This window comes from Pseudonocardia sp. OZ21, from assembly GCF_059359135.1.
Genome location: NZ_JCADBN010000010.1, coordinates 168442 through 224986, shown reverse-complemented (window position 1 = coordinate 224986; position 56545 = coordinate 168442). Strand labels below are relative to the sequence as shown.

Here is a 56545-nt window from a genome sequence, read left to right as displayed (position 1 = left end):
GCAGGCGGAACGGCTCGTGCGGCGTGGCCTGTTCGACGTCCGGCTCGAGTGCCAGCACCCCGGTGAGCGTGAGGACACCGAACCCGACGTCGACGAGGTGCGAGCCTTCCGGCAGGTCGACCTGCAGCAGCATGTGGCTGCGCGGTGGCATGGGCGCGTCGGCGTCCCGGTTCCAGAGCACCCGCGCGGCAAGGCCGGTCGTCGTGTAGCCGAGCGCGTCGAGCACGCCGCGGAGCAGCATGTTCTGTTCGAAGCACCCGCCACCGCGCGCACGGTGGACCAACTTGGCGGTCAGGGCGTCCGGGTCGAGCCGCACCTCCCGTCCGGTGAACTTGTCGAGGTTCTCGTAGGAGATCGACCGCGCGTGCGCGGCGACGATCCGCCTCAGCGTTGTGAGGTCGGGGGCCGGGGCGCCGGCTTCCGCAGCGGGCATGCCGATCCGGCGGAAGTACGCGAGGAGGTCGGTGTCGAGCGCAGGTGAGTCCACGACACTCACGGATTTGTCCGCGGAGCTGAACCCGGCATGAAGAAGGGCCATCGATTCGTCGTCCAATCCGTTCCGACGTGATGCACACGGAGGTACTGGACGTTTTGCCCTGCAGCTGGAACCCCCCGGCGCCTGCACTACAGGTATACCTGCAGGGTGCACCCGGCGTTCGGTGGCGTCCACCACGTATTCGGAAATGCCCGATATTCCGGACGTGGTATATGACGCCCCGGACACTTGCCGAGCCCGGCGCCGGATATGCGATGAATATCGTCCCAGAACTGTAAGAGACAATATCTGCGTAAGTGCCGGCCCCAGAATGAGAGCCCTCCAGGCGAGGGTGGCCTGCGAGGGCGACGCGGAGAGCGGCACGCCGCGCCGCCCGATGCGCGGAGTGATGCCGCAAGAATGTGGTCATGCCGCCACCGCCCCGGTTCCAGCGCGCACGCAAACCTGAGCAGGTGGAGCAGCGCCGCCGAGCGGCCGCTGCCGTGTGAGTTCGGCGAGGTCGTCCGCGGTCAGCTCGACCTCGGCCGCGCCGACGTTCTCCGCCAGCCGCGACACGTTGCGGGTACCGGGAATCGGGACGATCCACGGCCGCTGCGCGAGCAGCCAGGCCAGCGCGACCTGGGCGAACGATGCGTTCGGATCGATCTTCCCGGTGAGGAAGCCCTTGCCGAGCGGGCTGAACGGCACGAAGCCGATGCCGAGCTCGTCCAGGGCCGGCAGGATCTCGGCCTCGGGCTCGCGCCACCACAGCGAGTACTCGCTCTGCAGGGCGGTGACGGGCTGCATCGCGTGGGCGCGCCGGATGGTCTGCACCCCGCCTCGGACAGCCCGAAGTGCCGGACCTTCCCGGCCCGGATCAGGTCCCCGACCGCCCCGGCGACCTCCTCGATCGGCACGGTGCTGACGCCCATGCAGCCGAACCCGATGGAGCGCACGTTTCGGAGCCGTAGTGCTGCTGTGGCCCCCCTCCGACAGCAGGACGGCTCCGAAACGCCGTGGTGCGGTTCAGAACTGGCCGGTGGTGGTCCGTAGCTCCTGGTGCCGGCGAGCATCGCGACCTCTTCCCGACGCAGCCCCGTGACGCGACGGTTGCCGCCGCGAGCTGAGGAAATCGCGAACCTCGGCGTGGTGGTCGATCTGGCCCGACACGCCACGATATGCGGGTGGTTGCGGTCGAGGAGGGCCCTGCCGTTACCCGGATCGGCGGGGCCCCGCCCCGCTCAGATCACCACGGGCGGAAGGTCAGCCGGAGGCTCGCCTGGTGCGCGTGCAGCCGGTACTGCGGCAGCACGCCCGGCCCGCACGACTCGGTGCCGAGCCCGTTCTGCGCGACGTCGAGGTTCAGGTGCACCAGCGGGCCGGGGACGAGCTCGACCGCGTGCCGGGCAGCCGCCAGGTCCTCGCTGGTCCAGTGCCGGGCCGTGAGCTCGAACGTCGGGCTGCCCTCGATCCGCAGGCCGCGCCCGTCGGCGCCGGTGAGCGTCGCCCACCGGACACCCGCGCGGTTGCCGTTCTCCTGCGGGACGACGTACGGGGTCTGCAACCCGTCGACGGTCGCGCTGAACCGCCCCACCCGGGCGGCCTGTCTGCTGTCGGCGTACGCCTCGCCGGGCCCGAGCCCGAACCATGTGACGCGGTCCAGTCCGGCGGGCAGGGCCATCCGCAGGCCGAGCCGGGGCAGGGTGCAGGGCCAGTCCCCCTCCGGCTCCACGTCGAGGTGCAGGTGCACCGCGTCCGGCGCGAGCGTCCAGCGGTAGGTCGCGAGCATGCCGAACGCCTGTGCGGGCGGCGCGACCCGGCTGCGGACCACGACCTCGTCAGCGGCCTGCTCGACGCTGATCACGCGATGCTGGAGCCGGTGCAGGCCCGCGGCCCGCCACGCCTTCTCCTCCACCGGCTTGTCGTTCTCGGTCGGGGCCCGCCAGAGGTCCAGCCGCGGCCCCGCGACGGGGTATCCGCCGAGCTCGCGCAGCGTGCCGTCGACGGGGTCGAACACGGGAGCGCCGAGCGTCCGGGACGGCGCGACCCCGGCGGACGGGGTTCCGGAGGCAGGCGGGCTCACCGGCACCTGCCCCCACCCGACGACGTGCCCCGCCGCGGCCCACGGCGCGTCATCGGCCAGTGCCGCGGTGACGGTCAGCCACGCCTCGCGCGACGTGGCCGGCAGGTGCGGCGTCGGCAGGACCACCGACGCGCCCGGTGCGACCTCGGGCACGTCGAGCACGCCGAACGCCAGCGGCTCACCCTCCTCCTCCAGGATCCACGTGAACGTCAGATGGTCGAGCCCGACGACGTCGTAGTGGTTCTCGACCGTGAGGCCGCCGGAGGTCCGGTCTCCCGAGATCCGCACCGGCTCGATGACCTTCGCGAACTCGAGCAGCCCCGGCGAGGGGGTGCGGTCGGGGAAGAGCAGGCCGTCGATGACGAAGCTGCCGTCGTGGATCGGCTCGCCGAAGTCACCGCCGTAGGCGAAGAACTCGCGGCCCTGCGCGTCACGCCGGGCGATGCCGTGGTCGATCCACTCCCACACGAAACCGCCGTTGCAGTTCGGGTACCGCTCGAACAGCTCGCGGTACTCCAGCAGCCCGCCCGGGCCGTTGCCCATCGCGTGGGCGTACTCGCACTGGACGAACGGCATCCCGCCGGCCCGCCCGATCTGCTCGACCTCGGCGTGGCTCGCGTACATCCGGCTGTGGACGTCGACGTACTCGCACGCGCTGTCGCCCTCGTAGTGCACCGGGCGGGTGGGGTCGCGCCGGCGGACCCAGTCCGCCATGTCGGCGAGGTTCTTGCCGGTGTGCGCCTCGTTCCCGAGCGACCACATGATCACGCTCGGCCGGTTCTTGTCCCGCTCGACCGTCCGGGTCATCCGGTCGAGGCAGGCGTCGCGCCACTGCGGGTCACCGGTGGGGTTGTGGTCCCAGCCGACCGCGCTGAACCCGTGGGTCTCCAGGTCGCATTCGTCGACCACCCAGAGACCCAGCTCGTCGCACAGCGCCAGGAACGCCGGGTGCGGCGGGTAGTGGCTGGTCCGTCGGCCCGCGCGGTCTCGTACGGGACGGCCCGCCCGTGCTCGGGGTGGAACTCGTGCCGGTTCACGCCCCGGAACATGATCGGCAGGCCGTTGACCGTGATCCGGCCGTCGGTGATCGCGACGGTGCGGAACCCGATCCGCAGCGGCACCCGTTCGGTGTCCGTGGCCAGGGTGCCGTCGTAGAGGCGGGGGCTCTCGGCGCTCCACGGCGCCACCTCGCCCGCCTCGATCGGCGCATCGACGGACCTGTCGATGATGCCCAGCTCCGGAACCGACAACCGGGCGGGCGCCGCGGTCTCCACGCGCAGCAGGCCGTGGCCGGTGGTGTGGTCGTAGTCGGCGCGCAGCCAGTAGTCGTCGATGCCGCCTGCCGGCCGCGCGACGAGCGTGACGTCGCGGAAGATCCCCGAGAGCCACCACATGTCCTGGTCCTCGAGGTAGCTGCCCGACGACCACTGGTGGACGCGCACGACGAGCAGGTTGGCGCCCGTGCGCAGCACCGCGCTCACGTCGAACTCGCTCGCGAGCCTGCTTCCCCGGGTGACGCCCAGTTCGGTGCCGTTGAGCCAGACGCGCCCGCACGAGTCGATCCCGTCGAACCGCAGCAGCGCCGGGAGCCCGGCCCACTCGTCCGGGACGTCGAACGCGAGGCGATGGTCGCCGGTCGGGTTCTCCGACGGGACGAAGGGCGGGTCGATCGGGAACGGGTAGGCGACGTTCGTGTACGCGGGGCTGCCGTGCCCGTGCAGCTGCCAGTGGGACGGCACCGGCAGCAGCGACCAGCCGGAGTCGTCGAAGTCCTCGCGCTCGACGCCGTCCGGCGCTGCCGCCGCACTCGGCGAGAGGTGGAAGCGCCACTGCCCGCCCAGATCGAGCGACGGCGCGTCGGAGGCGAACCAGGCACGGGCCGGACGGGCGCCGTGGCCCGGTGCCGGGTCGTCGATGTAGGACATGCGGGCAGATCAGCCTTTCACGGCGCCGGCGGCGATGTTCTTGATGAAATGGCGGGAACCGATGAGGAACACCACGAGCAGGGGCAGGATCGCCAGCAGCGTGCCCGCCATCACCAAGCTGTAGTCGGTGCCGTACACCCCGTTCAGCTGGGAGAGCGCAACCTGCAGGGTGAGGTTGCGCGAGTCGACCATGATGATCAACGGCCACAGGTAGTCGTTCCACGCAGTGATGAACGTGAAGATCCCCAGGAACGCCAGCGCCGGGCGTAGCACGGGCAGCGCCACGTGCCAGTACGTCCGGAAGAACCCGCAGCCGTCCATCCGCGCTGCTTCCAGCAGTTCGTCGGGCAGCGCGCTCGCGCAGTACTGGCGCATCCAGAAGATGCCGAACGCATTGGCGGCAGCCGGAATGATCAACGCCTTGAGGTCGCCGACCCATCCGATCGTCGCCATGATCGAGAACTGTGGGATCGCCGCGAGCTGGGTGGGCACCACGAAGGTGGCGAGCAGGATCCCGAACAGCACGTTCCGGCCGGGGAAACGGTACTTCGCGAAGGTGAACGCGGCGAGCGAGTCGAAGAACAGCACCAGCACGGTGGTCGCCACCGCGACGATCACGGTGTTCAGCAGCGAGCCGAAGAAGTCGATGCTCGCGAACACCTCGGCGACGTTGTCGAACAGGTGCGGGCCGAACGTGAGCTTGGGCGGTGTCGTGAAGATGTCCGACGTCGTGTTGGTCGCCATCACGGCGAGCCAGTAGTAGGGGAACAGCGTGATCACCGCGCCGACGGCCAGCAGCCCGCCGCCCAGCAGCTTGACCCGCAGCGACGGGGTCATCGGGACACCTCCGCGCGCTCGGGGCGCTGGATCAGCCGCCAGTTGATGATCGCGAAGATCACGACGACGACGAAGATCCCCCAGGCGATGGCGGCCCCGTAGCCGAAGTCGTTCTCGAGGAAGGCCATGTTGTAGAAGTAGAGGACCATCGTGGTTCCGGCGTCCTGCACGCCGCCGCGGTCGCCCACCAGGACCTGAGCCTCCGTGAAGACCTGCATCCCGTTGATCGCCGACATCACCACGGAGAACAGCACCACCGGCCGCAGCAGCGGGAGCGTGACGCGGAAGAACGTCTGCACCGGCCCGGCGCCGTCGATGCGGGCGGCCTCGTAGACGTCGGCCGGGATCGCCTGCAGCCCGGCCAGGAAGATGATCGCGTTGTAGCCGACCCACCGCCAGATGATCATCACCGAGATGGCGACCTTGATGCCCCACGGATCGGTCAGCCAGCCGACCGGGTCGAGGCCGATCGCGCTGAGGAACGCGTTGAGGATGCCGAACTCGGTGGAGAACACCGAGCTGAACACGATGGCCATCGCGACGACCGACGTGACGTTGGGCATGAAGTACGCGATCCGGTACAGCCCCTTGAAACGGATCGAGGCGTTCAGCCCGAGCGCGATGAGCAGCGCCAGCACCGTCATCGGCACCGTCGACATGATCCAGATGATGAACGTGTTGCCGATCGCGTTCCAGAACTCGGCGTCGGTGACGAGCAAGGCGAAGTTGTCGAGCCCGATCCATTCCATCGGCCCGATACCGTCCCAGCGGTGCAGCGCGAGGTACAGCGAGTAGAACACGGGGTACGCGCCGAAGACGACGAACAGGATGTAGAACGGCGAGATCGCGAGGTACTGCGGAAGATGGCGGAACCGCCGCCGCTGCGGAACCTGTGCGATGGGCGGCGCGCTCGGCGCTTTGCGCGGGAGCAGGTCCGTCATCACAACACCCCCGATCGCTGCAGGAGCCGGTCGATCGCGGAGCGAGCGTCCTGCCACGCCTGCTGCGGGTCCTTGCCCGCCGACTCCACGTTGACCAACTCGTCGGTGAAGCAGTTGCTGATGTCGATGTCCCACGGGCTGAAGTAGGCGGGCTGCACGCCCTTCGCCGACTCGCCGAACACGTCGGCCGTGATCTGGCCGCCGAAGAACGGGTCGGGCTGCCGGGCGGTGACGTCGGTGAACGCGGCCGGAGCCGACGGGAAGAGCCCGACGTCGGCGTAGTGGCGCGCCTGGTTGGTGGGCGAGAGCAGCCAGCTGACGATCTCGAACGCCGCCTGCGGCTGCGGGCAGTACCGGGTGATGGCGACGAACGACCCGCCCTGGTTGCCCGGCCCACCGGGGCTGCGGCACAGGCGCCACGCCCCCTCGGTGGTCGGCGCCGACTCCTTGATCTCGCCGGTGATCCACGAGGCGTTGACCAGGCTGAGCTCCGTGCCGTTGTTCCAGGCGGCGTGCCGGTCGACGGAGCCCGTGGTGCTGCCGTTGTCGAAGTAGCCGGCGGTCAGGCCCTTGTGTACGGCGGTCAGTGCCCGCTCCCACGCGCGCCGGACGGGCTCCTCGTCGCCGATGAACCGCCCCTGGCGGTCCATGTACTTGCGCGGCTCCTGCGCCATCGAGTACGTGAAGACGGTCTTGGCGTCGGTGATCAGGTACCGGCCGGGCAGCGCCCGCTGCACCTCCTCGCCGAACGCGAAGTAGTCCTCCCACGTCGCCACGGCACGGGCCACGTCGTCGGGCTCGCTCGGCATCCCGGCCTGCGCGAACAGGTCGTGGCGGTAGAACAGCGCGGCGGGCCCGGTGTCGACGGGGAAACCGAGCAGCCGGCCGTCCGGCGTGGTGCCTGCCTCCCACTTCCACGGCAGGTAGTCGCCGCGGAGCCGCTCCGCGCCCATCGCGTTGAGGTCGACGAACTGGTCGGCGTCGCCGAAGTACCCCGCGATGTCGTCGTTGAGCATCGTCATGTCCGGCAGGTAGGCACCGCCGGACATCGTCGCGAGCAGCTTGTGGCGCAGGTCGTGGCTGACGTTCGCGGGATCGAACCCGGCGCCGGCGAAGCGCACGGCGGCCTCGTCGAGCACGGCGGGCGAGAGACCGCGGGTCCAGTACCAGAGGGTGAGCTTCCCGGGGCTTGCGGTCCTCGGGCTCGCGCACCCCGCGAGCGCGAATGCGAGAGCGCCTGCCGCCAGGAAACGGCGGCGGGTCAGTGCAGTCATCACACCTCCGGCGACGGTGCCGTGACCGGTCACGTGAACGGTCACGGAGAGTGTGGGACCGCGTCGATCCACTGTCAAGAAGTGCGCCTACGCCGTTCCGCGCAGCACGAGCGCGCCCGTGATCGTCGTGACCTCCGGGGTGGCGCCGGCGAGCAGCGTGGCCACCTGCTCGACGGCCAGCGCACCGAGTTGCCGCGTGTCGATCCGGACGGTGGACAGCGGCGGCTCGACGAGGCTGCCGATCTGCACGCCGTCGAACCCGATCACCGCGCAGTCCTGCGGCACCCGACGCCCGAGCATCCTGGCCCTGCGGACGGCGCCGATCGCGATGACGTCGTTGTAGGTCAGCAGGCCGTCGAGATCGGGGTGCGCGTCGAGCAGCGCAGCGACGCCGATCTCCCCGCCCTCGACCGATTGCGCCGCGCCGATCACCCAGCCGTCCAGTCCGTGCGCGCGCATCGCGTCGAGGTACCAGCGGCTGCGCACGCTGGGCGCCGCGTGCTCGTGGTCGAGCATGCCGATCCGGCGCCTGCCGCCTGCGACGAAGTGCGCGACGGCGGCGTGGATCCCGGCCTCACCGTCCACCCGGATCGAACCGAAGCTCGCACCGGCGCTCTCCCGTCCGATGTAGACCACGGGGATGCCGCCCGTGTACCGGGCGACGACGTCGGTGGGGGCGTTCAGGTATCCGACGATCGCGTCGACCTGCGAGCCGATCACCTCGAGCGTGCCGAGCTCCTGCTCGCCGTCGCCCGCGGTGTCGTAGACCACCACGTGCCAGCCGCGCTTCCTGGCCGCCTCCAGCGCGGCCGAGGCGACCTCGGTGAAGAACGGGTTCAGCAGGTCGGGGATGACCAGCCCGACCGACGTCGTGTCCTGCCGGACCAGCGCGCGGGCGAACCTGCTGGGCCGGAAGCCGAGCTCACGCGCGGCGTCGAGCACCCGTTCCTTGGTGGTCGCGTCGATCTCGGGCTTGTCGTTGAGCGCCCGCGACACGGTCTGGTACGACACCCCCGCCGAAATGGCGACGTCGCGGATCGTCACCCGCTTGCCGGCCATCGGTCCTCCTTCACGCGGGAGGTGACGCTAGCAGCCGCGGCCGGGCGCAATCCGCCACGCGACGCGCGGCCGAGTTCAGACGAGCGCACCACGTGCGTCCGTCATCGCGGGCGGCCGGACCGGCGCTCCGCGCAGACGATGCACGTCTCGGCGGCGGGCACGGCCTCCAGGCGTGCCTCGCCGATGTCGCGCCCACACGGCACGCACCGGCCGTAGACACCGGCGGCCAAGCGGTCCGCCGCCCGGCCCAGCGCCGTGAGGTCCCGGCGGGCGCCGGCGAGCAGACCCAGCAACTGCGCGCGCTGGACCGCGATCGTCACGCCCTCCGGGTCGTGCTCGTCGTCGTGGGTGTCGAAGGCCTGCTGCTCGGCCAACCCCTCGACCTGCCGCTCCAGCCCGGCGATCCGATCCGCCGTCTCCTCCCGCTCCGCGGCGAGCCGCGCAGAGACGTCTCGTCCGTCCATGACGGTGGAACGGGTGGGGTCGCGCCGCCGTTCCACGCGGCGATCACGAAGTGCCCGAAGCGCACGAGCCGGACGTTCAGACGCGCTGGGCGTGCTCCTGGCGAGCACGCGCGACCGCTTCCCCGTGCTCGGCGTTCCACGCGCAGCTGTCAGGAGCCGGGCACGAGGGTGTTCTGCCGCGCCACCACCCACCACCGCTCACCCTCCCTGGTCGGCACGTACAGGGCACTCATCGCGTGGCCGACGTCCACCGGCTCCGCCGCCGCGTCCGTCGCCAACGCGTGCTTGGTCAGCCGGAGCACGTGCTTTCGAAGAGTCGGACTCCGAGCGATGCTGCCGGGATGTCGAGACCGGCGTGACGGCTCCGTCTCAGGGGCAGATGCGGCCGGCGTGGCCGCACCATCGCACGTACCGAAAGGACAGCCGCCATGGCCATCGCCGAGGACCTCGACCGCGCCACCGACTCGCAGTGGGACTGGGTCGCCGAGCACACCCGCACGTACCTGGCGTCGGGGGGCACCGACGGGCATGAGAACAACGGCGTGCACACCCTCGTGCTCGCCACGACCGGACGCCGGACCGGTACGCCTCGCCGCACCTGCCTGATCTACGGCACCTCGGGCGGCGAGTACGTCCTTGTCGCCTCCAAGGGCGGTGCCGACGAGGACCCGGCGTGGTTCAAGAACCTCGAGGCGGATCCCAACGTCGGGGTGCAGGTCGGCACCCGCCGGTTCACCGGAAGCGCCCGCGTCGCGTCCTCGGCCGAGCGCGCGGCCCTCTGGGCCCAGATGGTGACCATCTTCCCGCTCTACGAGGACTACGCGGAGAAGACCGACCGCGAGATCCCGATCGTCCTGCTCACCCCGCTGGATGGACCCCGCTAGCGGAAGGCACCGTGGGCGGGGACGAGACCGTCATGACGACGACGTCGACGTGCGGATCGTCCGGTGTGGAACGGGCGACTATGGCGTCGACCGCCGCCGGTCAGCTCGGCTGGCGACGCGCGTACGCCAGCAGGGTCGGCTCGGCGCTCCCCTGCCAGGTTCCGGTGAGGGTCTCGACGTCGTCGTCGGCGCCGGCATGCCCGTCGAGGATGCGCCGCACCACGAGATCGAGCCCGGACGCACCGACCGTCGTGGTGGTGGCACCGTCCACGACCGACACCGAGACGACCGACAGCGCGTCGACGCCGCCGGCACCGGAGCCGACCACCCGGGCGGAGGTCTCGCGGCGTTCACTGCGGCCGTCCGCCTGCTCCACCCACTCCTCGGCCTCCCGGCCGCCTGCGAGGATCGCCGTCGCGAGGGCGGCGGCGTACACGGGGTCGCCGCACCCGTCGTAGACCCACCGGCGCCCGAGCACGGAGTGCTCCGTGGTGCCGACGAGGAAGTCCTCGGCGCCCGCCAGCGGCGCATCGCGGTAGGTCAGCGGCACCTGGAGCAGCTGCGCGTCGCCCGTCCGCACCAGGACCGTCTCGATCCCCACCGCACCGGACGGGTCGTCGAACCGGAAGGCACCGACCGGCTCGACCGGTCCGGCCGCGGGATTGCCCGACCACGGCCGTGCCGGCAGCCATTCGGAGATCAGCTCACGCTTGTTCGGGACCAACTGCGCACGGTGGATCACGGCCATGAGGCGCAAACTACGCCGGCCCCTGCCCGGCACACACCTGAGATCATCGCGGCCGACGCCTGGCCCCTGCCGTCGGTGAACAGCGCCCCCTACTCGCAGGCGGTCCCGTCTTTGTCGCCGTCCAAGGCGGTGCGGTAACCCGGATCGCCGGCATGGAGCGGAGCAGCTCCGTCGGCCTTCGCCGCCGCGCAGTTCTTGTAGTACGCGCTGTTCTTCGGGGGGTCGTGGGGCGCCGGTGGCGGCGCGGGCTTCGGTGCCGGCTTCGGCGCCGGCTTGGGCTGCGGGGCGGGCTGATTCCTGGGGGCCACGGGTGGGGCGGGGGCAGGCGCAGCGATCGGAGACGGCTGTGGAGCCGGTGCGAGAGCAGGAGCCACAACCGGGGCAGGGGGCGCAGCAGGTGTCGGCGGGAGGTCGGGCTGGGGCGCCGGCGCCGGAACGGCCCCGGGCGACTGCGGGGACGCCAGTGGTCCGGCCACGCCCTGGATCGGCGCGGTGGTCCCGGCGTTGGTGCCCGCGGGTGGCGGCGCCGTGGCTCCGACGACGATGACGGCCACGATGAAGAACACGGGGGCCAGGCCGAGCGCAGCCAACGACAGGCCGCGGTTGGTCGCCCTGCCTTTGCGGACCCGCCGGAACGCGAAGATGGCCGGGATGATCGCGAACAGACACAGCAGGAGTCCCAGCACTGCCGTGGCCGGGAAGACGGCCAACAAGGCCCCCAGGACCACGATGCCGAACGTGACTGCGCCGAAGCGGTTCCGCGGCGGCGGCACGAGTGGGATGGGCTGCGTCGCGTCGACATCTCGCGGCGGCTGCGGCAGGTAGGCAGTTGGCGACTGCTGCCAGGTGGGATCGTGCGGTGGGTACGACGGATGCCGCGACGTGCTCACGGTGTGTCCTCCTGTGCTCCGACACAGGGCTTTCGGGTCTGACCGCGATCCGTTACAAGCCGGGGCTCACCGCTGAGAGTGCGTCGCCTCCAGCCCGGCTCCGTAGGTACTGGGGCGAGCCGAGCTCTCCGCAGACGGGATCAGTGCACGGGTGGAGCCATGGACACGTCGCTCGGCCACAGGTCCCGCCGGACGCGGATGAACCTGGGCGGGTGGCGCCACCGATCGTCCTCGAAGGCTGTGTCGACATCGAGCTCCACGACGGTCGTCGGCTCGACCTGGACGTAGGTCACCGGTTCAGCGGGTCGCTGTCCGAACCGGCTGGAGGCGATGGTCGGGGGCCACGGATGCCCGGCACCGGGCGCGGTCACCACCGCGGCGATGTCCCCGCGGGCAGCCCGGGACAACGGGGTGGTCCGGCCGGCGACCCGTAGCCGTCCACGGTGATCAGTCCGACCGACGATGAGCGCCTCGGGCTGGGCCAACGTGCCCAACACGCCGCCGACGACGGCTTCCGCGGTGAAGCGGGTGCGGACCTTGCGCCACGTCCTGCCGCCCGCGCGGTAGGGGTGGTCCAGCCGCTTCGCCACGACGCCCTCGATGCCGGCGTCGGAGTGGTTGAGCAACCACGCCCGCGCCACAGCGAGCTCGGTCGACATCGGCATGAGGACCAGGCCATGCGGGAGCCGGCGGGTGAGGAACTCCTCGAGCAGTGCCCGACGCACGCTGTAGGAACTGGAACGGACGTCCTTGCCGTCGAGCGCGAGAACGTCGAACACCACGTAAGACGCCGGCACGGTCAGGGACAGCTCCCGGGCTCGGGACTCAGCGGGATGCAGCCGCCCTTGCAGCGCGGTGAAGTCCATCCGGCCCTCGTGCCAGAGGACCAGTTCCCCATCCAGCACCACGTCGACGCCCAACTCGCCGACGGCAGAGACGATCTCGGGAAAGTACCGACCCAGCGGGCGCTGCTGGCGCGACTGCAGAGCAACCCGATTCATACCGCGGTGGGCGATGCACCGGAAACCGTCCATCTTCGGCTCCACGGCCCAGCCGCCGGGGCAACTCGTCGGGATCCGCAGTGCCGGCACCGCGATCATCGGGCGCACCGGATACTCGACGCCCGCTATGCCGACAACCTCGCTCACCCGGGGACAGTAAGCAGGTCACGGTGGGTTCGAGCTGCCGGACGGGCTGTGGTCACGGCGGGCAGCACCGGTGACCGAGCCGCCGCCCGCGAGTCGCCCCCTCCGGACGCGCGAGTCGCCCAATTCGCGCGCGCGAGTCGCCCGATTCGCGCGCGCGAGTCGCCCGATCTCAGCGGGCCCGCGTCAGTTCACGAGCACGATCTTTCCGCGGGCGTGGCGGCTCTCACTCAGTTCGTGCGCGGCCGCGACCTCGGACAGCGGGAACGCCGCCGCGACCGGCACCCGCAGCCGGCCCTCGCCGGCGAGCGTGACCGCGATCGCGAGGCCGTGCACCGCCAGCGGGTCCGCGGCGGCTCCCACCGCCGCGGCCGTGTCGTCCGCAGGCGCCCCGTGCGACATGTGCACGCCGTGGGCCGCGGCAGTGACGTCGGCGATCGTCACCACACGCGCCGGGTCGCCCGCGATGGCGATGAGGTCCGGCAGCGCCCCTCCGGCGCAGTCGAACACCGCATCCACTCCGGCCGGTGCGAGCGTGCGGATCCGTTCGGCGAGGCCGGCCCCGTACGTCGTCGGCTCCGCGCCGAGGGAACGCAGGAAGTCGTGGTTGTGCTCGCTCGCCGTACCGATCACGGTGGCGCCGCGAGCGACCGCGAGTTGGACGGCGACGGTGCCCACCCCACCGGCCGCGCCCTGCACGAGCACGGTGTGTCCGGCGCCGACCCCGAGCCGGTCGAGGACCCGGGTAGCGGTCTCGACGGCGCCCGCGGCTCCACCCGCTTCCTCCCAGCTCCACGCCGCCGGCTTGGGCGCCCACGCGGCCAGAACCGCGAAGTCGGCATTGGCGCCGCGCACGGCCGACGTGGTCATGCCGAAGACCTCGTCCCCGATGCCCACGCCCGTGACGCCGTCACCGACCTCGTCCACCGCGCCCGCGGCGTCGAATCCGGTCCGGAAGGGGAAGGTCACGGGCACCACGTCACGCATCTCCCCGGAACGGACGCGGATCTCCCCCGGTGAGACTCCGGAGGCACGCACCGCGATGCGGATCTCGCCCCGCCCGGCATGTGGTTCCTCCACCTCGGCGACGTGCATGACGTCGGGCGGTCCGTACCGGTCGAACTGGATTGCTCTCATGCGCCGGACCGTAAACGAAGCACCCCGTCCGTTTATCTAAAGTGAGAGCGGTGACGACCCAAGTGGTAGCGACGCTCCGCTCGGACGCCCGCGACAACCGCCTCCGCATCCTCGTGGTCGCTCACGCGGCCTTCGCCGCCGAGGGCCTCGACGTGCCGATCCGGGAGATCGCACGGCGCGCCGAGGTCGGCGTCGCCACCGTCTACCGGCATTTCCCGACCAAGGAAGCACTGCTGACCGAGGCCTTCGCCGAGCAGATGACCCTGTGCTCGGCGATCGTGGAAGAGGGCCTCGCGGCGGCCGACCCGTGGACGGGGTTCTGCCTGGTGCTCGAGAAGCTCATGGAGGTTCACGCCCTCGACCGCGGCTTCGCCCGCGCGTTCACCTCGCGACTCCCCGAAGCGGCAGGTTTCGCCGCCGACCGCGATCGCACGCTGCGCCTGCTGCTCGACCTGGTGCGGCGCGCGAAGGAAGCGGGCGCCCTGCGCAGCGATTTCGTACTGGAGGACATGAGCCTGGCGCTGATGGCGAACGAAGGCATCCGCGCCGAGTCACCCGAGACGAGGGCGGCGGCGTCGCGACGCTTCGCGGCGCTGATGATCCAGTCGTTCCAGGCCTCCCCCGTGCCGTCGCCGCTTCCGCGCGCCGTCCGGCTACCTCTCCCCCGACGCTAGCGGGGTCGACCTGCACGGAGGGGAACAGCGCGGCGAGCTCGGCAGCGTGTGGGCGTGTCGGACGGGCTGCGGGCCCCATCCACCCCGAGGGCTGGTTCAGGGCGGCCCGAGAACGTCCGGGATGACAAGGGCCCGAGCGGTGGTGGCGAAGTACTGCTCAGGAGCCTGGTCGGTCAGGCCGAGAACGACCGCCTGACTGAGGCCGACGAGGAGTCCTCTGAGCGCCGTGGCCAGCCGTTGCGCCTGCCGTGGGGTGAGGGTGGCGCCGCTGTGTGGCCTGCCGGCGAAGAGCGCGGTCAGTCGTTGTTCGTGCGCTCGGACGGACGCGGCGAGCTTGCGCCGTAGGTCGGGGTCGCGCAGCGCCGTGTCCTGCAGGCTGATCTCGAACGAGAGGTGCCTCAGCGCGTCGGGATCATCGCACCGGCGCCGGTAGTAGCGAGCGAAGGCGTCGACCGTCTCGATGAGATCGAGGTCGGCGGGGATGGACTCGTCGCCGCCTTCGTAGTGCGGACCGAGGTAGTCGGTGACCAGCGCGACCAGCAGGCCGTTCTTGCTGCCGAACAGCGAGTAGACGGCGCCGGTGGTCAGCTCGGCCTGCTCGGCGATCTCTTCGAGCCTGGCCCGGTGGCCGTCGCGGGCGACGAGCCGGCGCGCGGCATCCAGCAACGCCCGCCTGTTGCGCTCCTTGGTCTCCGCCCTTGTCATCCTCATAATCTCATTATTACAATAATCTCATTATGGGAGTCGGGGTGGACATGAGTTGAGGCCGACCTCCGCGAGCAGCGGCGCCCGCTCGGCGACCCTGACGTGCTGGCCCTCCGCCCTGCCGCTGACCGCGACACCCCAGCCCGTGGAGCCGACCATCGAACCCGGCCGGCCCGTCGGACACATCTGCGAGGAGAGAAAACAGACGATGGACGTCAAGACGGCGATCGCAGCAGAACGCCGAGAGCTGGCAGCGCTACTGGACGAGCTGCAGACCGCCACGTGGGACGCACCGACCCTGTGCACCGGATGGTGCGTCCGCGAGGTCGCGGCCCATATGTCGATGGGATTCCGATACCCGCTGTCCAGGATGGCCCTCGAGCTCGTCAAAGCCCGGGGCAACATCAACAGGATGGCCGACCGGTGCGCCCGCGACGATGCGGCCCGCCTGTCGACAACCGAGATCGTCAGCGCGATCAGGGACAACGCACACCATCCCTGGAAACCGCCGGTCGGCGGGATCGCGGCGGCACTGGGACATGACGTGATCCACGGCCTGGACATCACGGTCGCCCTCGGCATCGACCGCCGGATTCCCGAGGACCGACTGCGCATCCTCCTGGGGAACGTCACCCCCCGGACCCTGATGTTCTTCGGGGCCGACCTCACTGGCATCGAACTGCGGGCCGACGACCTCGACTGGTCCTTCGGCACCGGCACACCACTGACCGGCGCAGCACAGGATCTCCTGCTGGTCACATATGGCCGAAAACTCCCACCGGGACACCTGCACGGAGTGGCCCGCGGCCGCTACGTCGACGCTTGACCACATCGTGCCCAGCACACACGGCTACGTCGTCCAGACCTCGAGTCCCAGCATCGACCGGAGTTGTGCGAGCAGGACGCCGCGGAAGTTGGCGGGCGACGGCGTGGGGTGGTGCAGGACGCGGGAGACGACGGCTCCGGCGAGGGCGGACAGCACGAAATCCGCCACGTCGTCAGGGCTGAGGGCGGGGGTGAACGCACCCTGCTCGCGGCCTTCGCTCACCGCGGCCAGAAAGGGTGCCCGGTAGCGCCCCCACATCTCGGCACTGTATTTGCGGAGTTCATCGTCCCGCATGGCGGACCGCCAGAATTCGACGAGCATCTGCTGAGTGCGATGGGGATTGTTGAGACTCCGGTCGATCATCGCGACCAGCCGCGCCCACGGATCACGTTCGGTCGCGGCTACCGACTCCAGCGCATCCACCTCCCGACTGGTGGACAGTTCCAGGGCCTCGATGACCATGTCCTCGCGCGAACCGAAGTAGTTCTGCAGCGTACTGATGGCCACGCCACCAGCCGTCGATACGTCGACGAAGCGCGTGTTCTCGTATCCGCGTTCGGCGAGCACCTCTACCACCGTGTCCAGAACGAGGGCCCTTTTCCCACCACCGGCACGTCTCTTTCGATTAGTGGTGGGCAGGTTCGCAGCGGACATGATCGCACCATATAGTCAGGCCGGATGATGGTCAAACCGGCAGATCTGCTGGTCCTGTTCGCCCTCGGGCCCGGCGACTACACGCGGGGCGGGATGTTGTGGTTGAAACGGAACATGTTGTCCGGGTCATAAAGGGTCTTCGCCGCTTGGAGGCGCTCGTATGTCGGCTCGTCGTACGCCAGACGCATACTCTCGATGGAGGCGTCCGCCGGCGAGAGGTAGCCGGGGTGCTTCCGGCCGCCGCCGGGCGGCGCGAGCCGGCGCGTCAGTTCCAGGCCCTCGTCCGTGTCGACGTTCAGCACCTCGCCGGGAGGCACGACCGTGAACGCGAAGATGGCGAATGCGGCATCACGTCGCCCCACCGCATTCGCCTTTTCCGACGGCCGACCGAGCGCACCCCCGAGATGGGTCAGGTTGACCATGGTGACGGCGGAGTCGGAATCGGACCCGGCGATGTCGAGAATCACCTCCATGGCAGCCGGGGACAACTCGTCGAGCATAGCGAAGTGCTCTACCGCGGCAGCCGACTCGCTCGGATCATTGGTGATCGACGCGACGTGCGCGAACGGCATCTTGGTCACGGTGTCGGCGAGCACCGGCGCAACCGCCCGTAACGGTTCGATCAGCGCCTCACCGTCCGGTCCTCCGCCCAGATAGGAGATCCGGATGGAGACGGTGAGCCTTCCTCGCATGAACTCGGGGACGAAGGGCAGGTCGGGTGCGCGCAGGAAGACGATCGAAGAGGTCAGTTCGTCCGGCGCCGTCGAGGTGAACTGCTCGTAGGCCTCCAACACTTCCCGCGCGTTGTCCCCCGAGAAGTGCAGGGCTCCTGCGTAGATCTCCCGCACGGGAAACAGGGTGAACTCCATCGCGGTGACGACGCCGAAGTTCCCCTTCCCGCCGAGCAGGGCGAAGAACAACTCTCCGTCGGAGTCCGGCGTGACCCGGCGGAGTTCGCCGTCCGCAGTCACGACTTCGATCTCCTGCACGTGGTCGGCCGCGTAGCCGAAGGCCCGCGCCAGCGCCACACTGACCCCGCCGCCGAGCGTGTACCCGACGACGCCGACCTGCGGTGAGGAACCGGCGAGCGGCGCGAGTCCGACTTTCGCGGCCTCTTCGACCACCTGGCCCCAGCGGGCGCCGGCTTCGACCCGGGCCGTCTTCTTCGCACTGTCGATTCGCACGCCGGCCATGCGGCGCGTGGTGATCATGAGCGAGGCTCCGGAAATCGGCACGGAAGGGCCGTGACCGGTGTTGAGAACCGCGACGGGCAGGTCGTGGGTCCTGGCGAAGCGCACCGCCGCCTGGACGTCCGCCGCTCCGGTGGCGCCGACTATCACGTAGGGCCGATGTGCGACGGACATGTTGAACACGGACGCCTCGTCGGCGAAACCCTCGTCTCCCGCGAAGAAGACGGGCCCGCCGACGGACGCGAGAGAAGAGGAGGAAGTAGATGGGGGGAGCATGTCAACGCCTTTCTGATTCGTCTCACCGCGCACGGCACGAACCGCTGACCACAGGGAACGTCGGAGGTTGCCGTCCGTCGCCCGGCGGACGTGCGGGTGTTGTCACGGGCATGCAAGGTCACGGGCATGCAAGCCGAGGCGCCCGTCGGCGTGCCGACGTCGGCCGCTCGAGCCGACCACGAGATGATCGGTATGCAGATACGGTATCACGGTACCGATAGACTGAGCCGATGACTCCATCCCCCGTCAGTCGTCCCCGCGCCGGCGTCCTGGCTTGCGGCTAGCCACCCTCTTTGATAGTCATATATTATTACCAGTGTCCAGGGGCACGGACACCGTTCCCGTCGTGTCGGGGACATCCCGGTCGCCCGCTGATCGCCCGGTGCGCAGCCCGCGCACCCTTCCGACCTGTGAGGAGGAGAGCCTCGTGACGGACCTGCAGTTCGGCGTCTCGTTGATCCCGACCCGCGATCTCGGGGAGAACCGCCGGTTGGCAGTGGTGGCCGAGCAGGCGGGACTGGAGTACATCGGCGTCCAGGACCATCCGTACGTGGCGCACTACCTCGACGCGTTCGTCGTCATCGGCGATCTCCTCGCCCACACGGAACGCATCCAGGTGTTTCCCGACGTGGCCAATCTGCCGCTCCGCCCGCCTGCTGTCCTGGCCCGGACGGCGAGCGCGCTGAGCCAGGTGTCCGGGGGCCGCTTCCAGCTCGGCCTCGGCGCGGGCGGCTACTGGGACGCGATCGAGTCCATGGGCGCGCCTCGACGGACCCCGCGTGAGGCGCTGCGGGCGCTCGAGGAGGCGATCGTGATCATGCGCGGGCTGTGGAGCGCCGGCGCGAGCGTCGACTACGACGGCGAGTTCTACCGGGTCGACGGGGTCGGCGGGCAGGAGCCGGGTCCCGGCGGCGTGGAGATCTGGGTCGGGTCACAGGGCCCGCTCAGCCTCGCGCTGACCGGACAGCTCGCTGACGGCTGGGCGGCTCCGATCCCGTCCTACCTGCCCTACGAGCGGTGGGCCGAGAGCAACGAGGTCCTCGACACGGCGGCGCGTGGAGCCGGCCGTGATCCCGCGGACATCCGGCGCATCGCGCAGCTCGTCGGCACCGTCGACGTCCGGGCGGCGACACGGGGGCCCCTCGCGCAATCCGGCGACGACCCGATCCGCGCCGATGTCGAGGGCTGGGTCGAGCTGTTGGCCCGGCTGGCCACCAAGCAGCCGTTCACGACGTTCGTGCTGTGGCCGCAACGGGCCGACGAGCGGCAGATCCGGCTCTTCGCCGAGGAGGTCGCGCCCAGGGTCCGGGAGCGCGTGGGCGGCCGGGCCGTCGTATGACGCCGCATCGAGGAGGCGAGGCGCTGATGCGGGCCGCCTACTACGAGAAGCAGGGCCCCGCTCACGAGGTCGTCCGGGTCGGCGAGGTGCCGACGCCCGAGCCCGGCCCCGGTGAGGTCCGGGTGCGGGTCGCGGTGTCCGGCGTGCACGTCGGCGACGTCGGCAAGCGACGCGGTTTCTGGGGCTCGACCATGAGCTACCCGCGGGTGATCCCGCACGGCGACGGGGCGGGCACCATCGACGCGGTCGGACCCACCGTCGACTCCGCGCGGGTCGGCGAGCGTGTCTGGGTGTACCTGGCGCAGTCCTACCGCCCGTTCGGCACCGCCGCCGACTACACAGTCGTGCCGTCCGAGCACGCGGTGCGGCTCACGGACGCGGTCGAGTGGGAGCAGGCCGCCGTGGTCGGCATCCCCGGGATCACCGGTCACCGCGCCGTGTTGGCGAGCGGACCGATCGACGGGCAGACGATCATCGTCACCGGGCCGCTGGGCGGCGTCGGCCGGGCGGCCCTCGCCATCGCGCGCCGGAGCGGCGCCACCGTCATCGCGACGGTTCGGCACGCCGAGCAGATCGACGAGGTCCTCGCCGCGGGCGCCCACCACGTCGTCGTGCTCGGCGGTGAGGACACCGCGCAGCAGATCCGCGCGATCGCGCCGGACGGCGTCGACCGCATCGCCGAGATCGACATCGCCGGCAACGCCGGACTCGACGTCGAGGTGCTCAAGGTCGGCGGGACCATCGCCACCTACGCGACGAGCGATCCTGACGCGTCCCTGCCGTACTGGACCCTCGCGTTCCGGAACATCACGATCCAGTTCCTCAGCAACGACGACTTCCCCGAACCGGCCAACGAGGATGCGGCCCGCGACCTCACCGCGGCCCTCGCCGCGGGCGACCTGCGTTATCCGATCGCGGCGCGCTTCCCGCTGGAACAGACGGCCGATGCGCAGGACGCCGCCGAACGGACCGGCTCAGCCGGCCGGGTCGTCGTCGAGATCAGCCCGTGACAGGCGGAAGACGGCGCCGGACGGTCACCCCGGGCCGCAGGAGATTCGAGTCCTTGGGCGAGGGCGCCACCGTCACGACGCTCGAGCTGTTCTTCGATCTGGTGTTCGTGTTCGCGCTCACCCGGGTCACGGACTGGATGGCCGAGGACAGCTCGGCCGAGGCGGTACTGCGCGGCGTGCTGATCCTCGTCGTCATGTGGTGGTCGTGGGTCGCCTACTCCTGGCTCGGCAACGTCGCGAAGGCGGACGAGGGGCTGATCCGGCTCGGCATGTTCGTCGCGATGGCGGCGGTCTTCGTCGGGGCGATCACCATCCCCGAGGCGTTCAACGACCTGCCCGGCGGCCTGTCGGGACCCGTGGTGTTCGCCGTCGCGTACTTCTGCGTGCGCGCCGTACATCTGGCGATGTACTGGGTGTGCAGCCGCGGGGACGCGCAGCTGCGCGCACAGATCGTGCGCGTCATACCGTCCGCGGTGCTGGGGACGGTGCTGCTGCTCGTCGCCTCGCAGACCGAGGGTTGGGTGCAGACCGCCTTGTGGGCCGGGGCGATCGTCGGCGACTACGTCGGCACAGCCCTGGCGGGCGCCGCCTGGCGGCTCAACTCGTCGAGCCACTTCGCCGAGCGGCACGGGCTGATCATCATCGTGGCGCTGGGCGAGTCGATTGTGTCCATCGGCATCGGGGTGGCAGAGCTGCCGGTCTCCTGGCCGATCATCATCGCCGGCGTGCTCGGCCTGGCTGTTGCGGGCGCGCTGTGGTGGCTCTACTTCGACGTCGTCACGTTGCGCGCCGAACACGCCCTGGCCGAGACCAGTGGGGAGCGGCAGGTCCGGATCGCCCGCAGCGGGTACACCTACCTGCACCTGCCGATGGTCATCGGGATCATCCTGATGTCGCTCGGGCTGAAGAAGGTCCTGCTCTACATCGGTGGCGGCGAGGGACACACGATCTCCGACCCGCTCTACGGCATCCCGCTAGCGGCGCTCTACGGCGGCGCGGTGCTGTACCTGTTCGCGCACGTCGGTTTCACCTGGTACGTGCTGCGCACGGCCAACCCCGTCCGGCTGGTCGTCGGGGCGGTGCTGCTGGCCGTGATGCCGCTGGTCGCCGCGCTCCCGGCGCTCGTGACCCTGGGCTTCCTCGCCGCCGTTCTCAGCGCGCTGGTGGCCTACGAGGTGCACCGCTATCGCGAGGTGCGGCAACACGTCCGGCACGTGGGTCCGGCGACGGCCGGAAACCCGCAGACATGAGGGGCGGCCCGTCCGGCGAGTTCCCAGGGCAGCACTTTTAGTCACAAAGCCTGACCACAGGCCGTCTGGGAGAGCTCACACATACAGGGTGCTCGTCCCGCGACGAGGCCGTCGGCATGTGTCACGCCGCCGGCGAGTAGCCCAGGTCGGTTGCTGCATCCCTGCGCTCCGCCGTCCCCGCCGCAGCCTCCCCGTCATGGGGCGGGAGCACCGCGCAGGTCGGACGGGGACGCGATCTCTCCCAGGAGGTTCTTGATCTGGGTGTGCCCGCGCGGCGCGGAGGCCTATCGTAAGGAGTCGCGTCAGTCGTTAAATTACTGACGGCAGTGTGGAGCAAGCGATAGGAGCACGACCGGTGGTGACCCGCGCAGAGCGGAACTCAACTGATCCAGATCTGGGCGTGCTAGCTGGTCGACTCTTGTTCGCGGTGCAGGGCGAGCTGTTCACGGCGCTGGCCGAGCTGGGCTTCGATGACCTCAAGTACAGGCACGGCGCGGTTCTGGCCTACCTCGATGCCGACGGGGTGCGCCCCTCCGAGCTGTCTCGTCTGTCACACCAGCACAAACAGAACATCGGGACGCTTATCGACGAGCTCGAGGGCCTGGGCTACGTGGAGCGGCGGCCGGACCCGAGCGACGGTCGGGCCAAGCTTGTTTTCCCGACGGAGCGCGGCCTGGCGCAAATGCGCGCTGCCGACCTCATCTTGGCCGCCATGCAGCGGCGCCACGCACAAATCGTGGGGCGTGAGGACTACCAGCTGTTCAAGCGCATTTTCTTCCAGGTCACCGAAAACCAGCGCAGTTACGTCGGCCATCTCCCCGACGAGTGATCGATCATGGTCGACGTGAGAAGCGTCGCACCAGCTGCGGCGGCGGGTCCCGGTCAGCTTCCGGCCCCGGCGGAGGAGACGACTACCCGAGGGATCGGCGTCGGCATCAGCTGGTGGCGGCTGAGCGCGATCACGGTGCGCAGGGCGACGCCTCCGATGAACACGGTGATCGCCGCGAGGATCACGTAGTGGTACAGGGCGTAGCCGCTCGGCCGGGTGGCGTTGACCCAGTGCATTGCCACGTTGGCCACCGCGGCCCAACTGAAGGTGTATGCCCAGGTGCTGGGCATGAACGGCAACTTCAGGTAGGCGGGAAGCAACCGTAGCTGCGCCAGCGTCATCAACAGGCCGTAGCCGGCCAGCATCGACGCGACGATGTCCACGCGGTCGCCGGTCATCGTGAAGTAGGCCAGGCTCGCGACCGCAGGCGGGGCGACCTCGATGGCCACTGTCGGCAGCAGCGGACCCGGCAGCAGCGGCCGGAAGAACATCCGCGTCAGGATGATCGAGCCGACGACGAGCCAGCAGATCGTGCCGAGCCCGAACATGACCTCCGCCAGCCGAGGCTGGCCGACGGCGGCGGCCGCGAACGCGGCGACCAGGCCGCCGGCGACGGTCGGCAGGAAGTAGCCCGGGTGGAACTTGTCCATGTCGACGGCGCCGTAGATCCACTGACCGGTGAACCACGCCCCGAGCAGGACGGTCAGGCCGATGAACACGTCGGTCACGATGGTGCCGGCCAGCGGCGCGTACGGATGGAGCCCTTCGGCCGCCAACAGCATCGGTGTGATCACCGCCAGGGACGCGAAGGGGCCCGCGACGTCGTCGAGCAGGTCACGGGCAAAGGCGGGCCGGTCGAACAGAGCGTCGCGCGCGTAGCGGCCGACGACGATCAGCCACACCACGGCGGAAACGACCAGGATCGCCTCGCCCACCGCTCGCGGGGCCCGACCGTACTCGGCCGCCGTCAGCCAACATCCGCCCAACCCGGCGAGTCCGAACGGCATTCCGAAGAAGTTGAGTGGTACCCGTGCGACGGGCATGATCGCGGTTCCTCTCAGCAGCGTCAATGGTGTGTCGACTTGCCTCTCACCGTCCCGTGGGCACCGGTGCGCCGATCGCTTTCACGGTTTTCGTCAGATGCTCGGCGAGTCGGGCGGCCTGGCCTCGTATCTCGGGTACGGAAATGGCTTCCCAGACAGTTCCCCGGGTGGGCGGGCCGATGGCGTACATGCCCGGAACGGCGCTACCGTGGCTGTCGAGAAGCTCGCCGGGCTGGGTGCAGGAGATCCCCAGGCCGAGCGGGTCGGGCGCGATGCTGTCGCGGTCGAGCAGCCTACGCAGTAGCGGGTCCGTGGTTCTCGTGATGTCGCTCAGCGGGCCGGTGCAGTTGACGACGGCGTCCGACTCGATCGTGGTGTCGCCGAGGTGCACGCGGCAGCGGATGCCGAGGTCTTCCACGGACCGGAGGCCGCCGCCGTGGAGGGTGAGCCGCCCGCTTTCGGTAAAAGCCCTGAGCCGGGCGGAGATCTGCGGAGCCATCCGATTCCGGTGCACGTGCCAGTCATGCTCGTACTCGGCGAGGAAACGGCGGCGCTGGCACCGGTCGAGGCGACGCCAGATCGACTGCGACTGCGGGCGCATGCCGTCGAGGACCGCGCGCCAGTCGACGCCGTGGCGCCGGGCTCGTGCGATCTGGTCGTAGACCAGTTCGGCAAGACCGTCCGTGGTCAACGGCCCCGGTGGAATCGGGGTCACCCAGCAGGCCGGCACCTCCTCGAGATGGGCGCGCGGCAGGTCACCGCGGCGGCTGACCATCGCCACCCGACGCCGCGGGGCGTCTTCCAGGAGCGTGATCGCAGCATCGACGGCAGTGAGGCCGCTTCCGGCGATGACGATCGTGGCGTCGTCGGGCACGCGGGCGATCGCCCCGAGATCCCACGGATTCTGCAGATGCCACGCGGCGTCCGGAAGCGGCCCCGCGGTGGTCTCCAACCGGCGGGGCACGCCGACGCCGTACGCGAGCACGACGGACCCGGCACGCGTGCTCGTGCCGTCCGTCGTGACCTCGAAGCCTCCGTCATGGGCCACCACGTCCTCGACCCGGGCAGCGACGATGCTCAACCGATGGTCACCGAACTCGCTGACCAGGTCTCGCAAGTAGTTGCCGTAGGCCATCCGCGGCAGGAAGTCGGTGGGTTTCCACCCGCGGCCGGCCTGCCGGGCCCATTCGACGAAGTGGTCGGGCTCGTCCGGAAATGCGCTCATCATCTGCGCGCGGAGGTTGAGCAGATGTCGATCGTCGGTCGTACCGTAGGCGACCCCGAGGTGGCGGCCCCGGGCGTCGGCCTCGAACAGCACGACCCGAAAGTTCGGGTCGCTGTTTGCGCGCAGCAGATGAATCGCGCTGAGCGTGCCGCTCGCACCCCCACCGACGATCGCCACGGTTGCCGGCGGGCCGTCCAGTTTCCTGGAACCGTTACTGAACCTTCCACTCACGCTGCACTCCCATGAATATCGGCCCGCTGCTCGCGCGACCGGTGGACGAGCGGAAATGTTGTCACCAGCCGGTCATCTGCCGGCGTCGTTTCGGTTCAGTGCTTGGTGTACGCGTCGGCGATCTGGCCGACGAGCACAGCGAAGGGCATGTCGAGAGCGGCGTAGACGTCGAGCGCGAGCGGGTCGGCGTTGTCGGCGAGGATCTCGACCATCACGTTCGAGTAGTCGACCGGAATAACGCCTGCCTGCGCCATCCGCAGCAACCCGGCTTCCCGCTTGGCCTGCCAGAACGTTCCGGAGGCGTCGATCGCGGCGTAGGCCGAGAACCCCTCGGCCACCGCGGCCATGGCCGGAAGCGCCAGACATACTTCGGTCGACACTCCGGCAATGATCAGGTGCCGTCGACCGGTTGCCCGGATGGCCGCGACGACGCGTTCGTCGTCCCAGGCGTTAACGGTGGACCGGTCGATCACCGTCAGGTCCGCAGGCAGTACTGCGGCCAGTTCCGGAATGAGCGGGCCCCACATGCTGTCGGCTGCGGTCGTGGTGACCACCAGCGGCAACCCCAGCACCTTGGCAGCCTTGGCCATGGCCACGACGTTGTGTTTCAGGTCGCCGACCGAGATGTCCCGGACGCCGCTGTAGAGGCCGACCTGGTGGTCGACGAGCACTACCGCGGTGTTGTCGCGGCTCAGCCGCTCGGTGAACGTGTCTGCAGACATGACTTCTCCTTCAACCAGGGACGGGATGGGTCGGATGTGGGTGCGACATCGATGCACGGCACGTGCGAAACACCGAACAGGAGGTCGGCCGACATCGAGAGCACCATGACCGGAAACCTCTTGTCATAAACCAGGACTAACACAGGCGCGGCCCGGGCGCAAGGTTGTGCCCATGGACCACCGTGGGCCCGTCAAACGTTCATCACTGCACCCGCCGGACACGACCAGCCACATTCGATCAATTGGCGAACATATCCCCAGGCCAGACCCATTGCAGCTGCCACATTACCTGTTGACCTCCACACCGATGGACGTCCGATATCGCCCAAAGTGGACCTTTCGACGTCCAGGTGGAGGCCTCGGGCTTCCGTGAGCAAATGGCGCACTATAGTCATGTATTCGGACTATCAGGGGCGAGCAGTCGTGAGCAGTCCTGCACCGGCGGGACGGGGCCGGGGCGGTTACCGCTGCAGGAGCCCGGCGTCCACCGGCAGCGCCACGCCGGTGACGTAGCGGGCCTCCTCCGAAGCGAGCCACACGATCGCGTTGGAGACGTCCACCGGCTCGACCAACTCCACCGGCAACGCGTTCTGCAGGTTGAACGACCCGTCCGCGCTCGACAGCGCCTGCGCCATGAACTCGTTGACCACCATCGGCGTGTTGACACCCGTCGGGTGCACCGTGTTCACACGGATGGAGAACGGGGCCAACTCGTTGGCCAGCGTGCGCATCAAACCGACCAGGCCATGCTTGGCCGACACATAATGGGCAGCGCCCGGCATACCCTTCAGACCCGCCGCCGAACTGGTGATCACGATCGAGCCGCCGTCGCCGCCCCGGATCATCGCCGGCACCGCGGCCTTCACGGTCTTCCACACCCCGGTGAGGTCGACCGCGATCATCTCCTCCCACTCGTCGTCGGTGATCGACCAGGTGTTCTCCGCGACCCCGCCGATTCCCGCGTTGGCACACACCGCGTCCAGGCGGCCGAACTCGCGCACTCCCTCGTCGACCAGGGCCTGCACGGCCGCGGAGTCGCGCACGTCCGCCTCCCGCGCGATGATCCGGCGGCCGGACTTCTCCACGAGCGCGACCGTCTCCGCAAAGTCCTCCGGCGTGGCCATCGGGTAGGGCACCGTCGCGAGCCGGCGGCACACGTCGAACGCGATGATGTCCGCGCCCTCCTGGGCGAGCCGTACCGCGTGCGACCGTCCCTGCCCCCGCGCCGCGCCGGAGATCAGCGCGACCTTGCCCTCGAGACGTCCTGCCATCGTAACCTCCTCCTCGTCCTGCGCCGCACGACCATTTCCCAGGCCCAACCGAGTCACCCCAGTCGACCGCATCGAACCACCTCCGGACGGACATTTTTTCCTCAACTGGGAGACATTTCCTCTTCGAAGGCCACCGGAACACAACCGGAGTAAAGATGGTCCCGACACCAGCCGCCGGATGCCATCCGCACTACCGTCGGGGACCTACTCAAAATCCCACAGTCGACATCAAATCTACGAAAACGGACTATCCCGAGGAACTGCGAGCGCGCGCCACAACGATCAGCAGAACATGGTCATAAAACATGACTAACAGATCGACGACTCGGACGCAAGGTAGCGGCGCATGGTCCTCCGGGCAGTCAGGCGACCGTCAGCCCTCGGCCAGCCGACGTTGTACGATTAGTCATATGTGCTGACTACCAAAGGCGGATCAGTCATCGCCGGCAGCACACCATGGCCATCCCGGGCATCGCCGCCGGGGGGTCGTATATCCGGCGGCGCAGACAGCGCGGTCGGGCACGCGGACCATTCATCGTTGCCGTGCTCGGCGGCGCAACGATCAGCCTCCCGGCAAAAGGGAATACACATCTACATGGGAGCTCGACAGATGCATTCGTACGACGTCGTGATCGTCGGTGCCGGGACGGCCGGTTGTGTGCTCGCGTCCCGGCTGACCGAGGACGCCGGCACCGGGGTGCTGCTGCTGGAGGCAGGGAGTCGGGATCCGCTGCCGGCCGCTGCCGACCCCCAGGCCTGGCCGTCGTTGGCGGGTTCCTCGATGGACTGGGACGACGTGTCGGTGGGTGTGCCCGGCAGCCCGCGCGTGCGGTTGACGCGCGGTCGCGGCGTGGGTGGGTCCTCGGCCATCAACGCGATGTCGTTCATCCGGGGCCACCGGGCAAGCTACGACGCGTGGGTCGCGGCGGGGGCGAAGGGCTGGGGGTTCGACGACCTGCTGCCGTTCTTCACACGTACCGAGCACGTCGAGGGCCGGGACCCGGCTGTGCGGGGCCGGGGCGGTCCGTTGCGGTTGTGGCGGGTGTCCCCGCCCCATCCACTGTCGGAGACCATGCTGGAGGCGGCCGGGCAGGTCGGTCATCCGATCGTCGACGACATCGACGGTGGCGTGCAGGAGGGATTCGGCTGGGCGGAGTTCACGATCGTCGACGGCAGGCGGCAGAGCGCGGCGGACGCCTACCTGGGGGCGGCGCTGCGACGGCCCAACCTCGATCTCGTCACCGACGCGCTGGTGCACCGGCTCCGCTTCAGCGGTGAGCGCTGCACCGGAGTCGAGTACGGTGTCGGCTCGCAGTCCGTCAGTGTGGAGTGCGGCCGTGACGTTGTGCTGGCCGCCGGTGCGATCGGCTCACCGCAACTGTTGATGCGCTCCGGCGTCGGCCCGCAGCCGCACCTGGGCGAGGTCGGGGTCCCGGTTGTCGTCGACCTTCCCGGGGTGGGCGCGAACCTGCACGATCACCCGCTGACGGGCGTGGTGTACCGAGCGCGGCAGCCCGTCGTGGCCGGTGTGGGCAATGGCGGGGGCGAGGCCAAGGGCACGATCCGCACCACCCCCGACGCGGGATGGCCGGACGTGCAACTGTTCTGCGCGGTCGCGCCGATGCTGGGCGATACGGTCCCGAGCCCGGAGCGAGGCGCCGGCTACACCATCGTCGTCGCGACTCTGGCGCCGTTCAGCCGAGGTTCGGTCCGGTTGACCAGCGCCGATCCGCACGCGGCGCCGCTTCTACGTACGCCGCAGCGTGCACACCTACTTCCACTACGCGGGCACCTGCCGCGCAGGAACCGACGAGAATGCCGTGGTCGATGCCGACTTGCGGGTGCGCGGGATCGAGGGGCTGCGCGTGATCGACGCCTCGGTGATGCCGTCCCCGGTCAACGCCAACACCAACGCCACGGTGTACGCAGTCGCCGAACGCGCCGCTCACCTTCTGCGCGCCCCATCGACCGTGTAGCCCGGGCGCGCATGCCGAACAACCATGAACTCCCGAGTGCGACCACCCATGAATACAACGGGACCCGAGAAACCATGAGCAGCGTCGACTGGCAGGACGTTGCCCGATTCGGCGAGCTGGCGTGCGGCTCACTCGACCCCGGCACCGTCCAGCGGCGGACGTTGCCGGAGCTCATTCGCCTGCTGAAGGCCGACTCGGGCGCGATCCATCTGATCGATCACCGCTACCAGAGCGTGGTCGCGACGGCCCGAGGTGCGCCGGTGAGAATGCTTCTCGACTTCGAGTCGATCTCCCGCCGCACGAACGTCTACCTGCGAAAGTCGCTCGCCTCGCGGTTCCCCGTGCACGACGCGATGATCCACAGCCGGGCGATCGAGCACCAGCGGTCGCCGGAAGGCCTCGTCCTGTCGCGCTACGGTTTCAAGCACTGTCTGTTCACGGTGCTCCTCCACAGTGGCCGGCCGGTGGGGACGGCCACCGTTGCGCGACGGACCAGGCGCCCGCCCTTCACCTCGCAGGAACTGGCTGTCGCCGACCGGCTGGGCGGATTCCTGGCGATCGCGCTGGCAAACGCGGTCACCCACGCGCGGTGCAGGCCGGCAGCGGAGCTGTCGGCCCCACCCAGCTGGACGGATGGAGACACCCAGACCCTTCGACTGGACGACGTGCGCGCCGGTGAGCACGACGACCTGCCGGCTGTGGCCCGTCCCGATGCCATCGGGGTGCTGACCAAGCGTGAACGCGAAGTGCTCGTCCTCGCCACGAGTGGGCTGCAGAACGCCGAGATCGCCATCGACCTGGGAATCGCCACGAACACGGTCAAACAACACATGAAGCACATCTTCCGGAAGCTCGGCGTGCGCTCTCGCCTCGATGCCCTCCGCTACCTCCAGGCGAGCGATATGTGACGTGATGCCCGCGCGAGACGGGGTCGTCAGTAGGGCTTCGCGACGTCCAGTGCGCCCATCTCGCCCACGTCGAAGCTGACCTCGGGGTGCTGATCGACGCGTTCCTCCGGCCCGAGCGCACGACTTGGCGCACCGAATGCGTCATGTGGCGCACCAGACGCCTGCGCGGAAAATACCCCTCAGGGGTTATTGTCGAGCCGCATTTCAGAGAACAGGATGGATACCAGCATCAACGCACGGCCAGGAAAGGCGCACTATCCTGCCACGCATCTTGGTTATCGAGGACATGCCGGCCTGTCCGGACGCGGCTGTATCATCGGCGCTCGAACTGTCCGACCACCTCGTCAGTACGGCTCCCACCGCCATAGCCGGGCTACGTACAGCCGTCACCGCACAGCCCCATCTCGTGCTGGTGGACCTCGAGCTGCCCGATCAGTTCACGATGCATTTGCTGCCCACGTTGCGGGCTGCCGCGCGGGCTCCGGTCATTGCCATCACCTCTCGCTCCGACGAGCACCGTATCGTCACAGCACTGAACGCCGGCGCCGACAGCTACATGGTTCGCCCGTTCAGTGCCGATCTCTTACTGGCCAAGGTGGGGGCCGCACTGCGGGTCGAATCCGAAACCGCCCGAGGCCGATCGATACTCGCCTTCGGCGGATTGACGATCGACGTTGCGAAGCGAATCGTCGAGGTGGACGGCAGAACGCTGTGCCTCTCGCCCAAGGAGTACGACCTACTGGTGTACATGGCTCTTCGTGCCGGCGAAGTGGTCACCCTCCGCGAGCTACTGACGGAGGTGTGGCGACTGCCTGATACCTGTCGTTGTACGACGGTACAGGTCCACATCTCCTGGCTACGCAGCAAGCTACGAGAGACCGCGAGGGAACCGCGTTACCTACGCACCGTCCGAGGGGCCGGTCTTCGATTTGAGATCCCGCAGGGTCCGCCGCACGCAGAAGTAGCCACTCCTGGTGCCGACAAGGTTCTGCTACCGGATCACGCAACAGAAGAGCGAGATGACATCCATGTTCTATAGCACGATTCCGATCCCGGACGTCGACCGGGAGGCTGCGCGGGTGATCACCGCAGAGAGGGCTTCCAAGCCGATGCCCGATCCCGCGACACCGGACGGGCTGGCCATGCTGCGGTTGTCGGCGGACAACGCGCCGCGGGCCGACGGCGCTGTGGACAAGCTGATTCCGGGTGCTGCCGGCGATGTGCGTGTCCGGATCATCCGGCCGGACGGGGCAGCCCGAGCCGTCCTGCTCGACGTGCACGGCGGCGGCTGGTTCGGTGGCAGTCCCGAAGAGAACGACTACGCCAACACACTCATCGCCCGGGAAGCCGGCGTCGCGACGGTGAGCGTCGACTACAGACTGGCGCCCGAACATCCCTACCCGGCCGGCCTCGAGGACGTGCTGGCCGCCGCCGAGTGGCTGCTCGACAATGCCGCTTCCGAGTTCGGCACCGAGAAGCTGCTCATCAGCGGAAACTCCGTTGGCGCGCATCTTGCTTCGCTGTCGGTGCTGCACGTTCGCGACAGGCTCGGCGCGATCGACCGCGTGGTCGGGATCAGCTTCGCCTACGGCGTATTCGACCCGTCCCTGACCCTTGCCGAGCGCCTGGCGACCCCCGCCACGCCGATCGTCAACACGTCCTTCCTGCGCAGCACCCGCAAGGTGGTCTTCCCCGACACGGCCGCGGTGCTGCGCAACCCCACGATCTCCCCGCTGTACGCCGACCTCACCGGTTTGCCACCTGCCCTGTTCACCATCGGGGAGCTCGACCCGCTGCTCGACGACGTCCTGTTCATGGCAGAGCGCTGGCGCGCGGCCGGCAATGAGGCCGAGATGGACTTCTACCCCGGCGCCATCCACGGATTCATCACCGTCGTCCCTCCGCTCGGGAAACATGCACTGGACCGGATCAGCTCGTGGATCAGCGGTCATGTGCGCTGCGGGGTCGCGGCATGACCTCGGGCTGAACCTGCTTGTCACCGTGCCGAACGGCGGGAGGAGCCGACGTGCATTCGCTTGCATATCTGGTCGACAGTCCGGGAAAGCTGCCCCAGCCGATCATTCGCGCGGTGGCTCGCCCTCGATCAGGAGAAGTCCTGCTGCGCATTCGCGCACCACGCTTGCTCACCTGTCCGGCGTCGAAGCTTCCACCCTGGACTGCGCCGGCGTGACGGCATGGCGCGCCCTGTCACTGGCGAACGTGCGGTCTGGCGATACCGTCGTGATTCAAGGTGCCGGGGGCGTGTCGCTCTTCGCTCTCGGATTTGCCAAGATTGCCGGTGCCTCAGTTGTTCTCACCTCATCGTCGGACTCCAAGCTGGAACGCGGGCGCAAGCTGGGCGCGGACCATACGATCAACTATCGCCGGCAGCCGAGATGGAGCAGCGCGGTCGCGGACATCACCGGCGGGCGCGGAGCAGACACGGTCGTTTCCCTTTGCGGAAGCCCAAGGAGCAATCGACCATCTCCTCACGCAGGGCCATTTCGGAAAGGTGTCGATAACGATCTGAGGGCGACGGCAGGTGGCGAGGCTCAGGCCGCCACACCCACCGCCGACCACGCGACGCCCGTGATCCCGAACGGTGGCGGCGGAAGCTCTGTGGCGCACTGGGCCCGCAGCGCCGCCAGCCGGGCGTCGTCGAGCCCTGAGCTGCCGGTGGCGCCGACGCCGAGCGTCAGTGGTTCCCACCAGTCCTCGAGGGACGGGTAGGTCACCGTGACGGCCAACTCCGAGGACCGGACGTCCCGCAGTCCTGCCGCGGCGAACAGGTCGGCGAGCTGGCCCTCGCGCGAGCCGGCGCGATCGGACTCGGTCACGTCCGGGTCGAGGTCGTGCGCCGCCCGCCAGAACGGGGGACAACGGGCCCCGTTGTCCCAGACACACCCGGCGACGAGCCCACCGGGTCGCGTGACGCGGGACATCTCCTTCAGCCCGGCCAGGGCATCGGTCATGAAATGCACGACGAGCTGGGCGGCTGTGACGTCGAAGGCGGCATCCTCGAACGGCAGGTGCTCTGCCGCGCCGCGGCGGACGTCAACCCGGGCAGGCGCGTCCGCACGGCGGCGACGAACGACTCGGACGGGTCGACGGCCGTGACGGCGCCGGCCCCCAGGTGTCCGACGAGCACTGCGGTCAGTGCACCTGATCCGCAGCCGACGTCCAGGGCGCGCCGGCCCTGTCGTAGCTGCAACAGGTCCGCGAATCGGCTCGCGAGCGGCTCGGAGAAGCGACCTATGTAGCGCGCGTAGGCGTCGGCCGTGACTTCGAAGCTCATTCCTCAATGGTGACTCTCTGCGGCCGTTCCCGATCACCTCGACGTGGTGATGTTCGCCGCTGAGCAGCTCCCGCCCGGGCTCATACACGCAGTGGGTGGAGCGATCGTCCGCTCTATGATTCATTCGGTGGTGCCCCGATCACTGGCGGCGTGGGTCGGCTCCGGGGGATCGGGTGAGGGGTAGTGGTGCCACGGGTCAGCGCGGAGCATCTGGCGGCACGTCGCCGGCAGATTCTGGATGCCGCGGCCACGCTGTTCGCCGAACGTGGCTTCGCCAGGACCAGCATGAGTGACGTCGTGCAGGCATCGGGCCTGTCGATGGGCGCGATCTACCGCTACTTCCCGAGCAAGGTCGATCTGGTGGTGGCCACGGGCGAGGGTCACGGCGGAGAGGTCGGCGACGGGTTCCCGGTCGAGCGGGCGTCCGAACTGCTGGCCCGGTTGGCCGACGAGGTCGGGCCCGGACGCAGCCACGCCCGGCTGTCCATCCAGATCTGGGGAGAGGCAGCGGTCGAGCCGCAGCTGGCTGCCCGGGTTGCGCCGATCCACCAGCGGCTCCAGGACCATCTCGTCGATCTCCTCCGCGATGGTGCGGAGCCGGACCAGCGTGGTCCCGACGACGAGGCCCTCGCCCAGGTCGCCCTGTCCGCCGTCATCGGAATGGCGGCGCTGGTCGCGGCGGGGGTGCCCGTCGACCAGCCACGGTTCGTCGCCGCCCTGGCGAGTCTCGTCGACCCCCCACCTGACGAGGCACCGCGCGGCTGAGCGATCCGCTCGACCGCGCGGCGCCGGGTGCTCATCCGCCCGCGGGCGCGCGGGGCAGGACCGTCGGCGGGACCGGATTCAGGTAGAACCGGGCCCAGTCGATTCGTCCGTCACGCGTGGTCATCACGACCGGTCCGCACATGAGCGCCTGTGCCCCGCCCGGACCGGTGCCGACCATCTCCCACTCCGACCACGTCTCGGCACCGGTTTCAGCACGGCGCAGCACCGTCGCCCGCAGGTCCGGCAGCCGGTCGAAGATCGCGGTCCAGTTCGCGAGCACGCGGGCGGAACCGGTGAACCCCTCAGCGGGCCGGTGCGGAATCTCGACCCGGTAGTCAGTGGTGAAGCAGTCCGCGACCTGCTGTGCGTCGTGCGAGTTGATGGCGGCGTGGAGCCGGTCGATCGGATCTGTCGATGCTGTCACTGGTGTCCTGTCGTCGTTCGTACCGGGGATCGGCCCCGCGGTCTGCCGACCCCTCGCGGTCCGGGGAACAGGCGGCGAGGGAGGCACGGGCGGCGCCGACGCTGATCGCGCTGCGCGATGCTCCGCGAGCATAAAACGAGCACTCGCTCTATTAAAGGGGGGTCTCGCCTCCGGTGGCGGCGCGTGTCCGGCCGGCGCGTCCTCGATCCGACCTCTCCCCCGCGCTGCAGGACATGGTTTCGGCAGTGTTCCCGCCATCAATTCATCTCGCCACCTGCACAAACACGTCATCTTCTCATTATCTGGGAGAACTGTTGCACTATATGGACGCCGAGGACGAGCATCGACGGCATGCGCGCCGACCGAGAGACCTACACCCACAGGCATGCCGAGAGCGTCCTGCGCTCGCACCTCATCCGGACTGTCGACAACTCCGCCGCCTACCTGGCCGCGTACCTGCGGCCCGGCGCCGACGTCCTCGACGTCGGCTGCGGCCCCGGCACCATCACCGTCGACATCGCCGCGCGGGTCGCCCCCGGCCCCGTACTCGGGATCGACAGCTCGGCCAGCCCGCTCGACGGCGCCCGCACGCTGGCCGCGGAAGCCGGGCTCGGCAACGTCACCTTCGCGGTCGGCGACGTCTACGCCCTCGACGCCGCCGAGGACTCGTTCAACGTCGTGCACGCCCACCAGGTGCTCCAACACCTGAGCGACCCCGTCGCAGCGCTGCGAGAGATGCTGCGCGTCTGCCGTCCCGACGCGGTGGTCGCAGCGCGCGACGCGGACTACGCGGCGATGACCTGGTATCCCGCCGACCCCAGGCTCGACCGCTGGCTGGAGATCTACCGCGCCATCGCCACGGGCAACGGCGCCGAGCCCGACGCCGCCCGCCACCTCCTGTCATGGGCGCATGCCGCGGGGGCGTCCTCCGTCGCGCCGAGCGCGTCCGTCTGGTGCTACGCCACGCCCGAGCAGCGGAACTGGTGGGGCGGGCTGTGGGCGGACCGCATCCTCACCACGTCGATCACGCAGCAGGCGCTCGACGGCGGGCACGCCGACGCCGACGAGCTCGCCGACATCTCCGCGGCATGGCGCGAGTGGGCCGCCCACCCCGACGGCTGGTTCGCCATCGTCAACGGCGAGGTGCTCTGCCGCCCCTGACCGGCGCGCCGGGCCGTCGCCGGCTCAGATGGCTAGCCGACGTCGATCGTCGCGGTGGCCGTGGTGGTCGCCGCGGAACTGCCGGCCAGCTTGGTCATATCGATCCGCAGGTACTCGCCGTTGTCCTGCTGGCCGGTCGCCGGGCTGAGCTTCGACTCGAGGTTGTACGGCGGCTTCGGCGTCGAGCCCGAGATATCGGAGATGCCGAAGTCGCTGTCGTTGCTGATGATCAGCGTCTTGCCACCGTCCAGCGCGGCGACCCCCTCGACCTTGTCGTGGGAGAAGAAGCGGCTGTATCCGTCGACCGGGTGCGGGTCCAGCGACGCCAGCAGGCGGTCCAGGTCGAGGAACTGCGAATCGGCGACGGGCGTGATCCCGAGGCCCTGGTAGCTCTTCAGAGCGTCCGCGGTCGTCTGCGGCTTCCCCCGATCCGTGAGCGAGAGCGCCTCGATCGTCTTGCCGCCGACGAGCAGGCCCTTCGACGCGTCGTAGGTCGCACCGGGCACGCTCGCCGACGGTCCGACGTCCGTCGCGTCACTCAGGTCGATCTTCCAGAGCTTCTTGTAGCCGTCCGCTTTCGGGAATTCGGCATCGCGCTCGTCGACGAGGAACGTCGTGTCCGACAGCGCGGTGATCTCGCTGTTTGCCGTGTCGTTCGACTTCGGATCGTGCAGCAGATAGAGGTATTCGTGGAGGGCATGCGTCTGCAGGTCGCAGGTGACGATCCGCGTCGGCGCGAGCTCCGTAGCGTCTTGTCCGTCGAGGTCCGGCTGCTGGAGCCCGGACTGCATCAGACCCACGAGGGTCCTGCCGTCCGGCGTGATGGTCAGGCCCTCCATACCGCGGTTCGGCACGCGGTTGAGCAGTTCTTTGGGGAGCGTTCCGTCTTTCGGCGAGAGGCGCTGGACAGCGCGGCCGCCGGCATCGAAGTGCGTGATGAACGGGCCGTACTCGTCCGAGACCCAGAACGTGCCGTCGGGCAGCGCGACGAGGCCCTCGGGGTCGTAGCCGTTCGGGTCGGGCGCGAGGACATGGCCGCCCAGGTCCTCGGTCTTCTCGCCCGTCGGGTTGTCAGGGTTGACCCGGCCCGAGTACGGATGACCGGAGTGGTCGGCGAGCGGGATCTCGCGGATCAGCGTCGCCCGACCGCCCGAGTCGAGTTTGAACAGGGCGATCGCCGGGTCGTAGTCGGGGATCGGCTCGATGACGTCTCCGTTCGCAGCGGCGACGTTGGGGCCGCGGTCCTCGAGTCCGTAGACCTCGTCGGAGTGTCCCGGCACCGTCGTCACCGCGGAGCCGAACGAACCTGCGTTCAGCGGCACGTTGCCGTAGCTGCCCAGGGACGGGAGGTGGTCGGTGTACAGCGAGACGGCGTTGCTGACCGTGTAGGTGAAGCTGTCGTGGCCGGTGAACCCGGGGGCGGGGACGTATTTGAACGAGCCATCGGGGTTGAGCTGCAGCGAGCCGTGGTGCGGGTCGGAGTGCACCAGCATCTGATCACTGCCGCCTGCCAGCAGGCCGTGGGCGGCGTCGACTGCGAGCGCGCCGCCGGTACCGGTCGAGTACGTGGCGGCATTCGCGGTGGCTTTCGAGGGCTCTTCACCGGCGTGGGCCTGGCCCGGCGTCAGCGGCCAGGCGAGGGCTGCGGCGGCCAGTACGAGTGTCGTGGCGGCGGCGCACCGGGCAAGACGTCGGGGCGTGGTGGAGCGCAACGCTGGCATTCAGTCTCCTTGGCGGGCGCGAGCAATACCAGAAACTTATGGGCCCTCGCGCGAGGATATGATCGGTCCGTTGCCTGTGATCTGCATGTGATGGGGAGCATCCGGACCTCCAAACGGGATCTCGAATCTACTAGATCGAAAACGCGCGGGTCGACGCAGTGGTAAACAGCACAATGGAGGGGACCTCAGGAACGCTGAACGATCATTCACGACGGTCTTGAATCCGGTCGGCCAACAAGAATAATCCGGACAGTTCGCCCCGCGGTTCACCTATTGTTCAGGAGTTCTTCTCGTCACCTCTCCGGCCTGACGACACCTGGCAACCGCGGCACACCGCGTACCGCGACGGGTGCCGACCCGGCAGAGGATGTCGGTCACGGCCAGACGGTGCGTCCGGCGCGGAAGTTCGCCGCTTGCGACGCCAACGAGCGCAACCTGCCTGCCGGCACCAACGATTCGGCCACCGAAACGTGTCGTACGTCACATGATCTTATGAGTGCGGCCGGTGACAGGATCCCGGCGCCTCCACGCTGCAGCGCCGGATTCCGCCTGGTAAGGGCCGCATCGCGGACCAGCTGGGCCTACTGAGCGTCACGGCCGGCCCACTGCAAGCCCTCGGATGGGTGTACCTCACCCGAGTAACCCCGCTGGTCTTGTGCCGTTTGGGTAGCGGGGGCGCATTTTCCTGGTTCGGGCGTTCCCACGATGGGGGGAATGTGATCGAGCTCGAGGCCGTCTCCAAGCTCTACCGCACAGGACCGATCAAGGTTCATGCGCTGAGCGCGGTCGACCTGACCATCGATGAGGGCGACATCGTCGCGATCATGGGCCCCTCCGGTTCCGGCAAGAGCACGATGATGAACATCCTCGGGTGTCTGGACGTTCCGACATCCGGCAAGTACATGCTGAACGGGATCGACGTCAGCAAGCTCCGGGAGAACCGGCTCGCCGAGATCCGCAACCGTCAGATCGGGTTCGTCTTCCAGTCCTTCAACCTCATCGCGCGGACATCGGCGGTGCGCAACGTCGAGCTACCGCTCATCTACGCCGGAGTCGGCCGGCGCAATCGCCGGGCGCGCGCCCGCGCGGCGCTGGAGCGGGTCGGGCTCGCCGACCGCCAGAACCACATGCCCAACGAGCTCTCCGGCGGCCAGCAGCAGCGCGTCGCGATCGCGAGGGCGCTGGTCACCGATCCGGCGATGATCCTGGCCGACGAGCCGACGGGAAACCTCGACTCGGCGTCCACCGTCGAGATCATGCGGCTGCTCGCCGAGCTGAACGAGACGGGCCGCACCGTCGTGCTGATCACGCACGAGGACGAGGTCGCCGGGTTCGCCAAGCGGGTGATCGAACTGCGCGACGGCAAGATCGTGCGCGACGTCCGCAACGGCGTGGGCAGCGGAGTCGGGGCCGACACGTGAACCTGCTCGAGACCGCCCGGATCGCACTGCGCGGTCTCCGGGCGAACCGGCTCCGCTCCGCACTCACCACGCTCGGCATCGTCATCGGCGTGGCGTCGGTCATCATCCTCGTCGCCCTCGGCAACGGCATCCAGTCCGGCTTCAACGACATCTTCGGATCGCTGGCGACCCAGATCACCGTCACCCCGACGCAGGGCAGCGCGCCCAGCGGCGGACGCGCCCGGGACCTCACCGACGCCGACATCGAGGCGCTGCAGGACTCGGCCAAGGCGCCGAACGTCGAGTCGATCACGCCGGTCGTCGGCGGCACCGGGCTGCTCCAGCTCGTGGGTGGCGGCCAGTACCGGACGTCGATCACCGGCACCACCGCCGACTATCTCGAGGTCAACGCCCGCGACCTGCAGGTCGGCCGGAACTTCACCGAGTTGGAGGCCCGGACGAAGGCCAAGGTCGTGATCCTCGGCCCGAACCCGGTCAACGAGCTCTTCGACGGCAACGCGGCCGCCGCGCTGGGCAAGGAGATCCGGATCGGTCGCACGATCTTCCGGGTCATCGGGGTCGCAGCAGTCAGCGGCCAGCAGGACGACGTGGCGATCATGCCGTTGGGGGCGGCACGCAGCTACCTCCTCGGCGGCGGCGACAGCCTGAGCAGCATGATCGCCAGGGCCGACTCCGTGGCAACGGTGCCGGCAGCCACCGACCAGATCACGAACATCCTCTCCGCCCGGCACGGCATCCGGGAGCCGGCCGAACGTGACTTCAACGTGCAGGCGCTGCAGAGCCTGCTCGACCAGTCCTCGCAGTTCCTCACGTTCCTGACGCTGTTCACCGGTGCCGTCGCCGGCATCTCGCTCGTCGTCGGCAGCATCGGCGTCGCGAACATCATGCTGGTCACCGTCACCGAACGGACCCGGGAGATCGGGATCCGCAAGGCGATCGGTGCCCGTCGCCGCGCAATCCTCCAGCAGTTCCTCCTCGAGTCGATGTTCCTGAGCGGGCTGGGCGGCCTGGTCGGGATCCTGATCGGCGTCGGCGCCTCGCTCGCGGGCGCCGCGATACTCCCCCAGCTCGTCCCGGACTTCCCACCGCCGTCGGTGTCCGTCGGCTCGGTGGTCCTCTCCTTCTCGATCAGCTTGCTGATCGGCCTCGTCGCCGGCGGCTATCCGGCGAACCGCGCGGCACGGCTGCGCCCCATCGAGGCCCTCCGCTACCAGTGAACGTGACCATGGCAGGAGCTCTCATGTCCCGAACGACCCGGCGGCGCACCCGGGTGACGCTCTCGATCGCCGTGCTGGCGGTGGTCGGCGCAACCGCGTGCACGGCAGAGCAGCCGCCTCCGCCCACCCTGCGGGTGGATCGGGGCACGGTCGCGACGTCCGTGTCGGCGTCGGGCACGCTGGTGGCGATCAGCGAGCAGAACCTCGGCTTTCCGCAGGCCGGGAAGCTCGCCGAGGTCCTCGTCGGCGTCGGCACCCGGGTCGAACCCGGCCAGGTGCTGGCCCGCCTCGACGACTTCACCCTGCGCCAGACCCTCGAGCAGCGCCAGGCCGGGCTCGCCCAGCAGCAGGCACAGCTGGCCAAGATCCGCAACGGCAACTCGATCGAGGCGGCCCAGGCGACGCTGGAGCAGGCCGAGAGGATCCTCGACGCCACCGAGGACCAGGCCGACGCCACGAACAACGCCAACTACTCCGCCACGGACCGGGCCGAGAAGCAGCTCGAGTTCGACCAGAAGGTGCTCGACCAGGCCGAGCACCGGCTGGAGTCCGACAAGAGGGCGTGCGGATCCGGGCCCTCGAAGACCACCACCGCACCTCCGCCGGCCCCGAAGGCACCCGCTGCCCCCGAGAAGCCGTCGTCCGGGCTCCTCGGGATGGGCGGGTCGCCGGAATCTTCGGCGCCGGCCATGGAACCGAACCAGAGTGGCGGCATCGTCGCGAACCCCGCCTGCGACCGGATCCCGGCCGACAAGCAGGCGGTGACGGACGCCAAGCGCGTGGTCCTGTCCTCGGAGACGGCCCTGGACACCGCGAAGGAACGGCAGAACGTCGACGAGGCATCGGGGCGGCTGTCGATCGAGAACGCCAAGCAGAGCGTCGTCTCGGCCCAGAACGAGCTCGACGGCGCCGGCAGCGACAAGCCCGCCGACACCTCCGCGCAGGAGGCCGCGGTCCGTGACGCGGAGGCCCAGGTGGCACTCGCGCAGCGCGACGTCGACAACACCGTGCTCCGCGCTCCGGTCGCGGCCGTCGTCTCGGCCGTCAACGGGGCGCAGGGCGAGTACGTCGGCTCGGCGTCCGGGACGACGTCACTGGCCCCGGGCAGCTCCGCGGCCCTGCCGGAGATCGCCGCCACCTCGGGTGGGGGCGCCGGCGGCGGCGCCGGCCCGGCTCCGGGCGGCGGCGCGTTCATCGTGCTGAACAACATCGACTCGTTCCAGCTCGTCGTGCCGTTCGAGGAGTCCGACGCAGCGCGAGTGGCCGCCAACCAGCGGGTCGAGGTCACCGTCGACGCGGTCCCGGACCTGCGGGCACCGGCCACGGTGCTCGCCATCGCCCCCTCCGGGAACTCCACCACGGGGGTCGTCCGCTACTACGCGACGGTCGTGCTCACCGAGAACGACGACCGCCTGCGCGACGGGCAGACCGCACTGGCCGACGTCATGGTGCAGTCCGTGGACAACGTGCTGCGGGCGCCGTCCGCCGCCACCCGTACCGACGCCGGCCGCCTGGTCGTCGACGTGCGGGGCCCGGACGGTGCGCCGATCCCGACCCCGTTCCAGTCCGGGCTCGTCGGCGACGAGTACACCGAGGTGGTCTCCGGGCTCACCGAGGGGCAGGAGCTCATGCTGCCGCAGGGGCAGTCAGCCACCTGATACCTGACCCGTCGACGGGGCCCGCTCCCTCCCTGCAGCAACGACCTGGGGACGCCGCTGTTCGAGCGGACCACCCGCAGGGTGACGCTGACCGAGGCGGGGCGGGCGCTGATGCCGCTGGCGCACCGGATCGTCGCGGACGTGGTGGCCGCGCGGGGCGAGATGTCGGCGGTCACGGATCCCCACAGTGGTGTAGCCGACCAGCACGGCGACCGCGGCCAGCGCGAGCGACTGGACGCCGAACCGCCGCAGCAGCCGGAGGAGGTCGGTGGTCTCGGTGTCCGCCATGGTTCGAATGTTGGCCTCGCGGCGACAGCGAGTCCAACGCACAGTGGTGCCGGCATCCAGCTCCCGAATCGCTGAATCAGACGGGCAACACGGGTACAAGCGCGAGCCGCGGCAGCGTCACCAACCGGTGCGACTCAACGGGTTCGGTAGCGCGCGTAGATCAGCCCGCTGTCGAAGGCACGCTCCTCGACCAGATCGAGATCGAGGCGCACGCCGTCGGGGAAGAACCGCTTGCCGCCGCCGACCACGCTCGTGGTGATGAACAGGTGGTACTCGTCCACCAGACCGGCCGCGATCGCCTGGGCCGCGAGGTTCGGACCGTCGACGGTGAGGTCGTGATCCGCCTCGGCCTTGAGCTTGCGCACCGCGTCCGGGTCGAAGGTCCGCTCGATCCTGGTCTTCGCGCTGGACACCGACTCCAGCGTCGTGGAGTACACGATCTTCTCCGCGGCCTGCCAGTCGCGGGCGTACTGCAGGATGTGCGGCGGCTGGTCGGGCTCGGTGTGCGCGGTCTCCCAGTAGACCATCGTCTCGTAGATCCGTCGGCCGTAGAGGTACGTGCCGACGGGGCGGAAGAGGTCGTTGATGAAGGTGTGCACCTCCTGGTCGTCGGCCCCGGTGCCGAGGTCGCCCTCCGCAGCCTCGGCGTAGCCGTCGAGGGAGGTGATCATCGAGTAGATGAGCTTTGCCATGCGTCTCTTTTCGGGTACGAGCGCGTCTGCGAGCGGTCCTACGGGCTGGGACCTGCGCACGACCCGGAACTCATCGGCTCGAGCGCGTCAGATGCGATGTCACGCCGCGCTCGTCACGACGGCGCGGCTGACCAGCGGGACGCGGCACCGGCTGCGTTGGCGACGTCGTCGTCGACCGCGGTGACGTCGCGACCGCGGGCGTGCAGCAGAGCGGCGACAACGCCGACCTGGCGGCCGCGGCCGAGAACCCACGACACGTTGTGCCGCCGCGCCAGCTGCCCGACCTGCAAGTTCGGGTCGGCCGGGTGTTCGCGGACGCTGGCGCCACCTGTTCGAGGCCCCGGCGGATGATCTCCAAGCATTCAGCGAACCGTGCACGCGATTGACTCATCGGAATCCGTAGCCCGTCGAACTCGTCTGCGGAGGCGCCCCGGCCGAAGCCGAGGAAGAGCAGGCGACCACCCAGCATGATGTCCATCATCGCGACCTCTTCGGTCAACCGCACCGGATCCTGCCGCGGAAGGACGATCACGGCGGACCCGACGTCGGCGTTCTTGGTGCGGCCGGCCAGGTGACTCAACACCTGGATCGGCGACGGCGTCATGAGGTAGGGGCTGAAGTGGTGCTCCGAAGCGCTTCCAGTCCCAGTAGTTCTGAGTGCAAATGGCGTAGCCGAACGGCACGAGAAATCCTCCGGCGTGAATACGGACGAGACCAACACCGCCTGCGGGCGCGGCCCGGAACAGGACGGCGTCGTCGCGTCATGTCTCCGTCGTGACAGTGACGAGGGGTCCATGAACACCCGGAAGTCCTGGATCAGGCCTGCCGCACCCCTGGCCTGCCCACGACGCGTTCGGTGTTGGCGAAACGCATAGCGGCGGCTTCGGCGAACATTTCGACCACCGCCGCGACGTCCATCGCGTCGATGCTGTTGAACAGCTCCCACGCCGCCCACGACGGGGCTGGGTACGGGGCTGCGCCCGTATTCGACAGGAACTCCGCAGTCGACCGGATCCCCGGCATGTTATTCACGGGCCCGATGTTTCCCACTCCGGGCTGCCCCTGCAACCTTGCGGAGAAAATGTCGCACATTCAACCCCGAAACGTCCATCCGATCGCCTTCAATGTGTGGTAACTATCACAAAAGATTCAAGGCGAGGGCCCCTCGCATGCTTTGCTGGAAAGCGGTGAGAGGGAGTGCGATGACATCGGACGAACGCTGGTGGATGGGGATCGACGTCGGTGGCACCTTCACCGACCTGGTGGCGGTGAACCGGAAATCCGGAGAGATTCGCGACTCAAGGTCCTCACGACCCGCCCCCGTCAGGAAGAGGGCGTGCTCGAGGCCGTACGCGGCAGCGGCATTCCGATCGCTCAGATCGACGAGATCGTCCACGGCCACACGACCGGCATCAACGCCGTGCTGAGCCGGCAGGGCGCGAAGACCGCCCTACTGGCCACGGCGGGCCACCGGGACCTGCTGGACCTGGGCCGCATGGACCGCGCGTTCGGCCCCACGCTGTACGACCCGACATGGATGCGGCCCCACCAGGCGCACCCGCTCGTCCGCCGCCGGGACCGCTACGGCGCGCGCGAGCGCGTCGGTTCCGACGGCGCCGAGATCCGCGCGCTCGACGAGGACCAGGTCCGCACGATTGCCCGCGAGGTGCGGGACCGGGGCATCAACTCCGGCTGGGGCGACCCGCTGAAGCGGGCCACCGCCAAGGTGCTGCTCGACGTCGAGGACGGTGTCTACAGCGCCAGGTTCGTCGAGAAGGCATTCGGTGTCGTCATCGACGGCGGCGCCATCGACGAGGACGCCACCAGGGAACGCCGCGCCATCCTGGCGCGGGACCGGGCCAACGGGAGCTGGACGGTGCCCAGCGCCTGCTCCCTCGACTGGACAGGCCTGCCCCGGATCACCGTGGAGGCATCGGCATGAGCGGCGTCGACCGTCTCCTCTTCCAGCCGCCCGCCGAGGGCAAGATCTTTGTCGAGCGCACGCCCGTCGACGAGACCTGCCCGAAGTGCGGGTCGACGGACGTCCGGCGCTACCGGGTGGCCAACCACATCGGGCTGCGGATGGTGACGAAGTGCCAGGACTGCTTCCACCACCTGGCCACGGACGTGCCCACGGCGGACGACCACTGGCCGCCGTGGCGCTCCGCAACGCTGGACTGGGTTGCGTCCCGCGCGGGCTGAGCACCGGAGGAGGGAGAGAACGAGGGAGACGAAGAGAAGTGTCTTCGCGGGCACCACAGCAAGCGGCGTGCGGCGCGCGAGGCGCGCCGCATGAGCCGGGATCCCCCGCGGGCCGAGGTGGTGACGCCGTGAGCAGGGTGGAACGGGAGATCTCGACGCTGATGCACCGCGAGCCGGAGGCGGTGTGGCCGTGCGGCGACGCTGATGAAGCGGTCGATCGGTACACCTATCCCCTGCTCGCCCTGTTGGAACGGGACGGATCGCTTGAGCTCAGCGAGATCAGCAGACATCTCGGAGTCACCAAATCGACTGTCAGCCGGCGGATCGGCCGCCTCAGCGCCGCAGGCTTGATTTCCGGTCGGCCCGCCCCACGTGATCCACGCGCAGTGATCATCGCCCTTACCCGAGGCGGAATGGAGATGGTTCACCGCGTCCGCTCCGCCCGGTACAGCGATCTCGAGAAGTTGCTCCGCTGCTGGGCAGAGCCGGACCTGCACGCGCTCGCCCTCCTTCTGGAACGCCTGAACAACGACCTGGGTCGTCGCCGTGGCCGGCAGTAGCCGATGTGGACATCCGCAGGCAACCAGGACGGATACTCTCTCAGGTCCAACCGCGGCGGGCCGGCACGAAGCAGAACGGCGTGACCCCGTACCCGCTGAACGTCGTCAATGAGGAACGGCAGAACACCGGCCTGGTCTACCTGACCGCTGAGGTCCGTGGGCGGCCCAACCTCACGATGCGGGGCAGGACGACGGTCGACCGTGTGCTGTTCGACGGAACGGCCACCGCCGGGATCGTCACGCTCGACGGGCAGGTGCTGCGGGCAGGCCAGGTGATCCTCTCCGCCGGCACCTACGGAAGCGCGGGGATCCTGATGCGCTCCGGGATCGGCCCGGCCGCAGACCTCGGACGGCTCGGCATCGAGGTCGTGAGCGACCTGCCCGTCGGCCGCCGGTTCCAGGACCACCCCTTCTACTACAACATCTTCACACTGAAGGCGGGTGCGAACGCGATGCCGCCCGCAGCAGGCGCCATCGTGTGGACGCGAAGCGGCGAGGCCGTCGGTGACGAGCTCGATCTGCACATCTCGGCGACCCACCTCGCCGACCCGAGCATCAGCCCGACGGGGGGAGCGATCGTGCTCGCGACCGCCGTCACGCAGCCCGACTCGATCGGCTCCGTCGCGCTGCGCAGCCGTGACCCCAAGGACGTGCGGATTGACTGTCCGATCTCCGCGACCGTGGGGCGTCCCTCGGCGTCTATCGACGGTGCGGCGGCACTCGTGGGTCCCGTTCGGTCCACAGCTGACGCTGGACGGCAGCCTCGGTCGCCCGCCACGGTCTGAGCAGCAGCCGGAGCCGTCTCCAGCACAACCTCGCGTCCCGGCGTCACTCCAGCCGCCATGACGGCAACTGTCCCACGGCCGCTGAGAGCGCCCACGTCTTCGAGCTCCGGTCGTTCGGTTCGACCGTGGTCGGGGTGCCCGATCTCTGAACACGCGCGCCCGTGCGACGCTGCGCCCGTATGACAGATCAGCTGAGACCAGACAATGCCGCCGCTATTAGCTGCCAGATTCCCTATCGGTGCCATGCGTGCCCGGCGCTGCACCGCGCCTAGGACGCCCGCGTCGCCCCGGAGAGGAGCCGTTCCGGGTCGGCGGCGTAGACGGTCATCCACGTCGGCTCGAGCTGGTAGTAGACGACGTTGGACCAGTCGAACGACTCGTCGCCGTAGAACGCGTGCAGGTACTCGTGGGTCGCCGGCCAGTCGGGGTGGACGGGACCGTCCACCGGGTTGAGGATCTCGACGACGCCGTGGACGAAGACGCCGAGCTCCTCCCCCCGCAGGTGCGCGACGCTCGCGGCGGGCCGCGCCCGCAGGTGCCGCGCCTTCGCCGCTCCCGGGCTCGTGCCGAACACCCAGCGACCGTGCAGCAGGTGCCCGTCGACGGCACTGACGCGCGGCTCGCCCTGCGCGGTGACCGTGGAGAGCACGAGGACGCACATGCCGGTGAGCACGCGCACCAGCTGCTCGGCGGTCAGGCTTCGCTCACCGGTGATGATCGACTGCAGGTGCGCTGTCGCGCGTCCGCGCGAGGTGTCGATGAGGGTTTGCAGGTCCCGGAGCTCCGGTTCGGTTTCGTACACGCCACGAGCGTGACACCTGAACCTGACAGGTCCTGTCCTCGAATCGCGTGGATCTTCCCCCGGAGCTGGAGTCGCCGTCGTCGTCCGCACACGGCCATTGAGGTCTGGCGATGTGCGCACCGGTTGTCACTCACTTGGTCACTCAGTCGAATCCAGCGGTATTCCCCTGCCGGAGAGCCTCTCCCGCAGCTTCTCACGGTGAAGTAGCCGACCTCGTCGCGCTGCTCACGGGCGAATCCGGCCGGATGTGGAAGCGCCGGCGCACCGGCGCCTAACGGCGGACGCGGCCCGGGGGGCGCTCCCCCTCGGCGCGCGCGCCATGCCCCGCGAGTGACCGCCGGTCCGCCAGCACGGTGCCGGTCCACCGGCCGCCGATGCCGCGGTGCTCCCGGCTGCGCACGATCCCCACCAGGCTGACCAGCCCCCACAGCACGGCGATGGCGGCCGGGCCCCCGCCGGCGTTCTGCAGCAGCAGGAAACCGCCCGTCCCGGCCAGGCTGCGGAGCAGCAGTCGAGTCCGTGCGGGGCGCCCGCCGTCGAGGAGAGCCGGCTGCAGCAGCACGGCCCGCTGCCCGAGCGTCCCGCCATGGCCCAGCATCGGCAGCACGACGAACAGCGCCAGCCACCCGAGCCAGGTGACGCCCGTCGCGGGACCGCCGGCCTCCCCGGAGCCGGGCCCGAAATCCCCGCCCAGCGCGAGCGACAGAGCGCCGACCAGGGCGGCGACGAGCCCGGCCACGAGCCAGAGCCCGAGCAGGTCGCACAGCACCCCGAGCAGTCGCCGACCCGTGGTGACCGGCCGGGGCGCGCCCGGGGCGGCTCTGTCACCGCGCTGTCCGGGCACTCCCCGCAGCACCGGGGCGACGAGCGCCCCGACGACCGTGCCCGCGGTGTTCGCGATGAGGTCGTCGACGTCGAACAGCCGGTAGGGACACGGGTAGAGGAACCAGTTGCCGGTGAGCTGGGTGAACTCGATGAACAGCGACACCGCGAACCCGGCGAGCGCTGTGGCCACCACCGATCGGCGGCCCAGGTGCCGCAGCAGCGCCCCGAGCGGCACGAACAGCGCCACGTTGAACGCGACCTGCTGCAGCGCCGGGTTGCCCAGGAGCCCGCGGAGGCCCGTTCGCACCTGGTCGGTGTGGATGTCGGTCAGGAACTGCAGCGGGTGCAGCTGGGCTCCGGCGGCGGCGATCCGGCTCGAGCAGAACCCGGCGTCGACGTCCGGCAGGGGCAGCAGGGTGTAGGCGACCACACCCAGCGTGCAGACCAGCGTCGCGGCGGCGAGCAGGGCGTGCCCCGGCCCGAGCTCACCGCGCCTGCGGTAGCTGCGGGCCACGTAGGGCACGAAGGCAGCGACGACCAGTATCGCGCCGACGCCGATGGCGATCACCCCGGGCAAGATCCGCACGTTCACCGGGAGGACTGTGACAGCCACTGCCGCGGCGCCACCTCCCACCACGGGAGGAAAAAGATCTCCGACCGCGGGGCGATGTCCGGCGGCGGCGCGGGGATCAGGCTCGACGCCGTGACGGAGACGATGGTGCCGGCCGCGACGAGCCGGGGCGCGAGGCAGGACGGGCGCCTCAGAGGTGTCGACGCGGCACGCGGGCTCGCGGTGATCGGGATGGTCGTGGTCCACGTTGTTGCCGGCGGGGCAGCGCGCGGCGGAGGCGTGGGCGAGACGGTGTTCGACATCGCCGAAGGGCGCTCGGCGATCTTGTTCGCGGTGCTGGCCGGGGTGTCGCTGGGTCTGCTCAGTGGTGGCGGCCGAGGGCTGGCCGAGCACCGGGCGGGGACGCGGGAGGAGCGGGACCGGACACGCATCGCCGTGCGGGCGGTGTTGCTGTTCGTGCTCGGCGTGGCCCTCGCCGCGATCAGCAGCGGCCCGATCGTCATTCTCAGCTACTACGCCGTGCTGTTCGCCCTGGCCCTGCCCCTGCTGTGGCTGCGGCCCGGTGCGCTGCTGGCGTGGGCGTCGGGATGGGCGCTCGTGGGCCCGCAGGTTTCGTTCCTGCTGCGTACCAAGATCCACACGGGCGAACTGGGCGGCACGGTCACGCCGGTGGACTTCACCTCGTGGGGCGCGGCGGGCGACGCCGTGCTGCGGCTGCTGCTGACCGGGACCTATCCGGTCGCGACGTGGATGCCGTTCGTGCTGGCCGGGCTGGCGATCGGTCGGCTCGACCTGCGGAGCACGGCCGTGCGCGCGCGGCTCGCGATCGTCGGGGTGGCAGCCGCCGTGCTCGGGTACGGCGGTTCGTGGCTCGCGGTCGACGTCCTCGGCGGCCGGGAGGCGTTGTTCGCCGCGTTGGCGCCGCTGGCCACGCAGGTGCACCTGTCGCCGGAGCAGCTCGTCGAGCTGACGACGAGCTCGAGCTTGGGCACGTCGGGCACCTTGACGCCGGCCTTCCTGCTGGTGGACACGCCGCACAGCGGTACGACCTTCGAGGTCATAGGTTCCACCGGGGTCGCCGTCGCGGTGCTCGCGCTGTGCCTGGCACTCGCCGAGCGCGGCCGGGTGGCGGCGGCGCTCGAATGGCCGCTGGCCGCGGCCGGCGCCATGGCTGCCACCATCTACGCCGGTCACATCGCGGTGATGGCCCTGCTGACCGCCGCAGTGCCGACCTGGCAACAACAGCGGCCCTGGCTCGCGACGGCGCTCTTCGTCGTCGTCGCGATCCTGCTCGCCCTCGCCTGGCGTCGGTTGGTCGGGCGTGGACCGGTGGAGTGGGTGCTGCACACGGTCTCGACGCGCGCCGGACGCTCGGGTAGAGATCGGGAATGACACGTCCGCACCCGGTGGCGCCCGCTCCCGCCGTCGACCGGCTGGCAGCCTGGCTGCGGGCGCACCCGATGGCAGTGGACGCCGTGATCGCCGCGATCTCGGCTCTGCCGACCCTGCAGCTGGCGCGCACCGGCCTCGACGTCGTGCTCACCGTCGTGACCTGCGCCGCGCTGGTGGCCCGCAGGGTCCGGCCGGTGACCGTGGGCCTGGTGGTGGCCGGCGTGGGCGTTGCCACGATCCTCACCGGCTCGACCCCCGGGATCGTCGTGGTGGCGGTGCTCGTGACGGTATACACGCTGGCGGCGTACGGGCCTCGGTGGTCGGGCGTCGCCGCCGCGGTCGTCTCGGTGGCGGGCGCCGGGCTGATGCTGCTGGTCATGACCCTCCGGAGCGGGCCGGCTGCGCCTCTCGCCGTTCGCTCGGTGCTCGTCGTGGCGGCGGTGCTGGCCGTCACCGTCTGGCTGGGCGGGACGCTGCGGCGGGCCGGCCGGCGCAACGTCGAGCACCTGCGCGAACGCGCCCGCCTGCTGGAGGCCGAGCAGGCAACCCAGGCGCGGCTCGCCCGGATGGCCGAACGGGCCCGGATCGCCCGGGAGATGCACGACATCGTGGCCCGCCCATCGCGGACAGTCTGGGCGGACACGGGCTGCAGGGCATGCGCGAACGGGTCGGAGCGCACGGGGGCTCCGTTGAGACGGGCCCGCACGGACGCGGCTTCGCGGTGCGCCTTCGCCTGCCCTACGCCACCGCCCTGCCCACGCCCTCCCGCGAACGCCCTCCCATCGGGTCGAGGGCGATCACTTAGGCTCGACCGGCGTGAGCGAAGGGCCGGTGCGCGTGATGGTGGTCGACGACCAGGACCTCGTCCGCGCGGGTTTCAGGATGGTGCTCGACGCCCAGCCCGGCATCACGGTGGTCGCGGAGGCCGCCGACGGCGACGAGGTGCTCGCCATGCTCGCCGACCGGCCCGCAGACGTCGTCCTCATGGACATCCGGATGCCCCGCGTCGACGGCGTCGAGGCCACCCGCCGCGTCGTCGCCCACCACCCCGACACCAGGGTGATCGTGCTGACCACGTTCGACCTGGACTCCTCGGTGTCGGCCGCGATCGCCGCCGGCGCGAGCGGCTTCCTGCTCAAGGACGTCACACCCGAGTTCATGGTCGACGCGGTGCGCAGTGTGCACCGCGGCGACGCCGTCGTCGATCCCATCTCCACCCGGCGGCTGCTGCGCCAGGCGGCACCACTGCTCGCGGCGTCGCCGCAGCCGGACCGCGGCGACGCCGCGCGTATCGACGCCCTCACCCCGAGGGAGCGGGAGGTGCTCATCCTCATGGCTCGCGGCGCCACCAACGCCGAGATCGCCGCGGCGCACTTCGTCGCCGAGACGACCGTGAAGACGCACGTGGGCAACATCCTGGCCAAGACCGGCTCGCGCGACCGGGTGCAGGCCGTGGTGCTCGCGTTCCGCACTGGTCTGGCGCACTGACCGCTTCGGAACGGGAGCCGAGCGGCGGGCCGCGCCCGCGGGCGCCACGCCTTCGCCGCACGGTCGCTGGGTGTCCGTGCGTTCCGGGCACAGCCGGACGAGAAGCTGGACCTCAGGAGGTCGTCCATCACCTGTTGACCGAAGACGCTCACTCACATCAAAGACACCCGGCGCCGCGCTGCTCAGTCCGCCCCCAGGTCATCGTCGATGCGGCTGACGATCGCTTCGGCGGCAGCCCGCAGATCGCCAAGGGTGGACGGGTCGATGACGTCGAAGACCAGCTCACGCACCCGGGCGATATGTGCCGGCGCAGCTTCGACCAGGTGTGCGTAACCGGTATCGGTCAGGATCGCCTGTGTGTAGCGACCGTTGGTCGGGTCCGGCTCACGTCGCACGAGACCACGATTCTCCAACCTGCCGACCAAGTGCGACAAGCGGGACAGCTCTGAGTTTGCGAGGAGCGCCAGCTCGCTCATCCGCATCCGGCGCTCAGGGGTATCGGACAGCGCGACGAGGACGAGGTACTCGACGAAGCTCAGCCGGGCCTCGCGCCGCAGCTGTGCCTCGAGTGCCGTGGGCAACCGGAACATCATGATTGTCAGGGCCTGCCAGGTCCTCAGCTCGGCGGGGGACAACCACCGCGTCTCGCCACCCTCGGACGTCTCACGTGACTGCACCGCAGCATGCTACCTCCTGACTTGAATCTTCACGTCACGGAGCCTAACCTGACGCCAGAGTTGAAAGTTCATGTGCGAAGGGTGCTCCGCGGGAGCAGCCCGACGATGGCCTTCGAGAGGAACGCACTGAGTTGAAGATCGTGCTCATCCTCGGGAGGTCCCGACCCGGACGTAACGGGAAGCCGGTCGCCGACTGGGTCGTCGAACAAGCGAAATCACGCACTGCCGCCGACTACGAGCTGGTCGACCTCGCCGAGTATCCGCTGCCGCACCTGGACGAAGCCACCGTCGCTCGGGCAATACGCCGGTGAGCACACCAAGGCGTGGACGGAGAGGATCGGCTCCTACGGCGGATTCGTCCTCGTCACCCCTGAGTACAACCACTCCTCCTCCGGAGTACTGAAGAACGCGATCGACTGCCTGCACGCCGAGTGGAACAAAATATCCGCAGGCTTCGTGCCACCACACGGCGCAGATATTGGAGAGAGTCAACGATGTCAAGCACCGGGGACGAGGTTCACGACCCTGCCGGCGCGCGCCGCCGGACCCTTACAGATGTGCTCACAGAACTGGCCTGCCGGGACGTGCTGGTCGCATTCTGCCGGGCCGTCGACGACGGCCGGCCCGACGACGCGGCGCGATTATTCACCGAGAACTGCAGCGTCGAGATGGGCGGCCCGCCCGTGACCGGGAGGGAGAGCGTGCGATCGGCACTCACTGGCCGCCCGAGCGGCCGCCGCACCCTACACACCACCGGTACGACGACGGTGCAGGTGACGGGGCCGGACTCGGCTACGGCCAGCTCCGTGATCGTCACATATGTGCTGGCGGATTCCGATGGCACCGCGGACGGCATCCCCCGACGCATCTCTGCCGTCACGGACCAGTTCGCTCGATCCGCCGACGACTGCTGGCTGATCGCACAACGACGCACGAGGGATCTGACCGCGCAGGTGTCCACCGACAATCGAGACCACGAGGGACGTCAACCAGCAGATCGTTCGACTGGTCGGACAAGACGGCGGACACGCGCGAGCCATCATGTACAGCATCGGTGGCGAGCAGACCGCGGTGCTGATGATGCACCCGCGCTCCGATGTCAGCTCTCATTATCTGGTGCCCGCGTTGCTCGACGCCGGTTACGCGGTCCTGGCCGGCAAGAGCCGCTACTTCAACAACGATGAGGACTGCCTGCACGAGGCGGTGCTGGCCGACATCGCCGAGGGGGTCCGTCTGCTGCGCCGCGCCGGCTACGAGAAAGTTGTGCTGCTGGGCAACAGCGGCGGGGGCAGCCTCTTCAGCTTCTACCAGGCGATGGCCGAGACCCCAGCGCCCCACCGTCCGACCCACACGCCGGGCGGGACGCCGTACGACCTCAACGCGTTCGACCTCCCGCCGGCCGACGGCCTGCTCCTGCTCGCCGCCCACGTCGGCGAGGGCAAGTTCTTCATGAACGTGATCGACCCGTCGGTCACCGACGAGTCAGACCCGATGTCGTGCGACCCCGTGTTCGACATGTACAACTCGGCGAACGGGTTCCGCCGGCCCCCGGAAACCAGCCGCTACAGCGCGGCCTTCGTCGACGAGTACCGGACCGCCCAGCGGGCGCGGGTGGCGCGCCTCGACGCCATCGCCCACCAGCAGATCGCCGAGAACCGCCTCTTCACGGCGATGGCAGCGCAGCCGTGGTTCGCCGCGCTCCCGCTCGAGGAGCAGATCGCCATCGAGCGTCGAGCCGCGGTCGGCCGGTACATGCTGATCAACCGCACCGACGCCGACCCGGCCAGCTGCGACCTGTCGCTGCATCCGTCCCAGCGCTCCGTGGGCTCGCTGCTGGGCCCGCGCCCGGACGTGCAGAACTATCAGCGCGGCTACTTCGCGCACTGCATGACGCCCGAGGGTTGGCTGTCCACGTGGTCAGGGCCGTCGTCACGGGCTTCGCTCGTCGACACCATCGCCACGGTCACGATTCCGACGTATGTCCTGAACTACGCCGGCGACAACGCCATTTTCCCCGAGGACGCGGAGGCCATCTACAAAGAACTCCGGCGCCGATGACAAGGTGCTCCGCCACCTCGACGGCGACCACTACGGCGTCGGCGGCTCCGGCAAGACCAAAGCGACCGAGGCCGTCCTCACCTGGCTACGCGAGCGCTACCCCACTCGCTGAGTCGGCCGCCCAGAGATGATCCACGTGATCGTGCGAGATCATTCCATCCCACAAGGAGTACATCGCGATGACTATTCACGGTTTTCACCACATCGGTTTCGCCACCAGGGACATGGAGGCCACAAAAACCTTCTACGAGAACGTCCTGGGTTTCGAGACCGTGCGCAACGACCGGTTCGGGATCACCGAAGGCGGTGAGATGCGCCATCTGTTCATGGACGCCGGCAACGGCCAACTCGCCTCCTTCCTCGAGGCGACCGACGTCGCCTAGATCCCGGAGGACTTCGACACCGGTATCAACAAGGGCCTCGAGCGTGTCCGCGCAAACCTGGACAACTGGGGCATAACCGTGACCGACGCGATCGACCACGACTGGTGCAAGTCGATCTACTTCTTCGACCCGATCAACGGCCTTTCCCTGGAGTACTGCACGTACGTCCGCGCCTTCAACGAGGACGACCGGACCCTGCAGTACCGGTTCACTGGACCCTTCTCCGTCCTCGAGGTCGACCCCGACGGTGAGAAGGCCGTCGAGGAATCTCGGATGGCGACCCTCGCCCAGAAGGGTTGAGCTTCTCGGCCGGCTCTTACGCTCCTACGCCGCCCGGGGGCTCAACGGCACACGTCAGGCGGCGTCGCGACACGAACCCGCACAACCAGAAGGAACGCGTCGAACAGACAGACGCGTCACGTCAACAGAAAGGAAAGGCGTCATGCCTTACCATCACATCGGTCTCGCCACGAAGGACATGGAGGGCACCAAGGCCTTCTACGAGGACGTCATGGGGTTCAGCACCGTTCGGTACGACGACTTCGAGATCAACGAGGGCGGCATACTGCGCCACATCTTTCTCGATACTGGAAGGGGTGAGCTGATCGCCTTTGTGGAGCCCAGGGAAATCCCCGGGATCTCCGACTGGGACACGGGCATCAACAAGCAACTCGGGGTTCCCAATTCCTTCTACCACCTCGCGTTCGACGCGGAGACGCTCGACAACCTCGACAAGATTCGCGAGAACCTGGTCGCCAAGAAGGTCAAGGTCACCCCGGTCATGGACCACGACTGGTGCAAGTCGATCTACTTCTTCGACCCGATCAACGGCCTGGCGTTGGAGTACTCCGTCTTCACCCGCGCCTTCAACGAGGACGACCGGACGCTGCAGTACCGCGCCACAATGCCCCTCGCGGTGCTGTACATGGACGAGGACGCGATAGCCGAGCTCGAGAAAGACCGCCTCGCGACGATCGCTGCCAAGGCATAGGGCAGAACCATCTGCGGCCGACGTTCCCATGGGGCTGATGGCCGGCCCTGCCCCGCATCGGCCGCGCGGGACCAGACCCCGGCGCATCCCGGTGGTGATCGGCCGTGCGTCGGGCGGCACCTCGTGCCCTCGACGCCCGGCCATCCCGCGGACTCCACGAGCTGTCGCGGCGTGAAGTGCTCCGCGGACGCCTTGTAGCCGAACATCACCCGGGGTGTGGTGCGCACCGGGGAGAAGGGTCGATCCGTAGAGGGCCCGAAGAGCGAGGCGGGTGGTGCGTCAGGTGAACATCCCGCCGCATCTGATCCCTGATCTGAAGGCGCACCTGCGCGAGCATTCGGCGATGGGCCGCGATGGGCTGGTGTTCCCCTCGCGCAAGCCCGGGGGTACAGCTCGCCCACTCGACCGTGGCCGGGTGTGTACGGCTGGGCGCGGGTGAAGGCCGGGCCGGCCCGATCTCGCTGGTGGTGGTCCCCGCCCCGGCGCGCTGAGGCAGTGCCGCGTTCCCCCAACGCCGAGCACCGGGCCGGGCGCAGACAGCAGTCGCGGGCGAGGTTGTCGTGGCCGACGAGGTCCGGGCCCCGCGCATCCGGACCGCGACACCGAATATAAGCAATGTCGCTACCGTGCCTCTTCCACAAGGAACCTGGAGCACTCCGCCATGAAGCTCACCGTCTCGATCGAGATCGCCCTGCCGCGGGAGCGGGTGGCCCAGCTGCTCGCCGACCCCGCACAGCTGCCGAAGTGGCTGCGCGGCATGGTGCTGCACGAACCGCTGAGTGGCATGCACGGGCAGGTCGGTACCGAATCGCGCGTCGTGCTGCAGATGGGACAGCAGAAGATGGAGTGCACCGAGACCATCACGCGCAGAGAACCGGCGAACCTGCACGGGATCCCGAGAGACAGCGTCGTCCACTTCGACCGCGAAATCGTCGCCAAGGGCATGTGGAGCGCCGTGCGCGACCGACTCACTGAAGCCGGTCCGGGAGCGACCCTCTGGGCGCAAGAGAACGAATACCGGTTCAGCAGCTTGCCGATGCGACTGGCAGGGCCTCTCATGCGCGGTGCCTTCCGCAAGCAGTCGCAACAGCACATGCAGGACTTCAAGGCGTTCGCCGAGCAGGGAACGGACGTCCGCGAAGCGAAGGTCTGACCATCTTCTGGGAGCTGATTCGCAC

The 56545-nt window shown here is 69.3% G+C and carries 56 protein-coding genes and 5 pseudogenes (1 of these 61 cut by a window edge); 30 read left to right on the top strand and 31 right to left on the bottom strand.

The features are described from left to right. The 9 genes and pseudogenes from AC5L35_RS23440 to AC5L35_RS23400 all read right to left on the bottom strand — a co-directional run. Positions 1-496: the 5' portion of an arylamine N-acetyltransferase family protein gene (locus tag AC5L35_RS23440; RefSeq protein ID WP_495061821.1), read on the bottom strand. Its footprint begins 365 nt before the window's first position; 496 of the gene's 861 nt are visible here — the first part of the coding sequence; it begins with the start codon at positions 494-496; its stop codon lies off the left edge, out of view. A gap of 405 nt (positions 497-901) precedes the next feature. Next, positions 902-1309 (bottom strand): aldo/keto reductase, encoded by a 408-nt coding sequence (locus AC5L35_RS23435; RefSeq protein WP_495061820.1) that lies wholly within the window; start codon positions 1307-1309, stop codon positions 902-904. Positions 1310-1721: 412 nt separating this feature from the next. After that, positions 1722-4388 (bottom strand): annotated as a pseudogene (locus tag AC5L35_RS23430) (glycoside hydrolase family 2 TIM barrel-domain containing protein); the annotation flags it as partial. A gap of 104 nt (positions 4389-4492) precedes the next feature. Further along, entirely contained in the window at positions 4493-5320 is an 828-nt protein-coding gene (locus AC5L35_RS23425) for a carbohydrate ABC transporter permease (RefSeq protein WP_495061819.1), read from the bottom strand. Then, positions 5317-6261, bottom strand: a complete 945-nt coding sequence (locus AC5L35_RS23420) for a carbohydrate ABC transporter permease (protein ID WP_495061818.1) — start codon at positions 6259-6261, stop codon at positions 5317-5319. Before AC5L35_RS23420 ends, AC5L35_RS23425 begins: the two co-directional genes overlap by 4 nt. After that, positions 6261-7535, bottom strand: a complete 1275-nt coding sequence (locus tag AC5L35_RS23415) for an ABC transporter substrate-binding protein (protein ID WP_495061817.1) — start codon at positions 7533-7535, stop codon at positions 6261-6263. The genes AC5L35_RS23420 and AC5L35_RS23415 overlap by 1 nt, the downstream gene beginning before the upstream one ends. Positions 7536-7622: 87 nt before the next feature. Beyond that, on the bottom strand, positions 7623-8594 hold the full coding sequence (locus AC5L35_RS23410; protein WP_495061816.1) for a LacI family DNA-binding transcriptional regulator: 972 nt from the start codon (positions 8592-8594) through the stop codon (positions 7623-7625). A 101-nt stretch (positions 8595-8695) separates the two neighbouring features. Next, positions 8696-9094: a TraR/DksA family transcriptional regulator gene (locus AC5L35_RS23405; protein ID WP_495061815.1), complete on the bottom strand. Its 399-nt coding sequence runs from the start codon at positions 9092-9094 to the stop codon at positions 8696-8698. Positions 9095-9207: 113 nt separating this feature from the next. After that, complete coding sequence (locus tag AC5L35_RS23400) at positions 9208-9360, bottom strand: hypothetical protein (protein WP_495061814.1); 153 nt, start codon at positions 9358-9360, stop codon at positions 9208-9210. A gap of 126 nt (positions 9361-9486) precedes the next feature. Here AC5L35_RS23400 and AC5L35_RS23395 point away from each other — a divergent pair, with 126 nt between their 5' ends. After that, on the top strand, positions 9487-9942 hold the full coding sequence (locus AC5L35_RS23395; RefSeq protein WP_495061813.1) for a nitroreductase family deazaflavin-dependent oxidoreductase: 456 nt from the start codon (positions 9487-9489) through the stop codon (positions 9940-9942). Positions 9943-10042: 100 nt separating this feature from the next. Here the strand turns inward: AC5L35_RS23395 and AC5L35_RS23390 are convergent, their stop codons facing one another. The 4 genes from AC5L35_RS23390 to AC5L35_RS23375 all read right to left on the bottom strand — a co-directional run bounded on the left by AC5L35_RS23390 (position 10043) and on the right by AC5L35_RS23375 (position 13862). Continuing rightward, positions 10043-10690, bottom strand: a complete 648-nt coding sequence (locus AC5L35_RS23390) for a CG0192-related protein (protein ID WP_495061812.1) — start codon at positions 10688-10690, stop codon at positions 10043-10045. 89 nt (positions 10691-10779) lie between these two features. Further along, positions 10780-11580, bottom strand: coding sequence for an excalibur calcium-binding domain-containing protein (locus AC5L35_RS23385; protein ID WP_495061811.1), 801 nt, complete (start codon positions 11578-11580; stop codon positions 10780-10782). A 140-nt stretch (positions 11581-11720) separates the two neighbouring features. Further along, positions 11721-12728, bottom strand: coding sequence for an ATP-dependent DNA ligase (locus AC5L35_RS23380; RefSeq protein WP_495061810.1), 1008 nt, complete (start codon positions 12726-12728; stop codon positions 11721-11723). A 183-nt stretch (positions 12729-12911) separates the two neighbouring features. Further along, entirely contained in the window at positions 12912-13862 is a 951-nt protein-coding gene (locus AC5L35_RS23375; RefSeq protein WP_495061809.1) for an NADP-dependent oxidoreductase, read from the bottom strand. Positions 13863-13912: 50 nt separating this feature from the next. Here AC5L35_RS23375 and AC5L35_RS23370 point away from each other — a divergent pair, with 50 nt between their 5' ends. Continuing rightward, positions 13913-14536 (top strand): TetR/AcrR family transcriptional regulator, encoded by a 624-nt coding sequence (locus tag AC5L35_RS23370; protein ID WP_495061808.1) that lies wholly within the window; start codon positions 13913-13915, stop codon positions 14534-14536. 96 nt (positions 14537-14632) lie between these two features. Here AC5L35_RS23370 and AC5L35_RS23365 read toward each other — a convergent pair whose 3' ends face one another. Further along, complete coding sequence (locus AC5L35_RS23365; protein WP_495061807.1) at positions 14633-15241, bottom strand: TetR/AcrR family transcriptional regulator; 609 nt, start codon at positions 15239-15241, stop codon at positions 14633-14635. Positions 15242-15386: 145 nt separating this feature from the next. On the opposite strand from AC5L35_RS23365, the gene AC5L35_RS23360 reads away from it, so the two are divergent. Next, complete coding sequence (locus AC5L35_RS23360) at positions 15387-16067, top strand: maleylpyruvate isomerase family mycothiol-dependent enzyme (RefSeq protein ID WP_495061806.1); 681 nt, start codon at positions 15387-15389, stop codon at positions 16065-16067. Between the two features lie 24 nt (positions 16068-16091). On the opposite strand, the gene AC5L35_RS23355 is transcribed toward AC5L35_RS23360, so the two are convergent. Further along, a complete protein-coding gene (locus AC5L35_RS23355; RefSeq protein ID WP_495061805.1) occupies positions 16092-16721 on the bottom strand; it encodes a TetR/AcrR family transcriptional regulator in 630 nt (209 codons plus the stop codon). 77 nt (positions 16722-16798) lie between these two features. Then, positions 16799-18085, bottom strand: a complete 1287-nt coding sequence (locus AC5L35_RS23350) for an FAD-binding protein (protein ID WP_495061905.1) — start codon at positions 18083-18085, stop codon at positions 16799-16801. 529 nt (positions 18086-18614) lie between these two features. Between AC5L35_RS23350 and AC5L35_RS23345 the strand changes: the two genes are divergently transcribed. From AC5L35_RS23345 to AC5L35_RS23330, 4 genes are all read left to right on the top strand, one after another. Next, a complete protein-coding gene (locus tag AC5L35_RS23345) occupies positions 18615-19526 on the top strand; it encodes an LLM class flavin-dependent oxidoreductase (protein WP_495061804.1) in 912 nt (303 codons plus the stop codon). Positions 19527-19552: 26 nt separating this feature from the next. Then, complete coding sequence (locus AC5L35_RS23340; protein WP_495061803.1) at positions 19553-20536, top strand: NADPH:quinone reductase; 984 nt, start codon at positions 19553-19555, stop codon at positions 20534-20536. A 53-nt stretch (positions 20537-20589) separates the two neighbouring features. After that, entirely contained in the window at positions 20590-21786 is a 1197-nt protein-coding gene (locus AC5L35_RS23335; RefSeq protein ID WP_495061802.1) for a low temperature requirement protein A, read from the top strand. A gap of 358 nt (positions 21787-22144) precedes the next feature. Further along, on the top strand, positions 22145-22615 hold the full coding sequence (locus AC5L35_RS23330) for a MarR family winged helix-turn-helix transcriptional regulator (RefSeq protein ID WP_495061801.1): 471 nt from the start codon (positions 22145-22147) through the stop codon (positions 22613-22615). Between the two features lie 53 nt (positions 22616-22668). On the opposite strand, the gene AC5L35_RS23325 is transcribed toward AC5L35_RS23330, so the two are convergent. The 4 genes from AC5L35_RS23325 to AC5L35_RS23310 all read right to left on the bottom strand — a co-directional run bounded on the left by AC5L35_RS23325 (position 22669) and on the right by AC5L35_RS23310 (position 27107). Beyond that, positions 22669-23658, bottom strand: coding sequence for an SLAC1 family transporter (locus AC5L35_RS23325; RefSeq protein WP_495061800.1), 990 nt, complete (start codon positions 23656-23658; stop codon positions 22669-22671). 46 nt (positions 23659-23704) lie between these two features. Next, complete coding sequence (locus tag AC5L35_RS23320; protein ID WP_495061799.1) at positions 23705-25114, bottom strand: FAD/NAD(P)-binding protein; 1410 nt, start codon at positions 25112-25114, stop codon at positions 23705-23707. A gap of 95 nt (positions 25115-25209) precedes the next feature. Further along, positions 25210-25836, bottom strand: coding sequence for an isochorismatase family protein (locus AC5L35_RS23315; RefSeq protein ID WP_495061798.1), 627 nt, complete (start codon positions 25834-25836; stop codon positions 25210-25212). Between the two features lie 461 nt (positions 25837-26297). Next, on the bottom strand, positions 26298-27107 hold the full coding sequence (locus tag AC5L35_RS23310; protein ID WP_495061797.1) for a mycofactocin-coupled SDR family oxidoreductase: 810 nt from the start codon (positions 27105-27107) through the stop codon (positions 26298-26300). A gap of 538 nt (positions 27108-27645) precedes the next feature. On the opposite strand from AC5L35_RS23310, the gene AC5L35_RS23305 reads away from it, so the two are divergent. The 4 genes and pseudogenes from AC5L35_RS23305 to AC5L35_RS23290 all read left to right on the top strand — a co-directional run. After that, a complete protein-coding gene (locus AC5L35_RS23305) occupies positions 27646-29991 on the top strand; it encodes a GMC family oxidoreductase N-terminal domain-containing protein (protein ID WP_495061796.1) in 2346 nt (781 codons plus the stop codon). 271 nt (positions 29992-30262) lie between these two features. Next, a complete protein-coding gene (locus tag AC5L35_RS23300; protein WP_495061795.1) occupies positions 30263-31030 on the top strand; it encodes a response regulator transcription factor in 768 nt (255 codons plus the stop codon). Continuing rightward, the gene (locus AC5L35_RS23295; protein ID WP_495061794.1) at positions 31020-31967 is read left to right on the top strand and encodes an alpha/beta hydrolase; all 948 of its coding nucleotides are present in this window, start codon (positions 31020-31022) and stop codon (positions 31965-31967) included. Before AC5L35_RS23300 ends, AC5L35_RS23295 begins: the two co-directional genes overlap by 11 nt. Continuing rightward, positions 31906-32451 (top strand): annotated as a pseudogene (locus AC5L35_RS23290) (zinc-binding dehydrogenase); the annotation flags it as partial. The gene AC5L35_RS23295 and the pseudogene AC5L35_RS23290, both read left to right, overlap by 62 nt. Before the next feature lie 92 nt (positions 32452-32543). Here the strand turns inward: AC5L35_RS23290 and AC5L35_RS23285 are convergent. Beyond that, positions 32544-33020: a methyltransferase domain-containing protein gene (locus AC5L35_RS23285; protein WP_495061904.1), complete on the bottom strand. Its 477-nt coding sequence runs from the start codon at positions 33018-33020 to the stop codon at positions 32544-32546. Next, on the bottom strand, positions 32960-33286 hold the full coding sequence (locus tag AC5L35_RS23280; RefSeq protein ID WP_495061793.1) for a class I SAM-dependent methyltransferase: 327 nt from the start codon (positions 33284-33286) through the stop codon (positions 32960-32962). Before AC5L35_RS23280 ends, AC5L35_RS23285 begins: the two co-directional genes overlap by 61 nt. A 186-nt stretch (positions 33287-33472) precedes the next feature. On the opposite strand from AC5L35_RS23280, the gene AC5L35_RS23275 reads away from it, so the two are divergent. Next, a complete protein-coding gene (locus tag AC5L35_RS23275; protein WP_495061792.1) occupies positions 33473-34051 on the top strand; it encodes a TetR/AcrR family transcriptional regulator in 579 nt (192 codons plus the stop codon). 31 nt (positions 34052-34082) lie between these two features. Here AC5L35_RS23275 and AC5L35_RS23270 read toward each other — a convergent pair whose 3' ends face one another. Further along, the gene (locus AC5L35_RS23270) at positions 34083-34475 is read right to left on the bottom strand and encodes a nuclear transport factor 2 family protein (RefSeq protein WP_495061791.1); all 393 of its coding nucleotides are present in this window, start codon (positions 34473-34475) and stop codon (positions 34083-34085) included. Positions 34476-34826: 351 nt separating this feature from the next. On the opposite strand from AC5L35_RS23270, the gene AC5L35_RS23265 reads away from it, so the two are divergent. Next, positions 34827-35636 (top strand): methyltransferase domain-containing protein, encoded by an 810-nt coding sequence (locus tag AC5L35_RS23265; RefSeq protein WP_495061790.1) that lies wholly within the window; start codon positions 34827-34829, stop codon positions 35634-35636. A gap of 32 nt (positions 35637-35668) precedes the next feature. On the opposite strand, the gene AC5L35_RS23260 is transcribed toward AC5L35_RS23265, so the two are convergent. Continuing rightward, on the bottom strand, positions 35669-37357 hold the full coding sequence (locus AC5L35_RS23260) for an esterase-like activity of phytase family protein (protein ID WP_495061789.1): 1689 nt from the start codon (positions 37355-37357) through the stop codon (positions 35669-35671). A gap of 716 nt (positions 37358-38073) precedes the next feature. Between AC5L35_RS23260 and AC5L35_RS23255 the strand changes: the two genes are divergently transcribed. From AC5L35_RS23255 to AC5L35_RS23245, 3 genes are read left to right on the top strand one after another with little or no spacing between them, the layout of a single operon-like run. Beyond that, positions 38074-38778 carry an ABC transporter ATP-binding protein gene (locus AC5L35_RS23255; RefSeq protein ID WP_495061788.1) on the top strand — a complete coding sequence of 235 codons (705 nt, stop codon included), beginning with the start codon at positions 38074-38076 and terminating at the stop codon, positions 38776-38778. After that, a complete protein-coding gene (locus AC5L35_RS23250) occupies positions 38775-39995 on the top strand; it encodes an ABC transporter permease (protein ID WP_495061787.1) in 1221 nt (406 codons plus the stop codon). Before AC5L35_RS23255 ends, AC5L35_RS23250 begins: the two co-directional genes overlap by 4 nt. A gap of 23 nt (positions 39996-40018) precedes the next feature. Next, entirely contained in the window at positions 40019-41653 is a 1635-nt protein-coding gene (locus tag AC5L35_RS23245) for an efflux RND transporter periplasmic adaptor subunit (RefSeq protein ID WP_495061786.1), read from the top strand. Here AC5L35_RS23245 and AC5L35_RS23240 read toward each other — a convergent pair. The 4 genes from AC5L35_RS23240 to AC5L35_RS23225 form a co-directional block, all read right to left on the bottom strand. Next, the gene (locus tag AC5L35_RS23240; RefSeq protein WP_495061785.1) at positions 41642-41941 is read right to left on the bottom strand and encodes a hypothetical protein; all 300 of its coding nucleotides are present in this window, start codon (positions 41939-41941) and stop codon (positions 41642-41644) included. The genes AC5L35_RS23245 and AC5L35_RS23240 overlap by 12 nt on opposite strands. Before the next feature lie 134 nt (positions 41942-42075). Further along, positions 42076-42633, bottom strand: coding sequence for a dihydrofolate reductase family protein (locus tag AC5L35_RS23235; protein WP_495061784.1), 558 nt, complete (start codon positions 42631-42633; stop codon positions 42076-42078). 70 nt (positions 42634-42703) lie between these two features. Further along, on the bottom strand, positions 42704-43429 hold the full coding sequence (locus tag AC5L35_RS23230; RefSeq protein WP_495061903.1) for an LLM class flavin-dependent oxidoreductase: 726 nt from the start codon (positions 43427-43429) through the stop codon (positions 42704-42706). Between the two features lie 20 nt (positions 43430-43449). Then, positions 43450-43665, bottom strand: coding sequence for a hypothetical protein (locus tag AC5L35_RS23225; protein WP_495061783.1), 216 nt, complete (start codon positions 43663-43665; stop codon positions 43450-43452). 304 nt (positions 43666-43969) lie between these two features. Between AC5L35_RS23225 and AC5L35_RS23220 the strand changes: the two genes are divergently transcribed. The 4 genes from AC5L35_RS23220 (at position 43970) to AC5L35_RS23205 (ending at position 46180) form a co-directional block, all read left to right on the top strand. Next, the gene (locus tag AC5L35_RS23220) at positions 43970-44575 is read left to right on the top strand and encodes a hydantoinase/oxoprolinase N-terminal domain-containing protein (RefSeq protein WP_495061782.1); all 606 of its coding nucleotides are present in this window, start codon (positions 43970-43972) and stop codon (positions 44573-44575) included. After that, positions 44572-44835: a hypothetical protein gene (locus tag AC5L35_RS23215; protein ID WP_495061781.1), complete on the top strand. Its 264-nt coding sequence runs from the start codon at positions 44572-44574 to the stop codon at positions 44833-44835. The genes AC5L35_RS23220 and AC5L35_RS23215 overlap by 4 nt, the downstream gene beginning before the upstream one ends. A 128-nt stretch (positions 44836-44963) precedes the next feature. Further along, positions 44964-45395 carry a MarR family winged helix-turn-helix transcriptional regulator gene (locus tag AC5L35_RS23210; protein ID WP_495061780.1) on the top strand — a complete coding sequence of 144 codons (432 nt, stop codon included), beginning with the start codon at positions 44964-44966 and terminating at the stop codon, positions 45393-45395. Positions 45396-45400: 5 nt separating this feature from the next. After that, positions 45401-46180 (top strand): GMC family oxidoreductase N-terminal domain-containing protein, encoded by a 780-nt coding sequence (locus tag AC5L35_RS23205; RefSeq protein ID WP_495061779.1) that lies wholly within the window; start codon positions 45401-45403, stop codon positions 46178-46180. 268 nt (positions 46181-46448) lie between these two features. Here the strand turns inward: AC5L35_RS23205 and AC5L35_RS23200 are convergent, their stop codons facing one another. Both AC5L35_RS23200 and AC5L35_RS23195 read right to left on the bottom strand, forming a co-directional pair. Next, positions 46449-46982, bottom strand: coding sequence for a pyridoxamine 5'-phosphate oxidase family protein (locus AC5L35_RS23200; RefSeq protein WP_495061778.1), 534 nt, complete (start codon positions 46980-46982; stop codon positions 46449-46451). Between the two features lie 271 nt (positions 46983-47253). Beyond that, entirely contained in the window at positions 47254-48399 is a 1146-nt protein-coding gene (locus AC5L35_RS23195; RefSeq protein WP_495061777.1) for a VanZ family protein, read from the bottom strand. 111 nt (positions 48400-48510) lie between these two features. On the opposite strand from AC5L35_RS23195, the gene AC5L35_RS23190 reads away from it, so the two are divergent. From AC5L35_RS23190 to AC5L35_RS23180, 3 genes and pseudogenes are all read left to right on the top strand, one after another. Next, positions 48511-49770, top strand: a complete 1260-nt coding sequence (locus AC5L35_RS23190; RefSeq protein ID WP_495061776.1) for a DUF418 domain-containing protein — start codon at positions 48511-48513, stop codon at positions 49768-49770. Beyond that, a pseudogene (locus AC5L35_RS23185) lies at positions 49767-50243 on the top strand (DUF7134 domain-containing protein); the annotation flags it as partial. The gene AC5L35_RS23190 and the pseudogene AC5L35_RS23185, both read left to right, overlap by 4 nt. Positions 50244-50610: 367 nt before the next feature. Beyond that, positions 50611-51258 carry a response regulator transcription factor gene (locus tag AC5L35_RS23180; protein WP_495061902.1) on the top strand — a complete coding sequence of 216 codons (648 nt, stop codon included), beginning with the start codon at positions 50611-50613 and terminating at the stop codon, positions 51256-51258. Between the two features lie 182 nt (positions 51259-51440). Here AC5L35_RS23180 and AC5L35_RS23175 read toward each other — a convergent pair whose 3' ends face one another. Next, on the bottom strand, positions 51441-51851 hold the full coding sequence (locus tag AC5L35_RS23175; protein WP_495061775.1) for a MarR family winged helix-turn-helix transcriptional regulator: 411 nt from the start codon (positions 51849-51851) through the stop codon (positions 51441-51443). Positions 51852-52075: 224 nt separating this feature from the next. On the opposite strand from AC5L35_RS23175, the pseudogene AC5L35_RS23170 reads away from it, so the two are divergent. The 7 genes and pseudogenes from AC5L35_RS23170 (at position 52076) to AC5L35_RS23140 (ending at position 56520) form a co-directional block, all read left to right on the top strand. After that, positions 52076-52622 (top strand): annotated as a pseudogene (locus AC5L35_RS23170) (NADPH-dependent FMN reductase). Continuing rightward, a pseudogene (locus AC5L35_RS23165) lies at positions 52505-52855 on the top strand (nuclear transport factor 2 family protein); the annotation flags it as partial. The pseudogenes AC5L35_RS23170 and AC5L35_RS23165, both read left to right, overlap by 118 nt. Positions 52856-52976: 121 nt before the next feature. Continuing rightward, complete coding sequence (locus AC5L35_RS23160; RefSeq protein ID WP_495061909.1) at positions 52977-53993, top strand: alpha/beta hydrolase; 1017 nt, start codon at positions 52977-52979, stop codon at positions 53991-53993. A 179-nt stretch (positions 53994-54172) separates the two neighbouring features. Further along, positions 54173-54376 (top strand): VOC family protein, encoded by a 204-nt coding sequence (locus tag AC5L35_RS23155; protein WP_495061774.1) that lies wholly within the window; start codon positions 54173-54175, stop codon positions 54374-54376. Positions 54377-54454: 78 nt separating this feature from the next. After that, positions 54455-54676, top strand: a complete 222-nt coding sequence (locus tag AC5L35_RS23150) for a hypothetical protein (protein ID WP_495061773.1) — start codon at positions 54455-54457, stop codon at positions 54674-54676. Between the two features lie 142 nt (positions 54677-54818). After that, positions 54819-55367 carry a VOC family protein gene (locus AC5L35_RS23145; RefSeq protein ID WP_495061772.1) on the top strand — a complete coding sequence of 183 codons (549 nt, stop codon included), beginning with the start codon at positions 54819-54821 and terminating at the stop codon, positions 55365-55367. 661 nt (positions 55368-56028) lie between these two features. Then, positions 56029-56520 carry an SRPBCC family protein gene (locus tag AC5L35_RS23140; protein ID WP_495061771.1) on the top strand — a complete coding sequence of 164 codons (492 nt, stop codon included), beginning with the start codon at positions 56029-56031 and terminating at the stop codon, positions 56518-56520. Positions 56521-56545 lie beyond the last annotated feature (25 nt).

Excerpts from the sequence above, each read along its gene's own strand:
- AC5L35_RS23420 (WP_495061818.1), bottom strand. The coding sequence starts at position 6,261 with ATGACGGACCTGCTCCCGCGCAAAGCGCCGAGCGCGCCGCCCATCGCA.
- AC5L35_RS23155 (WP_495061774.1), top strand. The coding sequence starts at position 54,173 with ATGACTATTCACGGTTTTCACCACATCGGTTTCGCCACCAGGGACATG.
- AC5L35_RS23365 (WP_495061807.1), bottom strand. The coding sequence starts at position 15,241 with ATGACAAGGGCGGAGACCAAGGAGCGCAACAGGCGGGCGTTGCTGGAT.
- AC5L35_RS23395 (WP_495061813.1), top strand. The coding sequence starts at position 9,487 with ATGGCCATCGCCGAGGACCTCGACCGCGCCACCGACTCGCAGTGGGAC.
- AC5L35_RS23415 (WP_495061817.1), bottom strand. The coding sequence starts at position 7,535 with ATGACTGCACTGACCCGCCGCCGTTTCCTGGCGGCAGGCGCTCTCGCA.
- AC5L35_RS23375 (WP_495061809.1), bottom strand. The coding sequence starts at position 13,862 with ATGAGAGCAATCCAGTTCGACCGGTACGGACCGCCCGACGTCATGCAC.
- AC5L35_RS23280 (WP_495061793.1), bottom strand. The coding sequence starts at position 33,286 with ATGAGCTTCGAAGTCACGGCCGACGCCTACGCGCGCTACATAGGTCGC.
- AC5L35_RS23245 (WP_495061786.1), top strand. The coding sequence starts at position 40,019 with ATGTCCCGAACGACCCGGCGGCGCACCCGGGTGACGCTCTCGATCGCC.
- AC5L35_RS23315 (WP_495061798.1), bottom strand. The coding sequence starts at position 25,836 with ATGTCTGCAGACACGTTCACCGAGCGGCTGAGCCGCGACAACACCGCG.
- AC5L35_RS23325 (WP_495061800.1), bottom strand. The coding sequence starts at position 23,658 with ATGCCCGTCGCACGGGTACCACTCAACTTCTTCGGAATGCCGTTCGGA.
- AC5L35_RS23425 (WP_495061819.1), bottom strand. The coding sequence starts at position 5,320 with ATGACCCCGTCGCTGCGGGTCAAGCTGCTGGGCGGCGGGCTGCTGGCC.
- AC5L35_RS23215 (WP_495061781.1), top strand. The coding sequence starts at position 44,572 with ATGAGCGGCGTCGACCGTCTCCTCTTCCAGCCGCCCGCCGAGGGCAAG.
- AC5L35_RS23350 (WP_495061905.1), bottom strand. The coding sequence starts at position 18,085 with ATGTCCGTCGCACATCGGCCCTACGTGATAGTCGGCGCCACCGGAGCG.
- AC5L35_RS23295 (WP_495061794.1), top strand. The coding sequence starts at position 31,020 with ATGTTCTATAGCACGATTCCGATCCCGGACGTCGACCGGGAGGCTGCG.
- AC5L35_RS23355 (WP_495061805.1), bottom strand. The coding sequence starts at position 16,721 with ATGTCCGCTGCGAACCTGCCCACCACTAATCGAAAGAGACGTGCCGGT.
- AC5L35_RS23260 (WP_495061789.1), bottom strand. The coding sequence starts at position 37,357 with ATGCCAGCGTTGCGCTCCACCACGCCCCGACGTCTTGCCCGGTGCGCC.
- AC5L35_RS23265 (WP_495061790.1), top strand. The coding sequence starts at position 34,827 with ATGCGCGCCGACCGAGAGACCTACACCCACAGGCATGCCGAGAGCGTC.
- AC5L35_RS23240 (WP_495061785.1), bottom strand. The coding sequence starts at position 41,941 with ATGGCGGACACCGAGACCACCGACCTCCTCCGGCTGCTGCGGCGGTTC.
- AC5L35_RS23310 (WP_495061797.1), bottom strand. The coding sequence starts at position 27,107 with ATGGCAGGACGTCTCGAGGGCAAGGTCGCGCTGATCTCCGGCGCGGCG.
- AC5L35_RS23180 (WP_495061902.1), top strand. The coding sequence starts at position 50,611 with ATGGTGGTCGACGACCAGGACCTCGTCCGCGCGGGTTTCAGGATGGTG.
- AC5L35_RS23160 (WP_495061909.1), top strand. The coding sequence starts at position 52,977 with ATGTACAGCATCGGTGGCGAGCAGACCGCGGTGCTGATGATGCACCCG.
- AC5L35_RS23410 (WP_495061816.1), bottom strand. The coding sequence starts at position 8,594 with ATGGCCGGCAAGCGGGTGACGATCCGCGACGTCGCCATTTCGGCGGGG.
- AC5L35_RS23145 (WP_495061772.1), top strand. The coding sequence starts at position 54,819 with ATGCCTTACCATCACATCGGTCTCGCCACGAAGGACATGGAGGGCACC.
- AC5L35_RS23140 (WP_495061771.1), top strand. The coding sequence starts at position 56,029 with ATGAAGCTCACCGTCTCGATCGAGATCGCCCTGCCGCGGGAGCGGGTG.
- AC5L35_RS23230 (WP_495061903.1), bottom strand. The coding sequence starts at position 43,429 with ATGGACCCCTCGTCACTGTCACGACGGAGACATGACGCGACGACGCCG.
- AC5L35_RS23235 (WP_495061784.1), bottom strand. The coding sequence starts at position 42,633 with ATGGCAAAGCTCATCTACTCGATGATCACCTCCCTCGACGGCTACGCC.
- AC5L35_RS23175 (WP_495061775.1), bottom strand. The coding sequence starts at position 51,851 with ATGATGTTCCGGTTGCCCACGGCACTCGAGGCACAGCTGCGGCGCGAG.
- AC5L35_RS23340 (WP_495061803.1), top strand. The coding sequence starts at position 19,553 with ATGCGGGCCGCCTACTACGAGAAGCAGGGCCCCGCTCACGAGGTCGTC.
- AC5L35_RS23390 (WP_495061812.1), bottom strand. The coding sequence starts at position 10,690 with ATGGCCGTGATCCACCGTGCGCAGTTGGTCCCGAACAAGCGTGAGCTG.